This window comes from Pseudomonas macauensis (assembly GCF_047902425.1).
Classification (GTDB): domain Bacteria; phylum Pseudomonadota; class Gammaproteobacteria; order Pseudomonadales; family Pseudomonadaceae; genus Pseudomonas.
Map to the genome: position 1 here is coordinate 5,311,270 of NZ_CP138377.1, position 57,388 is coordinate 5,368,657.

Sequence of the window (57,388 nt, forward strand, 5' to 3'; positions counted from 1 at the left end):
CCCCACTCTCTCCAGCCGCATCATCTAACGAATCACGCACCCAACCTCAGATCAACCAGCAGCGCGCGCCCCTCAATTCGCCCGCACAAACACATATCCCAGAAACGACAACGGGCCGCATGAGCGGCCCGTTGCGATACAGCACGCGGATCAGGCGAACGGGTGGCGCAGGACGATGGTCTCGGCGCGGTCCGGGCCGGTGGAGATGATGTCGATGGGCGCACCGACCAGCTCCTCGACGCGCTTGATGTAAGCGCGCGCATTGGCCGGCAGGCCTTCCAGCGACTGAACACCGACGGTGGACTCGCTCCAACCCGGCAGGTCTTCATAGATCGGCTGCAGGCCGATGTAGCTGTCGGCGTCGGTCGGTGCGTCGGTCAGCAGTTCGCCGGCGGCGTTCTTGTAGCCGGTGCAGATGCGCACGGTCTCCAGGCCGTCGAGAACGTCCAGCTTGGTCAGGCACAGGCCGGACAGACTGTTGATCTCGATGGCGCGACGCAGGATGACGGCGTCGAACCAGCCGCAACGACGAGCACGACCGGTCGTGGCACCGAACTCGTGACCAACCTTGGCCAGGTGCGCGCCGACGTCATCGAACAGCTCGGTCGGGAACGGGCCGGAACCCACGCGGGTGGTGTAGGCCTTGGTGATACCCAGGATGTAATCCAGGTACAGCGGACCGAAACCCGAACCGGTGGCGGTGCCGCCAGCGGTGGTGTTGGAGCTGGTGACGAACGGGTAGGTACCGTGGTCGATGTCCAGCAAAGAACCCTGGGCGCCTTCGAACATGATGTTCTCGCCACCGCGACGCAGGTCGTGCAGGGTCGAGGTCACGTCAGCCATTAGCGGACGCAGCTCTTCGGCGTAGGCCATGCACTCATCCAGGGTCTTCTGGAAGTCGACGGCCGGCTCCTTGTAATAGTTCTGCAGGACGAAGTTGTGGTAGTCCAGCAGCTCGCCCAGCTTGGCGGCGAAGCGCTCGCGGTGGAACAGGTCGCCCACGCGCAGGCCACGACGGGCCACTTTATCTTCGTACGCCGGGCCGATGCCGCGACCGGTGGTGCCGATCTTGGCGTCGCCACGGGCCTTCTCGCGCGCCTGGTCCAGGGCCACGTGGAAGGACAGGATCAGCGGGCAGGACGGGCTGATGCGCAGGCGCTCGCGCACCGGTACGCCCTTCTCTTCCAGCTTGGCGATCTCGCGCATCAGCGCGTCGGGCGCCAGCACCACGCCGTTGCCGATCAGGCACTGCACGCCTTCGCGCAGGATGCCCGACGGAATCAGGTGCAGAACAGTCTTCTCGCCGCCGACTACCAGGGTATGACCGGCGTTGTGGCCGCCCTGGTAACGCACCACGGCAGCAGCCTGGTCAGTCAGCAGGTCGACGATCTTGCCTTTGCCCTCATCACCCCACTGGGTGCCCAGGACTACGACATTCTTACCCATAACACTTGTCCCCATCGTGGATGTTCGGTGCCGGCCGCGGCCGGCGAAAACTCGAAGTGGAGCGCCTCAGAGCGCGACCACCTGCCAATTGCCATTGCGAGCCAGCAGTTGCTGGTCGCAGCCCGCTTCGGTAGCCGAAGCCGCATCCTGCCCGGGCAGCGCCTGCACCACGCGCACGCCCTGACGGCGCAGCTGCTGCACCGCCTGCCACAAGCCAGCCCCATCGGCCGGCGCCCAGACTCCAGTGCGCGGCTCGTCGAGCTGGGCGCGGCCGAGAGTGACCAGGGTCTTGAGGTCGGTGGAGAAACCGGTCGCCGGACGCGCGCGACCGAAGTCCGCGCCGATGTGGTCGTAACGGCCGCCCTGGGCGATGGACTCGCCAACCCCGGGAACGAACGCGGCGAACACCACGCCGGTGTGATAGTGATAGCCGCGCAGTTCGCCGAGGTCGAAGTACAGCGGCAGCTGCGGGAAGCGCGACGCCAGCGAATCGGCGATGGCGGTCAGATCGGCCAGCGCGGCCTGCACCGGAGCCGGGGCGCCAGCCAGCACTTCACTCGCCTGGTCCAGCACTTCGCGGCTGCCGCACAGCTCGGCCAGCGCACGCAGCATGCCGGAGAGCTCGCCCGGCAGACCCTCGGTCAGCGCGGCGACTTCGTCCACGGCCTTGCGCTGCAGGGCGTCGAACAGCAGCTGCTCGACTTCGCCGGACAGGCCGGCAGCCTGAGCCAGACCACGGTAGATACCGACATGACCGAGGTCCATGTGCACATCCGGCACCTGGGCCATTTCCAGCATGTCGAGCATCAGGCTGATGACTTCGACGTCACCGGCGGAACCGGTGTCGCCATAGAGTTCGGCACCCAGCTGGATCGGGCTGCGCGAGGTCGCCAGCGCACGCGGGCGGGCATGCAGCACGCTGCCGGCGTAGCACAGGCGGTTCGGGCCTTCACGACGCAGGCTATGGGCGTCCATGCGGGCGACCTGCGGGGTGATGTCCGCGCGGAAGCCCATCAGGCGGCCGGACGCCGGGTCGGTGACCTTGAAGGTACGCAGGTCCAGATCCTGGCCGGCACCGGTCAGCAGGGATTCCAGGTATTCGATATGCGGGGTGACGACGAACTCGTAACCCCAGCGCTGGAACAGATCCAGCACCTGACGGCGGGCTGCTTCAACGCGCGCCGCCTCCGGTGGCAGCACTTCTTCGATCCCATCTGGCAGCAGCCAGCGGTCTACCGTTGCCATGTCGCCTCTCCCCTTTCAGCCGGGCGGCACTTCAATGAATGCAGTAAAGAAGGACGGTGCCGAGCAGCATGCTGCCCAGCCCGATGAGTCTCAGACTGCGGTCGCCCAAGCGACCGAGCCCGCTCACGGCGTCGCGCCAACCACGCGGATACAGGAACGGAAGGATGCCTTCCAGCACCAGCAACAGACAGAACGCTTTGCCGAATTCCTGCCACATGGCTCTCGTACATGAATCTCGCGGACGCAAAAAAGCCGGGATTTCCCGGCTGACCCATGATAACACGATTTCTCCGACGGGCGCTGCCGCCCGCCGGAGAGTTACAAGGGTCCGTTGATGTTTCGGCGTGAATCGCGTTGCCGCGGCAAATCACGCCAGGCTAGACGCGGGGCGACGGCAATGGCCGGCCCTTGCCTAGCCCCGCAACGACGCATGGTGTGATTTGACGCGCAACCCAAAGGGACGAACCCCGTGTTGCGCGGCGCCCGAGGCTCGATTGAGCATCCGGACAACTCGCAACACGGGGTTCGGCGCGATCACGACGAAGCGTCGACGGACCCTTACGGTTTAGCTTTTTCGAGGTAGCGGAAGAAGTCGTTGCTCGGATCGAGCACCAGCACGTCCTTCTTGTCCGCGAAGCTCTCGCGGTAAGCCTTGAGGCTGCGGGTGAAGGCGTAGAACTCCGGATCGGCGGTGTAGGCCTTGGCATAGATCGCCGCCGCCTTGGCATCGCCATCACCACGGGTTTCTTCCGATTCGCGATAGGCTTCGGCCAGCAGCACGCGGCGCTGACGATCGGCATCCGCGCGGATACCTTCGGCCAATTCGCGACCCTTGGCGCGGTGCTCGCGGGCTTCCCGCTCACGCTCGGTGCTCATGCGCTCGAACACGCTGCGGTTTACTTCCTTCGGCAGGTCGATGGCCTTGACGCGAACGTCGATGACCTCGATGCCCAGCTCCTTCTGCGCCATGCGGTTCAGCGAAGCGGTGATGTCACCCATCAGCGCGTCACGCTCACCGGAAACCACCTCGTGCAGGGTGCGCTTGCCGAACTGGTCACGCAGACCTGCCTCCAGACGACGAGACAGACGCTCGTCGGCGATCTGCTTCATGCCGGAAGTCGCGGTGTAGAAGCGCTCGGCATCGGAGACGCGCCACTTGGCGTAGGCGTCGACCATCACCGCCTTCTTCTCCAGCGTCAGGAAGCGCTGGGTCGGCGAATCCAGGGTCAGCAGGCGGCCGTCGAACTTGCGCACCTGGTTGACGTACGGAATCTTGAAGTGCAGACCCGGCTTCACATCAGCATCGACCACGCGACCGAAGCGCAGCAGCACGGCGCGCTCGGTCTGCTGGACGACGTAGACGGTGCTCCACAGCGCAACCGCGGCAACGACGGCAGCGATCAGGGCAATCAGAGACTTGTTACTCATCAGCGGCTCTCCCTGGTACGCATGTCACGCTGCTGCAGGTCGTTGGCCACCCGCGAACCGATGTCTTGCGCGCTGCTGGTCGTGCTCGGCGTACTGCTCGGGGTTGCCGAACCACGGCCGTCCATCATCTTGTCCAACGGCAGGTAGATCAGGTTGTTCTGACCCTGCTGGCCGGTGACCAGCACCTTGCTGCTCTGGCTGAGGACATCCTGCATGGTATCCAGGTACAGACGCTGGCGAGTGACCTCCGGCGCCTTGTGGTACTCACTGGCCAGCTTGGTGAAGCGATCCGCCTCACCCTGGGCACGGGACACCACTTCATCGCGGTAGCCGTTGGCCTCCTCGATGATGCGCTGCGCCTGGCCACGAGCCTCGGGCACCACACCATTGGCGTAGGCTTCGGCTTGGTTCTTCTCGCGCTGCTCGTCCTCGCGGGCACGGATCACGTCGTCGAACGCTTCCTGCACTTCGCGCGGCGCGGCGGCGCTCTGGATGTTCACCTGGGTCACGGCGATGCCGGTCTTGTAGGTATCCATGAAACGCTGCAGACGCTCCCGCACCTCGGTGGCCATCTGCTCACGGCCTTCGGTGAGGATCTGGTCCATGGTGGTGGAGCCCGCCACGTGGCGCAGTGCGCTCTCGGTGGCGTGCTGCAGGCTGACTTCCGGCTGGTCGACGTTGAGCACGAAGTCCTGCAGGTTGCTGACCTTGTACTGCACGGTCAGCGGCACCTCGACGATGTTCTCGTCCTCGGTGAGCATCTGTCCCTGCTTGCTGTAGGCACGCTCGCGGGTGACGTTCTCCTGGAACTTCTTGTCGATCGGCGGGAAGTAGATGTTCAGGCCGGGGCCCACGGTCTCGTGGTACTTGCCGAAGCGCAGGATCACCGCCTGCTCCTGTTCGTCCACCACGTAAATGGCGTTGTACAGCCACAGCACGGCGAGGATGCCCAGGCCGATGCCGAACAGCCCCAGGCTGCCGCCCCTGCCGCCGCCACCGCCGGTGCCACTGCCACGCTTGGGCTTGCCGAAGATGCCGTTCAGGCTGTCCTGCAGCTTGCGGAAGGCTTCATCCAGATCAGGCGGGCCCTGGCGACCGCCACCACGGCGTCCACCCCAAGGGTCCTGATCGTTCTTGTTCGAGTTGTCACCCGGCTCGTTCCAAGCCATAGCGCTCTCCATCTGATAACGCGAAAACGCGCCTACGGCGCGCCCACCCATGCTACCGAATGCCCCCGCCGCTGCCAAAAGCAGCGTTCCAGGCTTTATTGCAAAGTGTGTTGCGCAATGAACTCCGCCGGCTGCCAGCCTTCGCGACTGACCAGGCGGTTCAACTCGACACGCGGCAGGCGAACCTGCAACACGGCGCGTCCTTGCTCGTCATGCCCCTCGGACTGTACCGCACCCAGCTCGAAGAACTGAGCACGAAGTCGTCCCAGGCGCTGCGGAAGGCAGAGCGTTCCCACGAACATGTCCTCCCCCAGCAATTCGGCGATCGCCTCCTCCACCAACTCCAGCCCCAGCGAATCGCGCGCCGACACCCAGACCCGGACGGGCTTGCCGAGTTCGTCGCGCTGAATCATCGGCTGCATGTCCGGCAGCAGGTCGATCTTGTTGTACACCTCGAGCATCGGCAGCTCATTGGCGCCGATTTCCTGCAATACCGCCAGCACCTGCTCGATCTGCGCATCACGCTCCGGCTCGTGGGAGTCGATCACGTGCAGCAACAGGTCGGCATTGCTCGACTCTTCCAAGGTAGCCCGAAACGCCTCCACCAGCTTGTGCGGCAGGTGGCGAATGAAACCCACGGTGTCCGCCAGCACGATCGGCCCCACGTCATCCAGTTCCAGGCGGCGCAAGGTCGGGTCGAGGGTGGCGAACAGCTGGTTGGCGGCATAGACCTCGGACGTGGTCAGCGCGTTGAACAGCGTGGATTTGCCGGCGTTGGTATAGCCGACCAGGGATACCGCAGGGATCTCCGCGCGACGGCGGCCGCGACGGGCCTGCTCACGCTGGCTGCGAACCTTCTCCAGGCGCGACTTGATCTGGCGGATGCGCCCACGCAGCAGACGGCGGTCGGTTTCCAGCTGGGTTTCACCCGGGCCACGCAGACCGATACCGCCCTTCTGGCGCTCAAGGTGAGTCCAGCCGCGCACCAGGCGCGTGCTCATGTGTTCGAGCTGGGCGAGCTCAACCTGCAACTTACCCTCGTGGGTACGCGCACGCTGGGCGAAGATATCGAGGATCAACCCTGTCCGGTCGAGCACGCGACATTCGAGCGCTCGCTCGAGGTTGCGCTCCTGACTCGGAGTGAGGGTGTGATTGAAGATGATCAGCTCGACCTTCTCGGCATGGACGAGGTCGTGCAACTCTTCGACCTTGCCGCTGCCGATCAGGTACTTGGCTGAAGGCTGGTGGCGCGAAATGTTGACGAAAGCAACCGATTCCGCACCCGCCGAACGTGCCAGCTCCTGGAACTCCTGCGGGTCTTCGCGCGCCTCGGGGTCCTGACCTTCCAGATGGACCAGAATGGCCCGTTCCCCACCACCCGGGCGCTCAAAGAACAAGGCGGACTCCCGTCAAACGTTGCCCGGCTCGGCCGGCTGATCACCGCTGGGCAGACGCACCGGACGGCTAGGAACAACGGTGGAGATGGCGTGCTTGTAGACCATCTGGCTGACAGTGTTTTTCAGCAGAATCACGAACTGGTCGAAGGATTCGATCTGGCCCTGCAGCTTGATGCCGTTGACCAGATAGATGGAAACCGGGACGCGTTCTTTGCGCAGGGTATTGAGGTAAGGGTCTTGTAGCGAATGCCCTTTTGACATATGCCGCACTCCTTGTAAGGGTAAAAAACTGATTTAGTAGTAGTGAATTTGGCTTAACGCCGTCCTGAACCCCAAGGATAGACGGCCGAAATTAAGGTCTCGAGCCTATATGGAGACCGCCTCAAGGTATTTCAAGGCACGCGGCAAATTGTCGCTTGCCTGGCTGTCCAACCAGTGTAGATGGCTCCAGCTACGCAGCCAGGTGAACTGGCGCTTCGCCAGTTGCCGCGTGGCGATGACGCCGCGCTCCACCATCTCAGCGTAGGACAGTTTGCCCTCGAGGTAATCCCATACCTGTCGGTAACCCACCGCCCGTATGGAAGGCAGCCCCGCATGCAAGTCATTTCTTGCGCGGAGGCGTTCGACCTCGGCGATGAAGCCCTGTTCCAGCATCTGGTCAAATCGTTGCGCGATACGCGCGTGCAGTACCTGTCGTTGCAGAGGCGCAATCGCCAGATGGGCGACAGTATACGGCAATTGCCCGCCGCCTTGCGCGCCGAAACCCGCATTTTCACTCGCTTGGCGCTGGCGATGTGCAGTCATGGACATACCGCTTACGCGGTACACCTCCAGTGCCCGAGTGAGGCGTTGCGGGTCGTTCGGATGGATGCGCGCGGCCGACTCCGGGTCTACTCGCGCCAGCTCCGCGTGCAGGGCGCCCCAGCCTTCGGCCTCGGCCCAGGCTTCCAGTTCGGCGCGCACCGCAGGGTCGGCGCTGGGCATGTCGGCCAGGCCTTCCAGTAATGCCTTGAAATACAACATGGTGCCGCCGACCAGCAGCGGGATCTTCCCGGCTGCGGTGATCTCGGCCATCGCCGCCAGGGCGTCGGCGCGGAATTCCGCCGCCGAGTAGGCTTCGCTGGGGTCGCGGATGTCGATCAGGCGGTGTGGAAACTCGGCCAGCACCTCGCGCGACGGTTTGGCAGTGCCAATGTCCATATCGCGGTAGATCAGCGCCGAATCCACGCTGATCAGCTCCACCGGCAACAGGCGCGCCAGCTCCAGCGCCAGGTCGGTCTTGCCGGCGGCAGTGGGGCCCATGAGGAAAATCGCGGGAGGCAGGGAGGACATCGGGAACTCGTTGTTACGCGCTGCTGAAACGTTTGGCGCGCAGTTTACTGCACTTTCCTGAACGCAGGCTTACGAAAATCAACGCCCGCGCAGGAACAACTTGTCCAGTTCGTCGAGTCCCAGTTGCGTCCAGGTCGGGCGGCCGTGGTTGCACTGGCCGCTGCGCTCGGTGATTTCCATGTCGCGCAGCAGACCGTTCATCTCCGGCACGGTCAGCCGGCGGTTGGCGCGCACGGCGCCGTGGCAGGCCATGGTGCCGAGCAACTCGTTGAGGTGCGCCTGGATGCGGTCGCTGGTGCCGTACTCCAGCAGATCGGCGAGCACGTCGCGCACCAGCTGGGTGGCCTCGGCCTGCTTGAGTAGAGCCGGGATCTGGCGGATCGCCAGGGTTTCCGGGCCGAGCCGCTGCAGTTCGAAGCCCAGTTTGGAGAACCAACTGCCGTGTTCCTCGGCGCAATCCGCCTCGCGCTCGCTGACGGCGATGGACTCCGGCACCAGCAGCGGCTGGCCGCGCAGGCCTTCGCTGGCCATGGCGGTCTTCAGGCGCTCGTAGGTGATGCGCTCGTGGGCGGCATGCATGTCCACGAGAACCAGCCCATGGGCGTTCTCGGCGAGGATATAGATGCCTTTGAGCTGGGCCAGGGCGTAGCCCAGCGGCGGCACGTCCTGGCTGCTTTCCGGCAGCGCCTGCGGCGGCTGGTCGGGCAGCGGCGCGAAGTAGGCCTTGTAGGCACCCTGGGCTTCCTGGATCGGCGGCATCTCCGGGCGCGACTGCGAATAGCTGTAGCCACCACCGCCCGAACCACCAGAGCCGCCCGAGGACGGGCTGGGCTGCCAGGCACGCGCGGCGGCCGGAGCTTCCAGCACGGTTTCCGACAGGCGCATTTCGCCCTGCGGGCCGAACTCGCCAGCGGCGGCGCCGGTGGGGCGCGGCACGGTCAGGGTGGTGGCGCCCGGCGGCGCCAGCTGGTCGTCAGGCCGCACTTCGGCCAGCGCCCGGTGCAGGGTGCCGTAGAGGAAGTCGTGGACCATGCGGCTATCGCGGAAACGCACTTCGTGCTTGGTCGGGTGCACGTTGACGTCCACCACCGACGGATCGACCTCGAAGAACAGCACGAAGGTCGGATGACGGCCGTTGTACAGCACGTCGCGATAAGCCTGGCGCACCGCGTGGGCGACCAGCTTGTCGCGCACCATGCGGCCATTCACATAGAAGTACTGCAGGTCCGGTTGGCTGCGGGAGAAGGTCGGCAGGCCGACCCAGCCCCACAGGTGCAGGCCGTTTCGTTCGACCTCGATGGGCATGGCCTGCTCGAGGAAACCGGAACTGCACACGGCGCCCACGCGGCGGGCGCGGGACGCTTCGTCCTTCGCCTCGTGCAGCGAGAGGATGGTCTTGCCGTTGTGGCGCAAGTGGAAAGCCACGTCGAAGCGGGCCAGGGCCAGGCGCTTGATGACTTCCTGCAGGTGATCGAATTCGGTCTTCTCGGCACGCAGGAACTTGCGCCGCGCGGGAGTATTGAAGAACAGGTCTCGCACTTCGATGCTGGTGCCCACCGGATGGGCCGCCGGCTTCACGGTGGACTCCATGTCGCGGCCCTCGACCTCGACCTGCCAGGCCTGTTCGGCATCGGCGGTACGGGACGTCAGGGTCAGACGCGATACAGAGCTGATCGAAGCCAGCGCTTCGCCACGGAAACCCAGGCTCATCACCCGTTCCAGGTCTTCCAGTTCGCGGATCTTGCTGGTGGCGTGGCGCGCCAGGGCCAGCGGCAGGTCCTCGGCAGGAATGCCGCTGCCGTCGTCACGCACCCGCAGCAGCTTCACGCCGCCCTGCTCGACCTCGACGTCGATGCGCTTGGCGCCAGCGTCGAGGCAGTTTTCCAGCAGCTCCTTGATGACCGAGGCGGGTCGCTCGACCACCTCGCCAGCGGCAATCTGGTTGGCCAGCCGCGGTGTCAGCAGCTGGATTCGACGCAGCTCGCTCATTGCTGGGACGCCAGGGAGGTGCCGGGAATCTTCAGCACCTGGCCGACCTTCAACTCGTCGCTCTTGAGCGAGTTGGCACTGCGAATGGAGGCAGTGCTGACGTCATAGCGACTGGCAATCATGGCCAGGCTGTCACCGCTGCGCACCACGTGCTCGCGCGGGCCGGTGGGAAGCTGGCCGCCGTCACGCAGCGAGGCGATGTAGGTGCCCGGCGGCGGCGTCTGCACAAAGTACTGGCGAACACCGCCGGCAATGGAGCGCGCCAGGGCCTGCTGGTGGGAGGCGCTGGAGAGCTTCTGCGATTCATTGGGGTTGGAGATGAAGCCGGTTTCCACCAGGATCGACGGGATGTCCGGGGACTTCAGCACCATGAAGCCGGCCTGTTCCACTCGCCGCTTGTGCAGCGACGTCACCCGGCCGACATTGGTCAGCACCTTGTGACCGACGTCGAGGCTGGAGGACATGGTGGCGGTCATCGACAGGTCGAGCAGCACGCCAGCGAGCATCTTGTCCTTGTCGTCCAGGTTCACGCCGCCGTCGCCGCCGATCAGGTCGGAACGGTTTTCACTGTCGGCCAGCCAGCGTGCGGTCTCGGAGGTCGCGCCGCGATCGGACAGGGCGAACACCGATGCACCGAAGGCGCTGCGGCTGGGCGCGGCGTCGGCGTGGATGGAGACGAACAGGTCGGCGCCCTTCTTGCGGGCAATGGCGGTACGCCCACGCAGCGGGATGAAGTAGTCGCCGGTGCGGGTCAGCTCCGCGCGGAAGCCTTTCATCTGGTTGATCTGGCGCTGCAGTTCGCGGGCGATCGCGAGGGTGATGTTCTTCTCGTGCAGGCCGTTCGGACCGAGGGCGCCGGGGTCTTCACCGCCGTGACCGGCGTCGATGGCGATGACGATGTCGCGCTTGCCGCCACTGCTGGGCGCAGGAATCTTGGTCACCGACTGGACGGGACTGACCGGCGCGGCAGGTACGTTCGGCGTCGGCGTGGCCGGAACGTCCGGCGCGATGTCGGCGCCCTGGTCGTACAGGTCGACGACCAGGCGGTTGCCGTATTGCTGGTTCGGCGCCAGCACGAAGCTCTTGGGTGTGACCGGGTTCTTCAGGTCCAGCACCAGGCGCAGGTCGGTGGGCGAACGCTGGGCGGCACGCACCGAGGTGATCGGCGTGTTATTGAGCTTGAGCTTGTCCAGCGCAGTGGACATCTGGGCGCCATTGATATCGACGACGATGCGGTTGGGCGCACTGAGCGTGAACAGGCTGTGCTGCACCGGTCCGGAAAGATCGAACACCAGCCGGGTGTTGTCTGGAGCCCGCCAGATGCGGACGCTCTTGATTTGCGTGGCGGCAAAAGCCTCGCCGGCAATCATTGCCAGCAAAACAGTCATCCCCGTAAACAACGCCCGCAGGCGCAACCCCCAACCCATCTTTTTTCTCATGCTCCCGTGGCCAGGGCGGCACACCAGGCTTCGCCCCGCATACCTTGCGGCTTCAGGCGCAGCATGCGACCGCCCGCATGGGGACTAATGGTAATGTCCATGTCGGCCTTTGGCAAAATGCCTGTGCCCCGTTCAGCCCATTCGATCAGGCACAGGGCATCCCCCTCGAAGTAGTCGCGGATGCCGAGGAACTCCAGCTCCTCCGGGTCGGCCAGGCGGTACAGGTCGAAGTGAAAGGCACGAATGTCGCCAATCTCGTAGGGCTCGACCAGGGTGAAGGTGGGGCTTTTCACCGCCCCGCCGTGGCCCAGCCCCCGCAGGATGCCGCGCGACAACGTGGTCTTGCCGGCCCCCAGGTCGCCGTGCAGATAGATCACCCCGCGCCCGCCGGTCGCCTCGGCGATACGGCGGCCAAGGTCGTACATGGCCTCTTCGCCTTCGGCGAACAGATTCAGTTCAGGCATGGGCTGAGCTCCTCGAGCAACTGACGAACGGCAGGAATCATATCGGTGGCGGCCAGCCCCCGCCCCAGCGGACCGAGCGACTCGCCGGCGCAGGCATGGAGCCAGACGGCCAGGCAGGCCGCATCATAAGCGGGCAGCCCCTGCGCCAGCAGCGCGCCGAGGATGCCGGAGAGCACATCGCCCAGCCCGGCGCCCGCCATGGCCGGATGGCCGTGGCTGCACAGCGCCAGCCGCCCGTCCGGAGCGGCGACCAGGCTGCCGACACCCTTGAGCACCACAACCGTCTGGTAACGCTGCGCCAGCACATGGGCGGCTTTCGGCCGGTCGGCCTGGACTTCGGCGGTGGAGAGGCCAAGCAGTCGAGCCGCCTCGGCCGGATGCGGGGTCATCACCCAGTCGCCGGACGGGCGCGAAACCAGGCCCTCCGCCAGCAGATTGAGGGCATCGGCATCCCAGACCTGAGTGCGCTCCAGGCTGGCCGCCGCACTGACCAGCACGCGCCCCCAGGCCTCGCGGCCAACGCCCGGCCCCACCACCAGCACGCTGGCCCGCTCGGCCAGGCGCAACAGTTCGGCAGACGAGGAAACACCGCGCGCCATCAGCTCCGGGCGACGGGCCAGGGCGGCGGGCACATGGGCTGCACGGGTAGCCAGGGACACCAGCCCGGCGCCGCAGCGCAGCGCGCTCTCGGCGGCCAGCAGGACCGCGCCACCCATGCCGGTATCGCCGCCGATCACCAGCGCATGGCCGAACAGGCCCTTGTGCGCGGCCTTCGGGCGCGCAGCCAGACGCGGCAAGGAGGCAGGCGCGAGACGGCGAGCAACGCAGTCATCGGGGATCAGCGCCGGATCGGCGTCCAGGCCGTCGAATACCCATTCGCCGCACTGGTCCGGCCCGCTTGCGGTAAACAGCCCCACCTTGAGACCGATGAAGGTCACGGTCAGATCGGCGCGAACGGCGCAACCCAGCACCTGGCCGGTATCCGCACTGAGGCCGGAGGGGATATCCACCGCCAGAACCGGCAGGCCGCTGGCGTTGATCGCCGCGATGGCCGAGGCATAGGGCTCGCGCACCGTGCCACCGAGGCCGGTACCGAGCAAGGCGTCGACCAGCACGCCGCGCAGCTCGGAGCGATCGCTCCAGCCTTCGATATCCACACCCGCCGCACGCGCCTCGCCATGGGCGGAGGCGGCGTCGCCGGACAGGCGCGAGGTATCCCCCACCGCCAGCACCCGCACACGCCAGCCGGCGCGCAGGGCCAGGGCAGCGATCAGGTAGCCGTCGCCAGCGTTGTTGCCATGGCCGGCCAGCACGGTGATTTCACCCGCATCAGGCCAGCGCCGGCGCAGGGCGCGCCAGGCGGCATGGGCGGCACGACGCATCAGTTCGAAGCCGGGGGTGCCGGCGGCGATCAGGCGTGCGTCGAGGTCGCGCACCTGTTGCGCGCTGTAAAGATTCAGGGGCAGATCGTCGTGGGGATGGGCAGTCATCGCTTTTCCGGGCGGCGGAATGTGTCGCCTTGGAGCCTGTTCCTAGCGCCGTCATGCCGACGCGCAGCAGTTTTCGAACGGACTCCTGGCGCGCGGACGGGCCGGCGCCGGCAAGGTCTGGCAGAATTATACCTACCCGGACTCCGCTTTCCCGCTCCCCATGCACGATTCGACGCTCGACTATGAAGACCTCGCCCGCTCCATCAAGGACTGGGGGCGCGAACTCGGCTTCCAGCAGGTCGGCATCGCCGGCCTCGACCTTGCGGAGCACGGCGCGCACCTGCAGCGCTGGCTGGAAGCGGGCTACCACGGCGAGATGGACTACATGGGCGCCCACGGCAGCAAGCGCTGGCGGCCGGACGAACTGGTACCCGGCACGCTGCGGGTGATCTCGCTGCGCATGGACTACCTGCCCGGCGACACCCGCATGGCGCAGGTACTGGGCAACCCGGAGAAGGCCTACGTCTCGCGCTACGCCCTGGGCCGCGACTATCACAAGCTGATCCGCAAGCGCCTGCAGCAGCTGGCCGAACGCATCCAGCAGAAGATCGGCCCGTTCGGCTTCCGCGCCTTCGTCGACAGCGCGCCGGTACTGGAGAAGGCCATCGCCGAGCAGTCCGGCCTGGGCTGGATCGGCAAGAACACCCTGGTGCTCAACCGCAAGGCCGGCAGCTACTTCTTCCTCGGCGAGCTGTTCACCGACCTGCCGTTGCCGATCGACCCGCCACACGGTACGGAACACTGCGGGCGCTGTTCGGCCTGCCTGGACATCTGCCCGACGGCGGCCTTCGTCGCACCCTATGTGCTGGACGCGCGGCGCTGCATTTCCTACCTGACCATCGAGCTGAAAGGCGCGATCCCGGAAGATTTGCGCCCGCTGATCGGCAACCGCGTTTTCGGCTGCGACGATTGCCAGATGGTCTGCCCGTGGAACCGCTTCGCCCGCGCCACCGATCAGGGCGATTTCCAACCGCGCCACAGTCTGGACAACGCCGAGCTGGCGGAGCTGTTCCTGTGGACGGAGGAAGAATTCCTCAGCCGCACCGAAGGCTCACCGTTGCGGCGTGCCGGTTATGAACGCTGGCTGCGGAACCTGGCGGTGGGACTGGGCAACGCCCCCTCCACGATTCCGGTGATCGAAGCGCTGAAGGCGCGACGGGAGTTCCCGTCGGAACTGGTGCGCGAACATGTGGAGTGGGCGCTGGGCCGGCACAACGTTTGACGCGAAGGCTTTTCGTAGGAGCGAGCTTGCTCGCGAACAGCCCCGCAGCGGAAGTTGTTCGCGAGCAGGCTCGCTCCTACAAGATCAGACCTTGATGAAATGCTCGCGGTAGTAACGCAGTTCGGCGATGGACTCGCGGATGTCGTCCAGGGCCAGGTGGGTGTTGCCTTTCTTGAAGCCATCGCGCACCTGCGGGGCCCAGCGCGCGGCCAGTTCCTTGAGGGTGGAGACGTCGAGGTTGCGGTAGTGGAAGTAGCCTTCCAGCTTCGGCATGTGGCGATAGAGGAAGCGGCGGTCCTGGCAGATGCTGTTGCCGCAGATCGGCGAGCTGCGCTTGGGCACCCACTTCTCCAGGAAGGCCAGGGTCGCAGCTTCCGCTTCGGCGGCGGAAATGGTGCTTTCGCGCACGCGCTGGGTCAGGCCGGACTGGCCGTGCTGGCGGGTGTTCCACTCGTCCATGCCGGCGAGCAGCGCCTCGCTCTGGTGCACCGCGATCACCGGGCCTTCCTCGAGGATGTTGAGATTGCTGTCGGTGACGATGGTCGCCATCTCGATGATGACGTCCTTGTCCGGGTCCAGACCGGTCATTTCCAGGTCGATCCAGATCAGGTTCTGTGGGTTCTGCATGATGGGGCTCCTCAGCTCAGCCCTCTAGTTTAGCGGGAAGCGGGCATACGCATGCTAAACTCCGCGGCGATTTTCCCTGTGGATACCCTATGGCCAAGCGTCACCTCACCCGCCGGCAGAGCTGGCGGATCGAAAAAGTTCAGGAAGAGCGCGCTGCCCGCGCGGCCAAGCGCGAATCGCGCGTCCTGGAAGAACTGGAAGGCGGCGACCTCGGCCCGGAGCAGACCGGTCAGGTGATCGCCCACTTCGGGGTGCAGGTGGAAGTCGAGGCGCAGGAAGGCGACCACGCGGGCCAGGTGTTCCGCTGCCACCTGCGCGCCAACCTGCCGACGCTGGTGACCGGCGACCAGGTGGTCTGGCGCCCCGGCAACCAGGGCATCGGCGTGATCGTCGCGCAACTGCCGCGCAGCTCCGAGCTGTGCCGCCCGGACATGCGCGGCGTGCTCAAGCCGGTGGCGGCCAACGTCGATCGCATCGTGATCGTCTTCGCCCCGCGCCCGGAACCGCACGCCAATCTGATCGACCGCTACCTGGTGGCCGCCGAGCATGCCGGCATCAAGCCGCTGCTGCTGCTGAACAAGGCCGACCTGATCGACGAGGAAAACGCCCCCTTCATCGACAGCCTGCTGGGCACCTACCGTGAACTGGGCTATCCGCTGCTGGAGGTCTCGGCCTTCAACGGCCTGGCGATGGACTCCCTGCGCGCCGCGCTGAACGAGCACGTCAGCGTGTTCGTCGGCCAGTCCGGGGTCGGCAAGTCGTCGCTGGTGAACGCGCTGCTGCCGGGTGTCGACACCCGCGTCGGCGACCTCTCGGAAGTCACCGGCAAGGGCACCCACACCACCACCACCGCGCGGTTGTTCCACTTCCCCGCCGGTGGCGACCTGATCGACTCCCCCGGCATCCGCGAATTCGGCCTCGTCCATGTGAGCCGCGACGATGTCGAAGCCGGCTTCATCGAATTCCACGACCTGCTCGGCCACTGCCGCTTCCGCGACTGCAAGCACGACCGCGAGCCGGGCTGCGCGCTGCTCAAGGCGCTGGAAGATGGGCGTGTCTCGCCACAGCGGATGGCCAGCTACCGGCACATCCTCGCCAGTCTGCCGGAAGACGAGTACTGATTCGCGGATAAAGCCTTCCGCTTTATTCGCCCTGCACTATTAGGTAGGAGCTCCCTTGTAGGAGCGGAGCTTCTCCGCGAAATCCCGGCGAAGCCGGGACATCCTTTTGCGGCCTGATCGCCGGCCTATTGGCCGGATCGCGGACAAGGTCCGCTCCTACGAGATGCATCTGCGCTCGGGCTGGCCCTCACCCTAACCCTCTCCCAGCGGGAGAGGGGACCGTCCGGTGCAGGATGAAACTACTCTGTCAGCCGGCACGATCTGGCTCCCTCTCCCTGAGGGAGAGGGCTGGGGTGAGGGGGAAAGCCCTGGCACAGATTCAGCCGGGACAAGACAGTTGCTCCTACGAAAGCCCGCGCCGCCTACCTCATCGCGCATGCCACCCACAAAAAGGCCAGCTTCTCAGCTGGCCTTTTCGTTTCTTACTGCTGCTTGTTCAGCTCGTCGAGCTTCAGCGTGCCGCCGTCGTCGAACAGATTGAGCTTCTGCTTCAACTGGTCCGCCGGCAACGGCTCACCCTGCCCGGCTGCCGGCTGCGCGGGTGCAGCGTTGGGCTGGACGTCGCCTGGAGCTGCAGGAGCGGCGGCGCCATCGGCGGGCTTGCCCGCACCGCCATCCTGGCCCTCGATGGCGCGCTGGGCCTTCTTGGTCAGGACGATGATGTCGATGCGGCGGTTCACCGGGTTCAGCGGCTTGTCGCGGTCGAACAGCGCCGACGACGCATAGCCCACCACGCGGGCGATCTGGTCTTCCGGATAACCGCCTGCCTCCAGCGCGCGACGCGCGGCGTTGGCGCGGTTGGCGGAGAGCTCCCAGTTGCCGAACTCGCCATTGCCGGCGTACGGCTTGGCATCGGTATGGCCGCTGATGCTGATCTTGTTCGGCACCTGTTTGATGGTCTCGGCCAGCGCCAGCAGGATGTCCTCGAAGTACGGCTGCAGGCGCGCGCTGCCCAGGTCGAACATCGGCCGATTGTCCGAGTCGACGATCTGGATGCGCAGGCCGTCCTGGGTGATCTCGAACAGGATCTGGTCCTTGAAGCGCTTGAGCGTCGGGTTCTCGTCGACCTTGTTCTGCAGCTCCTGCAGCAACAGCTCCAGGCGCTCCTTCTCCAGCTTCTCGGCGATGTTCTCCGCCTGCTCGGGGTTGACCTTGGCCTCGTCCTCCGGGCTGACGCGGGTCTCGTCTGCCTCGGGCTGCGCCTGGACCTGCGGGTTCAGGGTCTTGTCCGGCGCGGGAGTCGGCGTGCCGCCCAGGTCGATCACATAGGGACTGGCGCTCTCGGTGAAACCGATCGGGTCCTGGAAGTAACCGGAGATGGCCTTCTTCTGCTCCGGCGTGGCCGAGGACAGCAGCCAGAGCACCAGGAAGAACGCCATCATGGCGGTGGCGAAGTCGGCGAAGGCGATCTTCCAGGAACCGCCATGGTGGCCCGCGGCGTAGCGCTTGACGCGCTTGACGATGATCGGCTGGTTGTTATCCATCGTTTAGCGACCGCGCACAGCCTGCTCCAGCTCCGCAAAGCTGGGACGATGCGCCGGCAGCAACACCTTGCGGCCGAACTCCACGGCCAGCGACGGCGGCATGCCCGAGGCGGAGGCGACCAGGCAGGCCTTGATGGCTTCGTAGAGGTTCAGCTCTTCCTTGGCGTCATGCTCCAGGGCGTTGGACAGCGGGCCGACGAAACCGTAGGCGGCGAGAATACCGAGGAAGGTACCCACCAGCGCCGCGGCAACGTGGTGGCCGATCTCGGCCTGGCTGCCCTGGCCGAGCAGCGCCATGGTGATCACGATGCCGAGCACCGCGGCGACGATACCGAAGCCCGGCAGGCCGTCGGCGACACGGGTTACCGCGTGGGCGGGATGCTCCAGGTCTTCCTTGAGGCTGCCCAGTTCCATGTCGAACAGGCCTTCCAGCTCATGGGGCGCCATGTTGCCGGAGGACATGATGCGCAGGTAATCGCAGATGTAGGCGGTCATGCGGTCGTCCTTGAGCACCGCCGGGTACTTGCTGAAGATCGGGCTGGCGCCCGGATCCTCGACGTCCGCCTCGATCGCCATCATGCCCTCGCGGCGGCTCTTGTTGAGCACCTCGTAGAGCATGCCCAGCACCTCCAGGTAGAAGGTGTGGGTGAAGCGGTTGCTGAACATCTTCGGCGCCTTCTTGAGCACCGTCATGAAGGTGCTGCCCGGGTTCGCCTGGAGGAAGGCGCCCAGGGCCGCACCGCCGATGATCAGCACTTCGAACGGCTGGATGATGGCCGCGATCTTGCCGCCGGAGAGCAGATATCCGCCGAGTACGCTGCCCAGGATGACGATGATGCCGATGATTTTTGACATGGGGACCGGACTGAAACTGTGAACAGAATGAGAGGCATGATTCCCGCCTCCCTGTTGTTATCGGAGATTTCGGGCAAGACTATAGGCCGAAAACACTAAAAACCAGTTCGGCGCCTCACGCATGCCCAAACCCGTGCCTACCCCAGAGCGTCTCGCGGAATGGCTCTCCCTCCTGGAAGAGCTGCCGCTGCCCGTCCCCCAGGAGCACCGCGACGAGATTCGCCGGGCGCTGAACGACAGTCGTCGCTCGATCCGCGAGATCTCCGACCTGCTGCAGGACTGTCCGACCCTGGCCCTAGCCATCCTGCGCGAGGCCAACCGCGCCCAGAGCGCCCAGGACAATCCGGCGGAAAGCCTGGAAGTCGCACTCAATCGTCTGGGACTGGCGCGCGTCACCCAATTGCTCGATCGCCTGCCGGCGTTGCCCGAGGCACAGATGCCCCGCGCACTGAGCCAGTTGCTGCTGATCAGCCGCCACGCCATGCAGCAGGCCAGCGGCCTGTTCGCCAACCGCCTGGCGCGGCTCTGGCAGGAAATCCACTGGGGCAGCCTGTTCACCCTGGCGCCGTTGTGGGCGCTGGCCACGGTTAAACCGGAATTGCTGGAGACCTGGCAGCGCCAGGTCTACGGCCTGGGCCGCTGCAGCAGCGAAGTCGAGCAGGAGCTGCTCGGCACCCGCCTGCTGCCGCTGTGCCGAGCGCTGGCCGAGCGCTGGCGGCTGCCGGACTGGGTCGCCCAGGGCTACGCGCTACTCAGCGATGACAAGCGCCTGCTGGTGCGCGCCCTGCACGTGGCCCACACCGAAACCCAGCCACTGGGCCAGCAACAGCGCCTGGATGCCGACCCGGAACTGCAACGCTGGCTGACCCGCCCGGCCAACACCATCCTGCTGGCCAACAGCCTGGCGACGGCCGCCCACCAATCCTGGGGTGGCGTACACATGCTGCGTTGGCAACGCCTGACCAGCCTCTACCTGCAAATGCCGCTGGAAGAACTGCAGCAGACCGTCCACGGCCTGGCCGCGCAGAGTGCCCGCCGGCACGCCCGGCCGCAGCTCTGGCACCCGGCCGAAGCCCTGCTCTGGCCCTGGGATGCGCGCCGCTGGCTCAACGGCCCGAAGCCCGAGGAGCCGGCCAAGGCACCCGACACCCTCGCCCAATGGCGCCAGCATTGCGCGCGCCTGCTGCAGGCACCCAGCCCGTTCGGCAATGCCTTGCAGTTGCTCGACTGCGCCGAATCGGCGCTGCAGGCCTGCGGGCTGCAACGCGGCCTGATCCTGCTGGCCGACAAGGGTGGCAACTGGCTGCAGGCGCGCCGGCACTTCGGGCTCGCGGCGGAGGCCGGCGAGCTCAAGCTGGAAGTCGCCGCCAGCCCGCTGCTGCGCAAGCTCCTGCAACAGCCCGGACAGCTGCGCCTGAGCCCGGCGAACATGGCCGACTTTTCCGCCGTGCTGCCCGGCGCTCTGAAGGCGCTGCTGCCCAGCGAACACCTGCTGCTGCGCTCGCTGGGCAACGGCAGCCGGGTGGTCATGCTGCTGGCGGTCGACCGTAACGGCCAGCCGCTGGGCGACCTCCACGCTCAGGCCTTCGGCCGCACGGCGCAGTGCATCGAACAGGCCGTCCGGCAGATGTCCCGCGGCGCCTCCTGAGCAGCGGCGATTGCCGGGATTTCCGGTACACTTGCGTCCCCTTTAGACTAACGCCCCTCAATGGGCAGCCCAGGGCCGCCAGCTCACGCCGCCTCCATCATCATGGCGGGCCATCCGCCGTACCGGGAGACTCGACATGTCCGCCTTCTCCGCTCTGCCCCTGGTGATCGAACCGGCTGACCTCGCCAGCCGCCTCGACGCCGCCGAACTGATCCTGGTCGACCTGACCAGCGCCGCGCGCTATGCCGAAGGCCACATCCCCGGCGCCCGCTTCGTCGCCCCGGCGCGCACCCAGCTGGGCGGTACCCCGGCGCCCGGCCTGCTGCCGGCCAAGGCCGACCTCGAAGCGCTGTTCGGCGAGCTGGGCCACAACCCCGATGCCGTCTACGTGGTCTATGACGACGAAGGCGGCGGCTGGGCCGGCCGCTTCATCTGGCTGCTGGACGTGATCGGGCACCACCAGTACCACTACGTCGACGGCGGCCTGCACGCCTGGCTGGCCGATGGCCTGCCGCTGAGTCAGGAGGTCCCGGCGCCGGTCGGCGGCCCGCTGCCGCTGACCCTGCACGACGAGCCCACCGCCACCCGCGAATACCTGCAAAGCCGCCTGGGCGCTGCCGACCTGGCCATCTGGGACGCGCGCAACCCCAGCGAGTACAGCGGCCAGAAAGTCCTCGCCGCCAAGGGCGGGCACGTGCCCGGCGCCGTCAATTTCGAATGGACCGCCGGCATGGACCCGGCCCGCGCCCTGCGCATCCGTACCGATATGCCGCAGATTCTGAAGAACCTGGGCATCACCCCGGACAAGGAAGTGATCACCCACTGCCAGACCCACCACCGCTCCGGCTTCACCTACCTGGTGGCCAAGGCCCTCGGCTATCCGCGGGTCAAGGGCTACGCCGGCTCCTGGTCGGAATGGGGCAACCACCCCGACACCCCTGTAGAGGTTTAAGGAATGTCGTTCAAAGATCGTCTGTTCATCCTCGCCCAGTACCTGCTGCCGCATCACCTGCTGTCGCGCCTGATCGGCTGCGCCGCCGAATGCCGCGCGCCCTGGTTCAAGGATCGCCTGATTCCCTGGTTCGCCCGCCGCTACCAGGTGGACATGCGCGAAGCCCAGGTCGAGGACCTGCGCGCCTATGAGCACTTCAACGCCTTCTTCACCCGCGCCCTGAAAGACGGCGCCCGTCCGCTGGACGAGAGTGGAGGCAGCGTGCTGAGCCCCGCCGACGGCGCCATCAGCCAGCTCGGCCCGATCGAGCACGGCCGCGTGTTCCAGGCCAAGGGCCACAGCTACAGCCTGATGGAACTGCTGGGCGGCGACGCCGAGCGCGCCGCGCCCTTCATGGGCGGCGAGTTCGCCACCGTCTACCTGTCGCCCAAGGACTACCACCGCGTGCACATGCCGCTGGCCGGCACCCTGCGCGAGATGGTCTACGTGCCGGGTCGCCTGTTTTCGGTGAACCAGCTCACCGCCGAGCAGGTGCCGGAACTCTTCGCCCGCAACGAGCGCGTGGTGTGCATCTTCGACACCGAGCGTGGACCGATGGCCGTGGTGCTGGTGGGCGCGATGATCGTCGCCTCCATCGAGACCGTCTGGGCCGGCCTGGTGACTCCGCCCAAGCGCGAGCTGAAGACCTTCTCCTACGGGGAAGCCGCCCGCGCGCCGATCCACCTGGAGAAAGGCGCCGAACTGGGCCGCTTCAAGCTGGGCTCCACCGCCATCGTGCTGTTCGGACCCGAGCAGGTCAGCTGGGCCGAGAACCTCGCGGCCACCAGCCCGGTCCGCATGGGCCAGCGCCTGGGTGGCGCGCGCCAGGGCTGACGCCCGCTTTCCATAAGGCGGGCGGCCAACGAGCCGCCCGCCACTGCTTTTTGCCTCATCGTGCTAATTCCCTGCCATGAAACGCTTCCTGCATCTCATGGGCTGGCGTGCCAACGCCACCAGCCATCTTGAAAAATGGCTCTCCGCAATCGGAGCGCTGTGCGGCATCGCCGTCATCTACGCCGTCACCCACTGGGTACTGCCCAGCGAAGCGGCCATCTGGGTCGTCGCCTCCATGGGCGCCAGCGCCGTGCTGCTGTTCGCCGTACCCCATGGCGCGCTGTCCCAGCCCTGGGCCGTGCTTGGCGGCCAGGTGCTGTCGGCCTTCGTCGGGGTGATCTGCCAGAAGCTCTTTCCCGACCAGGCCTTCACCCCGGCCCTGGCTGTCGGCGCGGCGATCCTGGTCATGCACTACACCCGCTGCATCCATCCCCCGGGCGGCGCCACCGCCCTCGCGGCAGTATCCGGCGGGCCGGCGATCAGCGCGCTGGGCTTCCACTATGTGCTCAGCCCAGTGCTGCTCAATGTGGTGCTGATCCTCGCCGTGGCCGTGGCCTTCAACGGCCTGTTCGCCTGGCGCCGCTACCCCGCGCCGCTGGCGCGCCTGCCGGAAACGCCGAAGCTGCCCGCAGGCCCCGCGCCGGAAGATCTCTACCACGCGCTACGCAAGATGGATTCGTTCATCGACGTGCAGTTCGACGACCTGCTGAAGATTCTCCAGCTGGCCCAGGAACATGCCCAGGCCCAACGCCTGGGCCCGGACGACATCCTCCTCGGCGCGTGCTACAGCAATGCGCTGAGCGGCAACGCCTGGGCGGTGCGCCAGGTGATCGACGACCATCCCGGCAAGCGCACGCGCCAGGACCAGTTGGTCTACAAGGTGGTCGCCGGTGCCGGCAAGGGAAACACCGGTGCCTGCCGCCGCCAGGACCTGCTCGAATGGGCCGCCCACGCGGTGATTCCGCAGGGCGACGGCTGGCTGCGCGTCACTGCGCAGGCCTCCGCCAAGGACGCCTTGCAGCGTCAGATCAAGGGCGAAACACCGCTCACGTGACCCATCGGCGCACCCATCCGGCGATGGGCTGCGATGCGCAACGGATACTGCTAGAGTTCGGAAAAAGCCGAGTGTGACGACCGAAAGGTCCGCTAAACGGCCCAGATGTGGAGAATCCGATCCAACCATGGACAACAGTCCCCAGCAGTTTCTACGTGTCCCCACCCCGACACACGAGAGCCTGAGTTTCTGCGGCGCCAGCGCGCGTGAGCTGAAATACTGGCTGGACCACCTGCCCAAGGCCAATCTGGGCGAGACCGCTCGCCAGCTCTACCAGGGGCTGATCGAACTGAACCAGTTGAAGCTGCCCGTGGAGACCCGCCTGCAGCTGCTGGAGCTGTTCCGCCCGGAAGTCCAGTTCGTCTGCCAGCACCTGGAGCGCCACTTTCTCAACCAGTCCATCGTCCTCGACGAGCGCCCGCGCAAGGTCGCCAACCTCTGCCAGGCCCTGCAGAACCACCTGGCCATCGGCTACAAGCTGATCGTCGTACGCGAGGCGAGCCGCGTTTCCCGCGAGCGCGCGCCGTTGCTGACGGCCGCCATCCAGCGCGCCATTCGTGCCTTGTGCGGGCCGCTGATCCGTTCCTCGCAGTTGTATTGCCCGGTGCCGGAAGGGCTATGGCTGGAACTCCACCAGTTGTACCAGCTGGCCCGCCAGCAGGGCCTTCAGAAACTGAGCGTGCGCGACAGCCTGGCCCGCGACGCCCAGGGCCTGACTATCGAGCAGGCCTACCTGGTGGCGCTGATGCTCGGCTCGGCACGCTGCAACCAGATGCGCCAGCACAACATCGCCCGCCTGGCGGAAGCCCTGGAAGGCTGGAGCTCGCAGATTCGGGTGCAGAGCGCCGATTCGCCTTCGACCCTGTTCGTCGTCGCCCCCCAGGTGGACGGCCCGCCGCGCTACCGCACCCTGTTCAAGGACAGTGACCTGCCGGGCGGGGTGGGAATCGATCCACAGCCTTTGGTCGACCTGATCAAGGAATATCTCCTGCTGCTCCCGGAGAACCGCAACCAGGCGCGCCTGAAGGTGCCCGAAGGCGTCTCCGTCGATCTGCTGCAACACCTCGCCGCCGCCTGGGGCGACATCGCCGAACGGACCTTCCAGCGCACCACCGGCCAAGGCCAGCTCACCGTGTGCATCGGCATGAGCGCCCTGCACTACTTCCTCGCCGGTCGCCAGCATTTCAACGATGTGCTCAAGCGCAGCCAGAACCCGGACTTCAGCACCAAGGCCCGGGCCGAGGCGAAGGACGCCTGGGCCACCGCCTTCGACGCGCGGCAGATCAAGGAATGGCAGCCCGGCATGTCGCTGGAGGAAATCGAGTACACACCTATCACCCCCACCGACAGTGGCGCCACCGTCGCCGAGACGCCCTGCGATGAGTACCCGGTCTTCACCCTGCCCATCGTCAACCACAGTCCGGGCGGTTACTGCCTGACCTGGCCCAAGGAGATTCCCAGCCAACTGCAGGCCGGCGAGCTGCTGGGCATCCAGGACGCCCCGGACCAGGGCTGGAGCATTGCAGTGGTGCGCTGGATTCGCCAGGTCCGTGGCGGCGGCACCCAGATGGGCATCGAACTGATCGCGCCGCTCGCCCAGCCGTGCGGCCTGCAACTGCTGCGCAAGACCGAGCAGGGCAGCCAGTACCTGCGCGCCCTGTTGCTGCCGGAAATCTCGGCGATCTCGCGACCGGCCACCCTGATCACCCCGCGCCTGCCGTTCCAGGAAGGCAACAAGGTGCAGATCAATCTGCAGGGCGAAGAGCGCCGTACCCTCCTCACCCGCAAGGTCACCGCGACCGGCAGCTTCACCCAGTTCGAATACCAGACCCACGACACCATCGCCGCACCGAACGATAAGCCGGTCACAGCGCCAAGCCCGCGCGGGGAGGAAGACTTTGACTCACTCTGGAAGTCGCTGTAGATTCCGGCGAACCCCATTCATCGCCCATTTGCTGCCGTCCAGTGCGGTATAAGCAGCCTCATCCATGGCCAATGAAAAGAAGACCGTCCGCCTGCTGATCCTGGAAGACTCCCAGAACGAAGCCGAGCGCCTGGTCAGCCTGTTCCGCAATGCCGGTCGCGCCACCCGCGTCCATCGCATTACGTCCAGTGAAGACCTCCTGGAAATCCTCCCTCAGGGCTGGGATCTGCTGATCGCCGCGCCTGACAGCAGCGCCATGGCGCCCAGCGAAGCCCTGAGCAGCATTCGCCGCCAGGCCAAGGACATCCCGTTCATCCAGCTGATCACCGGCAACGACTCCGATGCGGTGACCGAGGCCCTCGCCCTGGGTGCCCAGGACGCCCTGCCGCAAGGGGAAGACGAGCGTCTGATCCTGGTCGCCAAGCGCGAACTGGCCAACCTCGAGGAGCGCCGCGCCCGCCGCGCCGCCGAAGTCGCCCTGCGGGAAACGGAAAAGCGCTGCCAACTGCTGCTGGACAGCTCGGTGGACGCCATCACCTACGTCCACGACGGCATGCACATCTATGCCAACCGCGCTTACGTCGACCTGTTCGGCTACGACGACGCGGAAGAACTGGAAGGCATGCCGATGATCGACCTGATCGCCGGCAGCGACCAGGCGACCTTCAAGGACTTCCTCAAGGGCTATCAGACCACCGATAACAATGCCGACCTGGCCTGCAGCGGCATCAAGGTGGACGGCCAGGCCTTCAGTGCGCGCATGACCTTCTCCCCGGCCACCTATGACGGCGAGCCGTGCATCCAGGTGGTGATCCGCGCCGACAGCGACAACGCCCAGCTCGAAGAGAAGCTGCGCGAGGTCAGCAGCCAGGACCTGGTCACCGGCCTGTACAACCGCGGTCACTTCCTCGATCTGATGGACAGCGCCGTGGAGCGCGCGGTGACCGCCAGCCAGCCGGCCACCTTCGCCTACATGCTGCTCGACCGCGCCCAGACGCTGCAGCTCAACCTCGGCGTCGCCAGCATCGACCTGCTGCTTGCCGACCTCGGCAACCTGCTGCGCGCCCACTTCCCCCAGGAAGCCCAGCTGGCTCGTTTCAGCGACGACGTGTTCGCCGTGCTGCTGCCGGGACACACCCCGGACCAGACCAAGCCGCTGTTCGCCAGCCTGCTGAAGAAGATCGAAGGCAACCTGTTCGACATCCACGGCCGCACGGCCCAGGTCACCCTGTCCATCGGCATTGCCGGGCTGGACGAAAAGACCACCCGCGCCCAGGACGTCATCGAGCGCGCGCACCGCAGCGCCGACGAAATCGCGCAGAGCGAAGGCAACGGCCTGAAGCTCTACGACCCGGCCGATGAACTGGCCGCCGCCGCCAACCGCGGCGACACCCTGGCGATCATCCGCCAGGCCCTGGAGCAGAACAGCTTCCGCCTGCTGTTCCAACCGATCATCAGCCTGCGCGGCGATACCCACGAACACTACGAAGTGCTGCTGCGCCTGCTCAATCCGCAGGGCGAGGAAGTACCGCCGGCGGACTTCCTCGCCGCCGCCAAGTCGGGCGGCCTGGCCGAGAAGATCGACCGCTGGGTCCTGCTCAACTCGATCAAGCTGCTCTCCGAACACCGCGCCAAGGGCCACGACACCAAGCTGTTCGTTCACCTTTCCAGTTCCAGCCTGCAAGATGCCGAGTTGCTGCCATGGCTGAACGTGGCGCTGAAGGCATCGCGCCTGCCCGCCGATGCCCTGATCATCCAGATCAGCGAACCGGACGCGATCAGCTACCTCAAGCAGGCGAAGGTGCTCAGCCAGGGGCTCGCCGAGCTGCACTGCCAGATCGCCCTGTGCCAGTTCGGTTGCGCGCTCAACCCGTTCAATACGCTCAAGCACATGAATGTCGACTTCGTGAAGGTCGATGGCTCCTACGTGCAGGAGCTGGGCAAGGCGGAGAACCAGGAGAACCTCAAGACCCTGATGGCCAGCCTCCACGCCCAGGCCAAGCTGACCATCGTGCCGATGGTGGAAACCGCCAGCGCCCTGGCGACGCTCTGGCAGGCCGGCGCCAACTACATCCAGGGCCACTACCTGCAAGGACCGAGTCAGGCGATGGACTACGATTTCGCCTCGGACGAGTAGCCATTCGCCCCGCAAGAAAAAGCCGCCCATTGGGCGGCTTTTTCTTGCCTTGCGTAGACAGCCGGATCGATCAGCGGCCGTCGGCCCCTTCGCGATCACGGAATCCGAGCAGGTAGAGAATGCCATCCAGCCCGAGGGTGGAGATCGCCTGCTTGGCCGATTGCTTGACCAGCGGCTTGGCGCGGAAGGCCACGCCCAGGCCTGCCAGGCCGAGCATCGGCAGGTCGTTGGCGCCATCACCCACGGCGATGGTCTGCTCCAGTTGCAGCCCCTCCTTCACCGCCAGCTCGCGCAGCAGGTCAGCCTTGCGCTGGGCGTCGACGATGGGCTCGATGGCCACGCCGGTCAGCTTGCCGTCGACGATCTGCAGCTCGTTGGCGAACACGTAGTCGATGCCCAGCTTGGCCTGCAGCTGCTTGGCGAAGTAGCTGAAGCCGCCGGAGAGGATCGCCGTCTTGTAGCCCAGACGCTTGAGCTCGGCGAACAGCGTCTCGGCGCCTTCGGTCAGGCGCAGCGAAGCGCCGATCTCTTCCAGCACGTCCTCGGACAGCCCCTTGAGCAGAGCCAGGCGCTCCTTGAAGCTGGCGCGGAAGTCCAGTTCGCCGCGCATGGCGCGCTCGGTGATCTCGGAAACCTTGTCGCCCACGCCGGCAGCCTTGGCCAGTTCGTCGATGACCTCGGCCTCGATCAGCGTGGAGTCCATGTCGAACACCGCCAGGCGGCGGTTGCGGCGGAACACCGAATCCTGCTGGAAGGCGATATCGACATTCAGTTCCTGCGCCACGCTGAGGAATTCTGCACGCAGCGCCACCGGGTCGGCCGGCTCGCCGCGTACCGAGAACTCAACGCAGCCCTTGCCCTGGTCGGCCGGCACGTCCAGCGCCATGCGCCCGGACAGGCGGTCGATCTGATCAATGTTCAGACCGTACTTGGCGGTGATCGAGCTGACGCGCTGCAGTTGCTCGGCGGTTACCCGGCGGGTCAGCAGGGTCACGATGTGGCGCGGTTTGCCCTGGCCACCCACCCACTGCCGGTAATCGTCTTCCGAAACCGGTGTGAAACGCACCTGCTGGTCGAGCTTGTAGGCCGTGAACAGCACGTCCTTGAGCACCGAGGAGGCCTGCTCGGTATCCGGAATTTCGACCAGGATGCCGAACGACAGGGTGTCGTGGATCACCGCCTGGCCGATGTCGAGGATGTTCACGCCACCCTGGGCCAGCACGCCGGTGATGGCTGCGGTGAGGCCGGGGCGATCTTCCCCGGTGATATTGATCAGGACGATTTCGCGCAAGGCGCTGTCTCCGCCGTGTAAAAAAGGCCGACATTCTACCTGCTTTCCGCCGCATCCGCCCGGCTGGCGGGCACCGCCACCGATCGGATTGGCAGGCGCATTCCCCGCCCATCCCGGCCTCGTTCGCATGGACAAGGCCTGCGGCGCTTTGCCCCTCCGGAGGGGCTCGTTATACTGGCCCGTATCTGCCCTACTGAAGACCGAGCCCGCTGTGACCCGGCCCACCTCCGTCAAGCCCGACAATTTCTTCCTGCTGCTTTTCCACGCCCTGCGTCAGCGCCGTGTGCCGATCGCCCTGCGAATCGCCATCCACACGCTGCTGCTGGTAGCGGCTGCCCTGGTGATCTACGCCTGGGTCATGGGCATGCAGTTCAAGCAGGCCATGCAGCAGCAGGCTGACGCCCTGGGCCAGAGCCTGACCACCCAGACCGCGCAGTCCGCCACCGAGTTGCTGGTTTCCAACGACATCCTCAGCCTCAACGTGCTGCTCAACAACCTGACGAAGAACCCGCTGGTCGCCCACGCCGCGATCTACAGCGTGGACAACCGCATCCTCGCCGAGTCCGGCACCCGGCCCAAGCAGGGGCTGCTGGGCGATACCGAGGGCCTGTACTCCACGCCCATCACCTTCCAGGAAGTGATCGCCGGCCACCTGCGCATCAGCCTCGACATGCACCAGTTCGAGCAGCCGATGACCGTCAGCCTGCAGAGCATGGGGCTGATCAGCCTGATCCTGCTGCTGCTCACCCTGACCTTCGGCCTGCGCCTGGGCCGGCAGATTTCCACCCCACTGTTACAGCTTCGCGTCTGGCTGCGCGATCCGGACGACCCCGCCCCGGGCGCCGGCCTGCAGAACGAGATCGGCGATCTGGCCCGCCAGCTGCAAGCGCGCCTGGTGCCGGAGAAGCCGCCAGCCCCCGAGCCGGTGGTCACCGCTCCCGCGCCACGCCCGAAAGCACCGGCGAAAGCCGCCGCCAAGGAGCCCGTGCTGGAAGAAGCCGGCGCCAGCGACGAACACGAATTCGACGAGAACATCTTCTCCGAAGATGAACTCCCCGCCCCGACGGCTCGCCGCACCGCCGACCCCGCAGGCGACGAGGACTTCCCCGAGGAAGAGCTCGACACGCTGGTGGAAGACGAGGCAGAAGTCGACGCCGACGTCGAAGACGAGCCCGAAGCCGAGCCGGAACCGCTATCCAGCGGCACCAGTGCCGTTCTCGCCGTTCAACTTGGCGCCCAGGAACAGCTGCGTCGCCTGCCGCGCGCCCGCCTGGTCGACCTGCTGGAGCGCTACCGCGATTGCCTGGAACAGGCCGCACGCCTGTACAAGGGCACGCTGTACACCCTCAACGACGGCGGCAGCCTGATCCTCTTCCACAGCCGCGACCAGGACGAGGAGTTCCTCACCAACGCCCTGTGCTGCGGCGAGCTGATGCGCGCCCTGGGTCACGCCTTGCAGATCGAGGTAGCCGACAGCGGCATTACCCTGCAACTGCAGCTGGGCCTGGTGCTGGGCGAGGACGTCGCCGATCTCGAACAGGCCGAACTGCTGCAGGAGTCGGCGGCGCAGAACGCCCTCGCCCTCAGCCAGCACAGCCGCAACCTGTTGCTGGTGGAGAAATCCATCGGCGATGACGAGAAAGTCCGCGAACGTGCACGCATCCGCCCCATCGCCAGCCCGGAAAATGCCTGCTGCGTGGAGTGGCTGAAGGAACCCTATCCCTCGATGCTGGAGCGCCAGCTCTCGCGTATGCGCGCCCTGCGCACCAGCTGATGACGGGGCCACCCGGCCCCGCATGGAACGGACTCCATGACCACCCTGATCACTCATCCCCTGCCGGCGCTGGCCGTCGGCCTGGCGCTCGGCTCGCGGGTGATCCCGCCGCGCCTGCTGCTGGCCGGCATGCTCGCCAGTTGCCTGCCGGACCTCGACGTCATCGCCTTCAAACTCGGCATCGCCTATCAGGACGCGCTGGGGCATCGCGGCTTCAGCCACTCGCTGCTGTTCGCTGCCCTGGTCGGTGCGCTCGGCGCCATGGCCTCTCGGTGGCTCGGCTGCGGGCCACTGAAAGCCGGCTTGTGGATCGGCCTGGCCACCGCCTCGCACAGCGTGCTCGATGCCATGACCGACGGTGGGTTGGGCGTAGCCTGGTTCTGGCCCTGGAACGACCAGCGCTATTTCCTGCCACTGCATCCCATCGAGGTGTCGCCCATCGGCCTGTCGCGCTTCCTCAGTCCGCGCGGTGCGCAGGTGCTGCTGTCAGAGGCGCAGTGGGTCTGGATACCCTGCCTGGCCGTTGCCCTTGGCGGCATCGCCCTCCGCCGCCTGCTGCGCCTGCGCGGCTGACTCGAACTGCGCCTGGACCTGCTGCAACAGCGAAGGTCCTTCCGCCCCGCCTTCCGGGAACTGCGCGGTGTAGCCCTGGAAGCTGGCGAAGCGCGCGCGGAAGTCGAGATCGATGCGGAAACGGTTGTCCCAGCCCGCCGATGGCGCCGGCAGCAACTGGTCGCAACCTTGCAAAGCCTGATCCGACGGGCAGTCCTTGAAGGCCTGCGGATAGAACTGCCGCTTCCACAACACCCAGGGTGACAGCGACAGGGCGTCGATACGGTTGCGCCGCAAATCCAGCTCCAGCAACTGCAGCAGCCCGTTACCGCCCAGGTACTCGTCCTGGTAGTCGACCATCACCATGTCCACGCTGTGGCCCTGGTCGTTGAGCATGCGCGCGTGGGCCGAGCCTTCGACATGCCCGCTGACGGTCAGGAAGATCTGGTCGTTGCGGCGGATCAACTGCTCCCAGAGCAGCGGACCGCTGTCGCTACCCTCGCGGGACAGCTGCGGCGGCTTGCCGGCCTTGCCATACAGGATGTTGTGCGAGGCGAGAATCACCGGAATGTGCGGATGCGCGTCGATGACCTGCTGCGCCCAGGCGAGTGTCGCCTTCGACGGGCTCCAGTCCAGCGCCAGCAGGAGGAAGGACTGGCCGTACTTGCGGAACAGGTGGTACTGGCTAAGGCCGAGCGGGTCGCTGCCGCCATAGGTGCTCTGCCAGGCCGCGCGCTGCGGACCGAAATGGTCCTTGAAGCGGTCGCGGAACGAACGCTGATCATCGGGCGTGACGGCGCCATGGATATCCCGGTCGCCGCTCATGATGCTGTAGGGCACGCCGCCCTCCTCCAGCACCCGCATCGCGCCGCTGGCGATCTGCCACTGGCTCAGGGTGCCGGCGTTCTGCACCACATCGCCCAGATGCACCACCATCGACACCTGCAGCGCCTCGGCGTTCTTCGCCAGCCACCAGGTCTGGGCGAAGAAGGCCAGCGCCGGCTCGTAGGGCAATCCCTGGAAACGCTGGTTACTGCGGAACAGGCGCAGTTCGCGGTGATTGTTCTCGGAATAGAACTGCGTATCCGGCAACAAGGGCAGGATGAAGCTCCCCGGGGGCGGGCGCACCTGCAATGGCGGTATGGGATGCTGGCGAAAGAAGGACTGATCGTGGGCGACTTGCTGGGAGCTGTCGGAGCCCTGGCAGCCGCACAGCAGCACGCCGAGCCCGAGGGCGGACAACAGCGGCTTCATCGCGCAGCACCAAACAGGCTGGCGTCGCTCACGCGCAGCAGACAGTAGGGATTGTAATCGAAGCTTCCGCTGAGCAGCGGCACACCCAGGGCCGGGTACGCGGCGCGCAGACGGTCGGCATTCTCCTCGTCCAGCATCAGGTAGTACGGCCCCGGCAGAGCGGCGAGCTGCTCAGGGCTGCTGGCGAACAGTGGCTGCGTGTCGCGATCGAGATTGACCATGAACTTGATCGCCTGCGCATCGCGGCCCATGCCATAGAGCACCAGCGGCGCCGGCTCCCTGAGCACCGTGGCGTCCACCGCCTGGGAAAACGCCCGGCTGTCGTACAGCTGCCGCTGTGCCGGCTCGATCACCAGCAGGTAACTGCCCCACAACGCCAGCACCGCGCTGAGTGCCATCAGCTCGGCGCGTCGCTCGCGACGGAACAGGCGGGACAGCGCGAATACCTGCAGACCAGCCAGACCGCCCACGCACAGCCAGAGCTTTCCACCCAGTGGTTGCAGCGCCTGCGGGAAGCGCTGCAAGCCCAACCATACGCCCAGCAGCAGGAGCGCCGGCAGCACCAGCCAGAGCCCCTGGATCAGACCCCGCAGGAATACGGCCAGGCGCCGGTCGTTCACCTGGAAGGGATAGGTCGCGACAATGGCCGCCAACGGCGCCATCGCCACGATGTAGCGGGCCTTCTTCGCCTGCGGCAGCGACAGACCGACCATCACCACCAGCGCCGCCAGGGCGCAGCCGATGACCAGCCGCGCCGCCGGATCGAACCGGCGCCGCCAGAGCAGCGCCAGGGCCGGCACCGCCAGCGGGAACGCCAGGGCGTAATTGCCCAGCGAACTGTGGAAGTAATACAGCGCATCGCTGGCGCCCGCGCTGCCGTCCAGGCGGCCGGTCACCTGCATGCGCAGGACATCCTGGGCGAACGCCTCGCCGCCAACGCCGCGCGCCACCGATAGCAGCAGCATGGTGCAGACCACCAGGAGCAGCAGCGCGGGCAGGGAAAAGCCCAGCAGGCGCCGCCACTGGCGGTCCAGCAGCAACTGGCTGCAGACCATGCCGGCCGGCACCACCAGCCCCAACGGACCGCGCAGCGCGAAGCCGGCGAGCAACAGCGGCAACAGGCGCGCCAGCAGACCCACGCCGGAGTAGCGCTCGGCATGCACCGCGAAGAAGAAGGCCAGCATCCCCACCGCCGCCACCTGCAGATCGAGCGACACCGCCCGGGTCTCACTGAGGAAGGTCAGGGTGAGCAACAGCATCGACACGCTGAGCGCGGCCCAGCGCCGGGAAAGCGGCGCCACCAGGCGATAGGTCAGGCCGACGATGACGGCGGCCGCCAGGGCTGTGGGCAGCCAGGCACTGAGCAGCGTGACACGCCCCTGCGGCAGCGACAGCAGGTAGATCAGGAAGGTCGAAGTCGCCGGGTAGTCCGGATAGGGCTCGCCATAGGTGGTCGGGAATACGCTGGGACCGTGGCGCAGCATTTCCTTGGCGAACAGCACGAAGCGCGAGTCGAAGCCCACCACCGCGGCGCCATGGGCGCCCAGCAGGAACAGGACGAATGCCGCCAGCGCAACGCACAACGCCTGCCAGGCCAAGACGGTAGCCGCCTGACCGGAATGAGAAAGTGGAAGTGACGACGACACGCCGGGCCCCTGGCAGGCGCATTACGGAAGGATTTCCGCGCGATCGCGACCTGCAAACGGCGCCTTTGATACCAAAGTGGGCGTCAAGAAGATGTCAAGCTGGGCGGGGCGTGCCGGGAGTCGGCCAGGATGTGAAACGGCCCGGAAAACCAGGTTTTCCGGGCCGTTTCAAGTCAGAAGCGGTAGACCTCGACGTCGGTGCGGATCGGCACCACCAGCGGGATCTTCGGCCCCTCTTCCTTGGGCTTGGCCTTTTCGGAATTGGCTACCGCCGGCTTCTTTAGCGGCGCTGCCGATTGCTCGGCTACCGCGGCAGCGACCGGACGCACGTCCTTGGCCAACTGGACCGACAGCTTGCGCAGCAGGTCACCCTGGGCCCGAACCTGGTCCTGGATACTGCCCGAATGCTCCTCTTCTTCGCGGAATACGCGGCTGTCGCGCAGCTCACCCTTCTGGTCGAGCAGGCGCCAGCGCGCCTCCAGCACTGCCGGCTCCTTTGGGCCGGAATCCAGGCGGCTGATGGTCAGCATGACCTGTACCTGCGGCGTGAAGCCGGGCTTCTCCGGGAACAGGGCCAGGCGGGTGCTGTCGAGCTGGCTCGACAACAGGCGCAGCAGTTGCTGGCTGACGTTGGTTTCCAGGCTACCGGCCCAGCGGGCGTCGGTGGACAGGCTGAGAATGCCGTCAGCCTGGCGTTGAACCATGGTCTCACGTTTCAGATAGTCGGCCAGGGATACCGGGCCGAGGAGCACAGCGACACCATTTTCGCGGGTCGGAACCGACGCGGCACCTGCATCCAGTTGATACAGCTGGGTCGGTCGATTCACTGTGCAGCCCGCCAGCCCGAGGAGGCTGACGAGAGAAAGACATGCCAGGACGCGCAGAGCGCTCATCGTGAATCACCGTCATTCGCCGGGAATCGGCGTTACTTCCATCATTTCACGTAACTTCAGGGCAACGGGCTACGGCGCCGATTGCCAAAAGGATCTATCATCCCTCAATCGACGCCGCAGCTCCAGCGGCAGAATGTATCAAGCCACGTTTCAATCCTGAGACAGCGATTCTACCAGCAGACTGTCCACTCGCTGGAAACCGCGTGGCAGTTTATTGCCCCGGCGGCCCCGTTCACCCTTGTAGTGCTCCAGGTCGTCCCCCTTGAGGGAGAGCGTCCGCTTGCCTGCCTGCAGCACCAGAGTCGCGCCCGTCGGAAGAACCGCCAGGTCCGTCAGGTACTCCTCGCGGCTGGCCACGCGGTCGCCCGGCACGCTGATGATCTTGTTGCCCTTGCCCTTGGCCAGTTGCGGCAGGTCGGAGACCTTGAACAGCAGCAGGCGACCTTCGGTGGTGACGGCGGCCAGCCAGTCCTGCTCCACATCCGCAACCGGGCGCGGCGCCATCACCTGAGCGCCATTGGGCAGGCTGAGCAGGGCCTTGCCGGCCTTGTTCTTGGCCTGCATGTCCTCGCCCTTGACCACGAAACCGTAGCCCGCATCGGACGCCAGTACATAGAGCGCGGCGTCCTCTGGCAATAGAACACGATCGAATGTTGCACCCGGCGGCGGCGTCAGGCGACCGGTGAGCGGTTCGCCCTGGCCACGGGCCGACGGCAAGCTGTGGGCCGCCAACGAGTAACTGCGGCCCGTGGAGTCGATGAACACCGCGTACTGGTTCGAGCGGCCCGGCGCGGCCGCCTTGAAGCCGTCGCCGGCCTTGTAGGACAGGCCGGTGGCGTCGATTTCGTGGCCCTTGGCGCAGCGCACCCAGCCCTTCTCGGACAGCACCACGGTCACCGGTTCGGTCGGCATCAGCTCGGTTTCCGACAGGGCGCGGGCTTCGGCGCGGGCGACGATGGGCGAACGGCGGTCGTCGCCGTAGGTTTCGGCATCGGCGATCAGCTCGTCGCGCACCAGCTTTCGCAGCTTGGCGTTGGAACCCAGGATCGCCAGCAGCTTGGCGCGCTCCTTGGCCAGTTCGTCCTGTTCGCCGCGGATCTTCATCTCTTCCAGGCGCGCCAGCTGACGCAGGCGGGTGTCGAGGATGTAGTCGGCCTGCAGCTCGGACAGTTCGAAACGCTGCATGAGGACCGGCTTGGGCTGGTCCTCGGTGCGGATGATGTGGATGACCTCGTCGAGGTTGAGGAAGGCGACCAGCAAGCCTTCCAACAGGTGCAGGCGCTTCTCGACCTTGTCCAGGCGGAACTGCAGACGGCGGCGCACGGTGTCGGTGCGGTAGGTCAGCCACTCGTTCAGCACCTGGCGCAGGTCCTTGACCTGGGGTTTGCCGTCCAGGCCGATGACGTTCATGTTCACCCGGTACGAACTTTCCAGGTCGGTGGTGGCGAACAGGTGGGTCATCAGCTCTTCGGCATCCACGCGGTTGGAGCGCGGGATGATGACGATGCGGGTCGGGTTCTCGTGGTCCGACTCGTCGCGCAGGTCAGCCACCATCGGCAGCTTCTTGGCCTGCATCTGGCCGGCGATCTGCTCCAGCACCTTGGCCCCGGAGACCTGATGCGGCAGCGCGGTGACCACGATGTCGCCGTCCTCGACGCGGTACACGGCGCGCATGCGCACCGAGCCGCGGCCGGTTTCGTAGATTTTCTGCAGGTCGGCGCGCGGGGTGATGATTTCCGCCTCGGTGGGAAAATCCGGGCCCGGAACGTGCTCGATCAGATCGGCGACGGTGGCATTCGGCTCATCCAGCAGGCGCACGCAGGCAGCGGCGACTTCACGCAGGTTGTGCGGCGGAATGTCGGTGGCCATGCCCACGGCGATGCCGGTGGTGCCATTCAACAAGAGGTTGGGAAGCCGCGCCGGCAGCACGGCCGGCTCTTCCAGGGTGCCGTCGAAGTTCGGCACCCAGTCGGCGGTGCCCTGGCCCAACTCGGACAGCAGGGTCTCGGCGTAGCGCGACAGGCGGGCCTCGGTGTAACGCATGGCGGCGAAGGACTTGGGATCGTCCGGCGCACCCCAGTTGCCCTGGCCGTCCACCAGCGGATAGCGGTAGGAGAACGGCTGCGCCATCAGCACCATGGCTTCGTAGCAGGCCGAGTCGCCGTGCGGGTGGTATTTACCCAGCACGTCGCCGACGGTACGCGCCGACTTCTTGTGCTTGGCGTCGGCGTCCAGGCCCAGTTCGCTCATGGCGTAGACGATGCGCCGCTGTACGGGCTTGAGGCCGTCGCCGATGTGCGGCAGGGCGCGGTCCATGATCACGTACATGGAATAGTTCAGGTAAGCCTGTTCGGTGAAGTCGGCCAGTGACCGGCGCTCCACGCCCTCCAGACTCAGATCGAGGGTTTCGCTCATGCGTGCCTCACGGTGAAGATTGCTGGCGCAGCACCAGGGTGCCGTCCTGCTGGGTGAAATCGAGTTGCTTGAGGGCGCTCATGCCGAGCAGCACCTCGTCGCCTTCCATGCCCGGCGCGATCAGCGCAGACACGTCGTTCAAACGGATGTCGCCGAGCTGCAGCTGCGACAGGCGCGTACGCCAGCCTTCGCTGCGGCCATTGGCGGTGTTCAGGGTGATCGGCGCCCCCAATGGCAGCCCCAGGCGCCGGGCCAGCGGCTGCGGGATGGCCACCTGGGTGGCGCCGGTATCGAGCATGAAGGTCACCGGCGTGCCGTTGATCCTGCCGTCGACCACGTAATGGCCGGCGCGATTGCCAAGCAGGCGCACTTCCACATAGCCATTGCCTCGTACCGACTGCGGCTGCGGGTTGGGGTTGTGCTGACGGTCTTCCCAGGCGCCGAAATAGTGGGTGGCGAGCAGGATGCCCGCGCCCCAGGCGAGGAACATCATGACCTTGCCCATCCGCCGTCCCGGCACCGCGTCGCTCATTTGCCACCCAACCAGCCACCGGTCGGCGCGGCGAAGCGCAGCACATAGGGCCGCGAATCGCCGTCGGCGCGCGCGTGCTCGCCGTTGTCCAGGCCGATCCAGGCGCCCTGGTCGTCGATCAGCAGCGCCTCGGCCACACCGTAGGGCAGGTCATAGCGCCGCTCCGGCGCCAGAGCGCCGGCGGCGAACGACCAGCACTGCTCCTGCGCGCCGGTGTCGGCATCGCGTCGGCAGATCTGGTGCGCCAGGCGTTCGAGGGTGAACAGTTTGTCCTTGTACAGCGCAAGGTCGGAGAAATCGATGGACAGCGGGCGGTCGCTGCCCAGCTCCGGCGGTGGCAGCATGGTGCCGCCCTCGCTGAGCAGTACGCAGTTGCCATCGCACTTCCAGGTGCCATTGTCGTTGCGCACCCGCAGCAGGCCACGGCGTTGGCGCTCGGCCGCCAGCCACAGGCGCTTGCCGTCCGGAGCGATCGCCAGGCCTTCGTAGAGGGCGTTGAAACTCATCAGCAGGCCGCTGGCCCGGGCCTGGCGCAGCAGGGTCTGCGGCAGCGGCAGCCAGGACGCCTCGCCGGCGACCGGCAGCAACAGGACGGCCGCATAGCCCTCGCTGACCACATAGCGATTACCCGCCTGATCGCAACTGATGCCCTCGAAATCCATCGCGCCGCCGCGCACCAGGCTGCTGGCGCTGACCCGCGCGCGCATGCCCCAGGACAGCCCGCTGTCCGGCACGCCGGGCGATACGAACGGCTCGGCGGTGGCCCGCCAGGCCTTGCCGGGCTGCTCGTCGGGCAGCAGGCGGTAGATGCGGTCGTCGTCGCGGTCGGACACCGTCCACAGCTCCCCACCGCAGCTCGCCAGACCCGAGAGGTTGCCCTTGGGCATGCCCTCCACCGGATGCTCGGAGACGAACTGCAGGGTGTTGGGCACCACCGCGGGCACGGTATCGGCCGAGGCAACGCTGGCGCACAGGCCAAGGGCGGCCAGCAGCCAGCGCATCAGGCGAACACCTCCGCCAGGTTACCCTTGGTTTCCAGCCAGGACTTGCGGTCGCCGGCGCGCTTCTTGGCCAGCAGCATGTCCATGATTTCCACGGTGCCCTCGGTGTCTTCCAAGGTGAGTTGCACCAGACGACGCGTGTTCGGGTCCATGGTGGTTTCGCGCAGTTGCGGCGGGTTCATCTCGCCCAGGCCCTTGAATCGGGTGACCTGCGGTTTGCCACGGCGCTTCTCGGCGGCCAGTCGGTCGAGGATGCCGTCGCGCTCGGCTTCGTCCAGGGCGTAGAAGACTTCCTTGCCCAGGTCGATGCGGAACAGCGGCGGCATGGCGACGTAGACGTGGCCGGCTTCCACCAGCGGGCGGAAGTGGCGGACGAACAGCGCACACAGCAGGGTGGCGATGTGCAGGCCGTCGGAGTCGGCGTCGGCGAGGATGCAGATCTTGCCGTAGCGCAGCTGGGTCAGGTCCGCCGCGCCCGGATCGACGCCGATGGCCACGGCGATGTCGTGGACTTCCTGGCTGGCGAGCACTTCGCCGCCATCCACTTCCCAGGTGTTCAGGATCTTCCCGCGCAGCGGCATGATCGCCTGGAATTCCTTGTCCCTCGCCTGCTTGGCCGAACCGCCGGCGGAATCACCTTCCACCAGGAACAGCTCGGCGCGCATCGGGTCCTGCCCCGCACAGTCAGCCAGCTTGCCGGGCAGCGCCGGGCCCTGGGTGATCTTCTTGCGCTCGACCTTCTTGCCGGCCTTGAGGCGGCGGCCAGCGTTGCTGATGGCCAGTTCCGCCAGTTGCAGGCCCAGCTCCGGGTGAGCGTTGAGCCACAGGCTGAACGCATCTTTCACCACGCCGGAAACGAAGGCGGCGGCCTCGCGGGAGGACAGGCGTTCCTTGGTCTGGCCGGAGAACTGCGGCTCCTGCAGCTTCATCGAGAGGACAAAGGCGATGCGTTCCCAGACGTCCTCCGGCGCCAGCTTCACACCGCGCGGCAGCAGGTTGCGGAACTCGCAGAACTCGCGCATCGCATCCAGCAGGCCCTGGCGCAGGCCGTTGACATGGGTACCGCCCTGGGCGGTGGGAATCAGGTTGACGTAGCTTTCCTGCAGCGATTCGCCGCCCTCGGGCAGCCACAGCAGGGCCCAGTCCACCGCTTCCTTGTTGCCGGCCAGCGAGCCGCAGAACGGTTCGTCGGGCAGGCGCAGATTCTCGGACACCGAGTCGACCAGGTAGGAACGCAGGCCATCTTCGTAGTGCCATTCGACGCGCTCGCCGCTGGACTTGTCCTCGAAGGTCACCAGCAGGCCGGGGCACAGTACGGCCTTGGCCTTGAGTACGTGCTTCAAGCGACTGACCGAGAACTTGTGCGAGTCAAAGTACTTGGCGTCGGGCCAGAAGCGCACGGTGGTGCCGGTGTTGCGCTTGCCGACAGTGCCGACGACTTCCAGGTCGCTGGACTTGAAGCCATCGGCGAAGGTCATGCGGTACTCGTTGCCGTCGCGCTTCACCCGCACTTCGACCAGGGTCGACAGTGCGTTCACCACCGAGATGCCCACGCCGTGCAGGCCGCCGGAGAACTGGTAGTTCTTGTTGGAGAACTTGCCGCCGGCGTGCAGCTTGGTGAGGATCAGTTCGACGCCCGGCACGCCCTCTTCGGGGTGGATGTCCACCGGCATGCCACGACCGTCGTCGATCACTTCCAGCGAGTTGTCCTCGTGGAGGATCACCTGCACGCTTTTCGCGTGGCCGGCCAGGGCTTCGTCGACGCTGTTGTCGATGACTTCCTGGGCCAGGTGGTTGGGACGGGTGGTGTCGGTGTACATGCCCGGGCGCTTGCGCACCGGATCGAGGCCGGAGAGGACTTCGATGGCGTCTGCGTTATAGGCGTTCTGCTGGGCCATGGGGTCCCTACTTAATCAGAGGAAATGCGTTCAAAGGTCGAGAAGTCTACGTCGCGCCACCGGTCGGAGGGTATACCGGCGAAGGCCAGCAGCGCCGGCAGGTGGCTGACGAAGCGCTGGAAGCCATGGTCGCCGCCCGCTTCGATGCGCAGGGCACAGGCCCGGTAATAGCGCTCGGCGGCGCGGTAATCGAGGGTTTCGTCGGCGGTCTGCAGCCACACCTGGTAGCGCGAGCCATCGACCGGTGCCGGAACCTCCAGCTCGGCCAGGGCCTGGACGTGATCGTGCGTCAGCTCCCAGGTCTCGCCGCTGTAATAGTTGGTCTGCGGGCCGAGTTGGCCGTCGAACAGCCGGTGCGGCGCCACCGCCGGGTTGATCAGCACGGCCTTCAGGCCATGGCGTTCGGCCAGGTGGGTCGCGTAGTAGCCGCCCAGGGAGCTGCCGATCAGCAGCGGCTGGCCGAGTTCGGCGATCGCCGCCTCCAGTTGCGCCATGGCCTGGCGCGGGTGGTGGTGCAGCGCGGGAACGCGCACCTGACCGTCCAGCCCCAGATGCTGCAGGGCGGCCACGAACTGGCGCGCCTTCTGCGAGGCGGGCGAGCTGTTGAAGCCGTGGATATAGAGGAATGCAGTCATGGGCCGGGAGGCTACAAGCTGCAAGCGCCATGCCGCAAGTGGGTCGAATCGAGGATGGCGACTGGTACGAGGCCCGGCCTCAATAGCCCTTGATGCTGTAGTCGACTTCGAAGTCGATGCCGGTCACCCGCGACACGCCCGTTTCCAGCGAACCATCGGGATGCAGGCGCAACCAGCGGTAGCCCGGTGCGGGACTGTCGACGCAGAAATCCTCGCTGCCCGGAGTGAACTGTACGCAGGTGGACGGCGATGCCAGCAGGCGCACGTCACCGCGCATGTGGTCGATCTCCTGGTGCACATGCCCCCAGAGCAGGCAACGGACGTTCGGGTAGCGGTCGAGCACGGCGAACAGCCGCTGTGGATTGCGGATACCGATGCGATCCATCCACTGGCTGCCGATGGGCACCGGGTGGTGGTGGAAGCTGATCAGCAGGTGCTTGTCCGGCGCGGCCTGGATGGCACGTTCGAGCAGGTCGAGCTGCGCATCGTTCATCTGCCCCGGCACGGCGCCCGGGATGGTGGAGTCGAGCAGGACGACGCGCCAGGCGCCGAGGTCGATCACCGGCTCGAGCAGGTCGGTGCCCGCCGTCGCTTCGCGCATCGGCTCCAGTTCGTCATGGTTGCCGGGGAACCAGCGGATCGGCGCGGCGATGGGCGCGGTGATCTCACGGAAGCGCTGGTAGGACTCCAGGCTGGCATCCTGCGACAGGTCGCCCGTGGCCAGCACCAGGTCGATGTCCGGCTGCTCGTCACGAACGAGGCGGACCACCTGGCTCAGGCTGTCGGCGGTGTCCATGCCCAGCAGACGACCATCGGGTTCGGCGAACAGATGGCTGTCGGAGAGCTGGACCAGCAGGACCGATTTGGTATCGGAGGGGGGTACGGGCACTGGAGGCAATGCGCCTTCTCCTGTGAGGCGGGCGTCCACGGATGAGAATGAGTATGGTGACAGTCACGCCCCCCGGCAAACCGGGAAAGCGTCACAGATCACATTTAGGGAGACGGGTGGACGACGGACGGGCAGCATATCATGGCCAATGGCCATTACAGCGATATCAACGCTGCAGCACCGGCTCCAGCTCATGGCCGCAGGACAGGCAATGGCTCAGCCACTCGCCGAGGAACTGGTTGAGCTGGTTCTTCTCGTCCGGCTGGTGCATCGCCTGGTTCGGGTAGGGATAGATCGCCAGCAGGCGGCGCGCCTGCTCCGCGCCGACCACTTCGGCCATGCGCGCGTCGTGGTACACCCGCACTTCCAGCTTGGGCGCCGGCAGCCAGGGCAGGCCCAGCTCCTGGCGCACCTGCAGCACGGTGGTGTAGGGGCAGGCTTCCACCACGTCCAGCGCCAGCACGCCGAGCAGACGCTCGCCTTCGCTGAGCGCCACACGACGCGAGACCTGGGCCTCGCGCATTTCGGGCAACAGGCGCATCAGGCGCAAGTAGTTCGCCTCGCAGGTCGCCTGCAATCCCGCCAGGTCGACGCGATAGCGCTCGCGCAACAGATTCACACCCATAACCCCCTTACCTCGGCGCGGTTCAGCGCCAGCCATTGCAGGGCGAGCATGCTCGCCGCGTTGTTGATGCGTCCGTCGCGCACGGCCTGCAGCGCCTCTTCGAAGGGCAGCACGTGCACACGGATGTCCTCGCCCTCTTCCGCCAGGCCATGGATGCCCGCCGCGGCGCTGCTGTCGCAGCGGCCGACGAACAGGTGCACCAGCTCGTTGCTGCCGCCGGGCGACGGCAGGTACTGGGCGATCGGCCAGAGCGAGCCGAGGGTCAGCCCGGCCTCTTCCACCGCTTCGCGGCGGGCCACCTCTTCCGGTTCCTCGTCCTTGTCGATCAGGCCGGCGACCAGTTCCAGCAGCCAGGGATTGACCCCGGCGTCCATGGCCCCGACGCGAAACTGCTCGATCATCACCACTTCATCGCGCTGAGGGTCGTAAGGCAGTACGCAGACGGCATCGTGACGCACGAACAACTCGCGGGTCAGTACCGGGCCCATGCCACCGGCGAACTGGCGGTGCCGCAGGTGCAGCCGGTCGAGTTTGTAGAAGCCCTTGAAGCACTGCTCGCGCTTCTGGATCTCGACATCCTGGGGGCCTGGTTTGAACGTGTCCGACATCCCGTTCCACTCACTGATCGATTGAACTTCGCGCCATCCTATCGCGCCGCTTGAGGCGGCGCAGCCTCTTTCTCGGACCGCCCGGCGGGCAGCGCAAGCGTGCGCGCGGCCCCTGCCGTCCTGCTCCGGACTGGTTCATACTGCCCGCCGAACCGGCGGCCGCGATGACGGTCCAACCCGCCCAAGTCCGCGACGACAAGGAATCCCATGCGTCTTCTGAAACTCGCTGCCCTCGGCAGCCTCTGCCTGTTATTGGGGGCCTGCCAGGGCCTGTTCAAGCCCGGTCTGGACGAACCGCTCTCCGCCCGTCACACCGCCTTCGAGCACCTCAAGCCCGGCTGTCAGGGCGAGCAATGCCCGTTGTTCAACCTGGACACCCTGAGCTTCGACGACGAGCCGGCGCTCAACGCGGCGATCGACCAGCAGCTGCTGGAGCTCGCGCGCAGCCCGGACGGCGCGGTGCCGGCCAGCCTCGAGGTCTACGAGAAACGCTTCCTGGACGGCGCCCAACCCGGCTGGAGCAGCTACCTGCAAGCCAAGATCCGCGAACAGCATGACGGTCTGGTGATCATCGAACTGTCCAGCTATCGCTTCACCGGCGGCGAGTACGGTCAACCGGGGCGGGCCTTCATCAATTATGACCGTCGTTTGCACAAGGTGTTGGCATTGTCGGACATTCTTCTGCCCGGCCAGGAGGAAGCCTTCTGGAAGACCGCGCGCCTGGCGCACCAGGCATGGGTGCTGCAGAACAAGCTGGATGAGCAGGACCCGAACTTCTCGAAGAACTGGCCGTTCCAGACCACGCCGCACTTCGCCCTGACCTTCGGCGCGCTGACGCTCAAGTACGACATCGACCGCATCGCGCCGCACTCGGTCGGGCATCCGGAGCTGAAGATTCCTTATCCGCGCCTGAATGGCATCGTGAAGCCGTATTACTTCCCGGGGCGCGGGGCGCAGTAGTTTTTCTCACCGCCGGAGCGGCCGGCGGGATTTCGCGGACAAGGTCCGCTCCTACAAGATCAAGGGCCCCTCACCCTAACCCTCTCCCGCAAGCGGGAGAGGGGACTGTTCGGTGCAGGATGAAACCGTAGTGTCAGCCGGCACGGACGGCTCCCTCTCCCTGAGGGAGAGGGCTGGGGTGAGGGGGAAGCGCAGGCAGGGATTAACCCGGTAGAAGACAGTTGCTCCTACGGGAGCAGGAGCGTTACGCCGAGGCCAGTGACGTAGGGCGTATAACGTTCGACGTTATACGCCGATTGGCCTGGACCAAAGGCCAGTGCCGGTGTCGAGCAGAACGCCGGCAAGGGCTGCGGCCACGTTCAGCCTCGGCACCAATGGTGAGATCGGTGTATCGGTGTATAACCGTGAACGGTTATACGCCCTACGCCAGCGCGATCAGGCCTTGGCGCCGATCCGCCCCAGCAGCAGTTGCAACACACCCGCCACCACCAGCGCCGGCAGGGTCGCGCCCAGGTCCGGTTGGTAGTTCGCCAGCAGGTGATAGACCACCACGCCACCGGCCCAGGCCAGCAGCGAACCCCAGCGCAGCCCATGGGGAATGGCGGCTGGCGCGCGGCGACGGAGGACGAAATGGTCCACCAGCACCACGCCGAACAGCGGGGCGAACACTGAGCCAATCAGCAGCAGGAAATTCTGGTACTGCGCCAACGGTGCGAACCAGGCGATCAGGGTGCAGATCACGCCGATGGCCAGCGCCAGGTGCTCGACCTTCAGCGGCAGCAGGATGCCGCTGGACACCGCCGCCGAGTGGATGTCGGCAAAGGCCTTCTCCGACTCGTCCAGCAGGATCAGCAGCAGCGGGATGCCCATGCCGGCGCCGGCCAGTGCCAGCAGCAGCGCGTTGGCGTCGCTGCCCTCGGCGAATGCCAGGGTGTAGGCCACGCCCAGCCCCATCAGCCAGAAGCAGCCGATGAAGAAGCCCAGCGCGGCGCCGCCGAAGGTGTGCCCGGCGCGCTTGCCGAAGCGCGAGTAGTCGGCGATCAGCGGCAGCCACGACAGCGGCATGGCGATGGCGATGTCGAAGCCCACGGCGAACGGCATCGAACCGTCACCAGCCTTGGCCCAGAGTGCGGCCAGGTCGGCGCGCTTGAACAGGTCGAAGGTCAGCCAGATGCAGGCGGCGATCAAAAGCCAGATGCCCCAGCGGCGCAGCACGCGGCGGACGAAGGCGAGCGGCCCGCTGACCGCCAGCAGGGTCGCCAGCGCCCCGAATACCAGGGTCCAGAGCGCCGGACTGGTCCAGCCACTGCCTTCGCCGAAGGCGCGGCCCGCCAGCAGGCTGGCGGCATCACGCATGACGATGATCTCGAAGGCGCCCCAACCCACCAGTTGCAGCAGGTTGAGCACCGCCGGCAGCGCGGCGCCGTGGCTGCCCAGGCTCAGCTTGAGCGAGGCCATGGCCGCCAGGCCGGTGTCGGTGCCGATCACCCCGGCGCTGGCCAGCAGCAGCACGCCGACCAGGGTGCCGAGCAGGATCGCGCCCAGCGCGCCGGCCAGGCCCAGGCCGGGCGCCAGCAGGGCGCCGGTCTGCAGCACCATCAGGCCGATGCCGAGGGAGAACCAGAGGGAAAATACATCGCGCAGGCCGAGCACGCGCTGGGCGGTGTCGACGGCGACGGTGGGGGAATAGTTGGTGGCGGTGGTCACGATGCGTGCAGGGCTCGAATGTTGAGTTGGCTTCTTGTTGTTTGCTGTTCGTAGGAGCGAGGGGGACGCCTAGTTCTTGCTCGCGAACCTTGCTCGCCGGCGACTCCGTTGCTGAGCGGTTCGCGAGCAAGCTCGCTCCTACAGGTCTTGCACAGGCATCACACCTGCTTGTAGATCACCGAGCCTTCTTCCTTGAAGCGCGCGGACTGCTGCTGGAAGCCGGCCTCGATGGCTTTCTGCTCATCGGTGAGGCCGTTCTCCTTGGCGTAGTCGCGGACTTCCTGGGTGATCTTCATGGAGCAGAACTTCGGCCCGCACATGGAGCAGAAATGCGCGACCTTGGCCGAGTCCTTGGGCAGGGTCTCGTCGTGGAAGGCACGGGCGGTGTCCGGGTCCAGGCCGAGGTTGAACTGGTCTTCCCAGCGGAACTCGAAGCGCGCCTTGGACAGCGCGTTGTCGCGGATCTGCGCGCCCGGATGGCCCTTGGCGAGGTCGGCGGCGTGGGCGGCGATCTTGTAGGTGATGATGCCGGTCTTCACGTCATCCTTGTTCGGCAGGCCCAGGTGTTCCTTGGGCGTGACGTAGCAGAGCATGGCGCAGCCGTACCAGCCGATCATCGCCGCGCCGATGCCGGAGGTGATGTGGTCGTAGCCCGGCGCGATGTCGGTGGTCAGCGGACCGAGGGTGTAGAACGGCGCCTCGTCGCAGCACTCCAGCTGCTTCTCCATGTTCTCCTTGATCAGGTGCATGGGCACGTGGCCGGGGCCTTCGATCAGCACCTGGACGTCATGCTTCCAGGCGATGCGGGTCAGCTCGCCGAGGGTTTCCAGCTCACCGAACTGGGCGGCGTCGTTGGCGTCGGCCACCGAGCCGGGGCGCAGGCCATCGCCCAGCGAGAAGCTGACGTCGTAGGCCTTCATGATTTCGCAGATCTCTTCGAAATGCGTGTAGAGGAAGTTTTCCTGGTGATGCGCCAGGCACCACTTGGCCATGATCGAGCCGCCACGGGAGACGATGCCGGTGACGCGCTTGGCGGTCAGCGGCACGTAGCGCAGCAGCACGCCGGCGTGGATGGTGAAGTAGTCCACGCCCTGCTCGGCCTGTTCGATCAGGGTGTCGCGGAAGATTTCCCAGGTCAGGTCCTCGGCGATGCCGTTGACCTTCTCCAGCGCCTGGTAGATCGGCACGGTGCCGATGGGTACCGGGCTGTTGCGCAGGATCCACTCGCGGGTCTCGTGGATGTGCTTGCCAGTGGAGAGGTCCATCACCGTATCGGCGCCCCAGCGGATGCCCCAGGTGAGCTTCTCCACTTCTTCCTCGATGGAGGAACCCAGCGCGCTGTTGCCGATGTTGCCGTTGATCTTCACCAGGAAGTTGCGGCCGATGATCATCGGTTCCAGTTCGGTGTGGTTGATGTTCGCCGGGATGATCGCGCGGCCACGGGCCACTTCTTCACGGACGAACTCGGGGGTGATTTCCTTGGGGATGCTGGCGCCGAAGCTCTGGCCCGGGTGCTGGGCATCCAGCAGGCCGGCGGCGCGGGCTTCCTGCAGCTTCATGTTCTCGCGGATGGCGATGTATTCCATCTCCGGGGTGATGATGCCCTGGCGCGCGTAGTGCATCTGCGTGACGTTCTTGCCGGCCTTGGCGCGGCGCGGGGTGCGCACGTGGGCGAAGCGCAGCGCGTCGAGGCTGGGGTCGGCCAGGCGCGACTGGCCGAACTCGGAGGTCAGGCCGGGGAGGATTTCGGTGTCGCCGCGCTCGTCGATCCAGCGCGAACGCACGTCCGGCAGGCCCTTGCGCAGGTCGATGCGTACGTCCGGGTCGGTGTAAGGGCCGGAGGTGTCATAGACCATCACCGGGGCGTTCTTCTCGCCGCCGAAGGCGGTGGGAGTGTCGGCGAGGGAGATTTCCCGCACGGGGACACGGATGTCCGGGCGCGAGCCGGTCAGGTAAACCTTTTTCGAATTCGGGAAAGGCTGGGTCGACTGGCGGTCCAGCTGTTCAAGGCGGGTGACGTTGTTTTTCTGGGTGCTCATCCTGGCTCTCCTGGGGTTGATTGCCGGGGAGAACCTGGATCGAAGGAGCCGCACCGAGCGGCTAAAGGACGCATCCCTTGGAGGGCTGGGGCCGGGGCGGAAAGGCGCCGGGGATGCGGACTTCTTGTTCCCTACGCGGGTCTTAACCCGATCAGGTTCAACGGGATCCGGAACTATCCGATCTCAGCCCTTCGCATGGGGCACCCCGACAAGAACGTCCGCAGTCTAATCAAGTGCGCAACGATTAGCCAATGCCGTCTGGCCGAAAACCGCGCGCCCACCTGCGGGCAGCTACACTCCTGCCTCGGAAGGCTCGTACGAACGTGCCTTGACCGCCATCGGCGGCAACCGTAGCCTTGCCCCACCTCGCATCACTTTCTAGGACGAACGAATGCTGCGCAGACTCTCCCTGGCTGTCGCCGTGGCCGCTTCGACAGGCTTTGCCTGGGCCGCACAGCCCGCTCCGGCGGCCTCTTCCCTGCCGACCAAGACGGACCTTATTCGCGTCTATAAAGACGCCGTCGACAACAACGCCGACCTCGCCGCAGCGCAGGCCGACTACCTGGCCCGCAAGGAAGCCGTGCCCCAGGCGCGTTCCGGCCTGCTGCCGCAGATCAACGCCGGCGCCAACGTGGGCAGCAACCGCACCTCGCTGGACGAACCCAACGCCACGCTGAACCGCAGCAGCCAGGTGCTCCAGGCGACCCTGAGCCAGCCGCTGTTCCGCGCCGACCGCTGGTTCCAGCTCAAGGCAGCGGAAAACGTCAGCGAACAGGCCCAGCTGGAATTCTCCGCGACCCAGCAGGCGCTGATCCTGCAGAGCGCCGAGACCTACTTCGGCGTGCTCCGCGCCCAGGACAATCTGGCCGCCAGCAAGGCCGAGGAAGCGGCGTTCAAGCGCCAGCTCGACCAGTCCAACGAGCGCTTCGACGTCGGCCTGTCGGACAAGACCGACGTGCTCGAATCCCAGGCCAGCTACGACACCGCGCGGGCCAACCGCCTGGTGGCCGAGCAGCAGGTGGATGACGCCTTCCAGGCCCTGGTCACCCTGACCAACCGTGAGTACAGCGCCCTCGAAGGCATCCTGCACTCCATGCCGGTGGTCGCGCCGATGCCCAACGATGCCAAGGCCTGGGTGGATACCTCGGTGCAGCAGAACCTGACGCTGCAGGCAAGCAACTATGCGGTCGACGCCGCCGAAGAGACCCTGCGCCAGCGCAAGGCCGGCCACCTGCCGACCGTCGACGCCGTGGCGCAGTACCAGAAGGGCGACAACGACGCCCTGGGCTTCTCCAACACAGGCGTCCCCGGTGATCCGCACTACGGCAAATGGGTCGACGAGAGCAGCATCGGCCTGCAGCTGAACGTGCCGATCTACACTGGCGGCCTGACCAGTTCCCAGGTCCGCGAGGCCTACCAGCGCCTGAACCAGAGCGAGCAACTGCGTGAAAGCCAGCGCCGCCAGGTGGTACAGAACGCCCGCAACCAGCACCGCGCGGTGAACACCGACGTGGAGCAGGTGAAGGCACGTCGCCAGGCGATCATCTCCAACCAGAGCTCGCTGGAAGCCACCGAGATCGGCTACCAGGTCGGTACCCGCAACATCGTCGACGTGCTGGATGCCCAGCGCTCGCTGTACAACTCGGTGCGCGACTACAACAACACGCGCTACGACTACATCCTCGACAACCTGCGCCTGAAGCAGACCGCCGGCACCCTGGCGCCGAGCGACCTGCAGGCCCTGAGCGGTTACCTCAAACCGGACTACAACCCGGACAAGGACTTCCTGCCGCCGGACCTGGCCAAGGCCGCCGAGGCGCAGCTCAAGTCCAGTCCCAAGTACTGACCGAGCGCCACGAAAAAGCCCCGCGATGCGGGGCTTTTTCTTTGGGCCGGACCGCAGGAGCAGTCCAGCGCAGCGCATACGGACGCCGGAACATCCAGAGGCGTATAACGTTCGACGTTATACGCCGCTTGACCATGATGGCGGAGCGCTCCTGGGGTGGTCACGGAGCCGCGATGTCAGGGCGCTCCGGGCTTGATCGTGGCGCTCGCAATACGCACGGTGTATCGGCGTACAACCGTGAACGGTTGTACGCCCTACGTTTCGGTTACACCGTGCACGCTTCAGTTCAGTCCCGATACCCCGGCGACACTCGATCCAGCATCCGCAACAGCGCCGCCCAAGCCAGATCATTGCCATCCGTATCGTTCAATTCGCCCTCGGCCAGCGTCCGCTGCGGCGCGTTGAACTGCTGCTCGGTATACCGGCAGACCTCCTCCGACGGAATCACCAGTTCGCCACCGGCCTGCGCCGCCAGCTGGATGTCGCAGGCCTTCTCCAGGTAGTACATGCGCAGGAACGCCTGCTGCACAGTCTGGCCCACGGTCAGCAGGCCGTGGTTGCGCAGCATCAGGCCGATGTGCTCCTCGCCCAGGTCACGCACCAGGCGCTGCTGCTCGTCCATCGACAGGGCGATGCCTTCGTATTCGTGGTAGCCGAGCCGCCCGTAGAACTCCATGGACATCTGGTTCAGCGGCAGCAATCCACAGGCCTGCGCGGCCACCGCGCAACCGGCACGGGTGTGGGTGTGCAGCACGCACTGCGCATCCTCGCGGGCGCCGTGGATGGCGCTGTGGATGACGAAACCGGCCGGGTTGACCTTGTACGGCGTCGGCTCCACCGGATGGCCGGAGAGATCGATCTTCACCAGGCTCGACGCGGTGATCTCGTCGAACATCAGCCCGTAGGGGTTGATCAGGAAGTGGTGCTCGGGACCGGGGATGCGCACCGAGATATGGGTGAAGATCAGGTCACTCATGCGGAAATGCGCGATCAGCCGGTAGCAGGCCGCCAGCTCCTCGCGCAGTTTCCACTCCTCGGGCGGACAGGTGGCGCGGCTCACGGCCTGCGCCGACATCGACGTCATGGTGCTCTCCTCATCACGACTCTCTTCTCATGGAGAAACGCCGGGGAATCGCTTCCCCGGCGCCACGCTCACTGGGCGGCCCAGGCGTTGAAGCGCTCTTCCAGCTCTTCGCCGTGGTCGACCCAGAACTCATCATCCATCGCCAGCCCCTGGGGCAGGTTCTGCGGCGAGGTCGGCACCCAGCCGGCCAGATCCGACGGCAGCCGCTCGGCGGCCTGCTTGTTGGTCGGACCATAGGGGATGTGCTTCACATAATCCACCTGGGCATCGGACTGATTGGCAAAGGCGATGAAACGCTTGGCCGCATCGGCGTGCTGCGAGCCCTTGATGATCGCCCAGTAATCCATGCCGTACAGGCTGCCTGGCCAGACCAGCTGCAGGTTGCGTCCACCCTTGAAGGCATCGGCGATGCGCCCGGTGTAGGTGGTGGTCATCACCACGTCACCGGCGGCCAGCCACTGCGCGGGCTGCGCGCCGGCTTCCCACCACTGCACGTAGGGCTTGATCTGGTCGAGCTTGGCAAAGGCGCGATCGACGCCGGCCTTGGTGCCCAGCTCCTTGTACACGTCGGCCGGTTTCACGCCGTCCGCCATCAGGGCGAACTCCAGGTTGTAGATGGCGCGTTTGCGCAGGCCGCGCTTGCCGGGGAATTTCTTCACGTCCCAGAAATCGGTCCAGGATTGCGGCGCCGGCTTGAGCTTGTCGGCGTCATAGGCGATCGCCACGCCCCAGACCAGCGCGGCGGAACCGCAGTCCTTGGCGGCGTTGGGGATCAGTTGATCCTTGCCGCCGATCTGCTGCCAGTCCAGCGGCACGAACAGCCCCTCGTCACAGCCGCGGGCCAGGTCCGGGCCCTCGATCTGCACCACGTCCCAGTCGGCATGGCCGGTGTCGGCCATCACCTTGATACGGGCCATTTCGCCGTTGTACTCGCTCTGGGTCACCCCGACCCCGGACTGCTTGCTGAAGGGCTGGAAGAAGGCCGCATCCTGGGCCTTCTGGCCGGCGCCGCCGTAGCCGACCACCACCATGTTCTCGCTGGCCTGGGCGGTAGCGCAGCAGAGTCCGAGGGCGAGCAGCAGCGAATGCATCCTGCTCATGCGGAAAGGGTTCTTGCGGAAAGTCATTGGGCATACCCCATGTAGGAGGTCACGGGCGCGGTGCAAAAGGCCACGCGCACGCGGGATGGGCGCGCCGAAACCACGGTACAAGGGAGACAGGGCAGAGGTAGATCGGTAGCCAGCGGGCGGGCCCGCAAAGCGAGGGGGGACCGTGGGGAACGGTTCATGCGCCTCTCCTCTTGTAGTTGTTGTGGAGTACGTCGCGGTTGAGCCCGGAGAACCGGGCTGGAAATGAAACTACCCAGTCACTTTTAAAAAAACAAGTTGATTTTTTACTGGCGGTAAATTTCCATAGGCTCAGCTTAAATGATCCTTCCCGACTTCAGGAGAGCCCCCGTGTCCGAGGTTCGTCACTTCCAGCAATCCGCCCTGCAATTCCAGTCCTACGCTGGCGAACCGGTGGAGCGCGCGGCCATCTGTCGCCTGATCGGCCCAACCGACAGCCAGACCATGGGCGCGGGCCTGGCGTGTTTCGATGGCGTGTCCATCGAGTGGACGGTGCTCTACGACGAACTGATCGTGGTGCTCGAAGGCAGGTTCCGCCTGCGCCTGGCCGACCGCGTGATCGAAGCTTCGCCGGGCGACGTGATCTGGGTCCCCGAACGCACTCCGCTGGCCTACGAAGGCGAAAAGGCCCGCGTGTTCTATGCCCTCTATCCGGTGGATTGGCAGGCGCGCAACGCCTGAATATTTCGACCGGCTGCGCGTCGGCGGAACGGCGTTGGAAACCAGCTCGGCATGCTCATTGACTGGAGTCAACTCCGCTGCCTCGCTGGTTTCCGCCTTGTTCCGCTCTAGCTCGCGCGATCGATAGCCACCATTGAATTACAACAAGAATCCGGAGTCGCCCGATGAGCCAGTTCCCCCACCTGTTCAGCCCCTTGAGCATTCGCGGCAAGACGCTGAAGAACCGCATCATGTCCACCGGGCACGACACCTCGATGCCCACCGACAACCTGGTCAACGACCAGCTGGTGGCCTACCACACCGCCCGCGCCAAGGGCGGCGTTGGCCTGATCGTGCTGCAGGTCGCCGGCGTGCATGACAGCGCGCGCTATACCTCCCACGTACTGATGGCCACCGACGACGCCTGCATCCCCGGCTACCGGCGCATCGCCGAGGCGTGCCACGCCGAGGGCACCGTGGTGCTGTCCCAGGTGTTCCACCCGGGCCGCGAGATCATGGAGTCCAGCGACGGCCTGCTGGCCGTGGCCTACTCCGCCTCCGCCTCGCCGAACGAGCGCTTCCGCGTCATGCCCCGCGAGCTGAGCCAGGCGATGATCGACGAGATCATCGAAGGCTACGCCGCCGCCGCGCGCCGCCTGCACGCCGCCGGTATCGATGGCGTGGAGGTGGTCGCCAGCCACGGCTACCTGCCGGCGCAGTTCCTCAACCCGCGGGTGAACCGCCGCAGCGACGGCTATAACGGCGACCTCGACGCCCGCCTGCGCTTCACTCGTGAAGTGATCGCCGCCGTGCGCGCCGCCACCGACGAAGACTTCATCATCGGCCTGCGCATTTCCGCCGACGAGCGCGATCCGGAAGGCCTCACCGAGGACGAATCGCTGCAGGCCGTGAAGGCGCTGCAAGGTCAGTTGGACTACGTGCACATCGTCGCCGGCACCTCGGCGTCGCTGGGCGGCGCCATCCATATCGTGCCGCCGATGGCCATCGAGGCCGCCTACCTGGCCAACGAGGCCGGCAACTTCAAGCGCAGCCTGGAGATTCCGCTGTTCGTCACCGGGCGCATCAACCAGCCGCAGGAAGCCGAGCTGATCGTCGCCCGCGGCCAGGCCGACGTGTGCGGCATGACCCGCGCGCTGATCTGCGATCCGCAGATGCCGAGCAAGACCGAAAGCGGCCACGTCGAAGACGTGCGCGCCTGCATCGCCTGCAACCAGGCGTGCATCGGCCACTTCCACCGGGGCTACCCGATCTCCTGCATCCAGCACCCGGAGACCGGCCGCGAACTGATCTACGCCGAGCGCAAGCCGGCCGCCCGGCGCAAGCGCGTGCTGGTGGTAGGCGGCGGGCCGGCGGGCATGAAGGCGGCCGCCGTAGCGGCCCAGCGTGGCCACGAAGTCACCCTCTGCGAAGCCAGCGGGCAACTCGGCGGGCAGGTCAACCTGGCCCAACTGCTGCCGCGCCGCGCGGAGTTCGGCGGCGCCTCCACCAACCTGCAGCGCGAGATGCAACTGGCCGGCGTCGAGGTCCGTCGCAGCACCCGCGTCGACCGCGCCCTGGTCGAAGCCGAGCGCCCCGACGTGGTGATCGTCGCCACTGGCGCCAAACCCTACCGACCGCCCTACGAAGAAGCCGGCAACCTGCAGGTGGTGGACGCCTGGCAGGTGCTGCGTGGGGAAGTGAAGATCGGCCGCTCCGTGCTGGTCACCGACTGGCGCGCCGACTGGATCGCCCCCGGCATCGCCGAGCGCCTGGTACGCGACGGCCACCAGGTACAACTGGCGGTGAACGGCACCCACGTCGGCGAAAACCTGCCGCTCTACGTGCGCGACCACCTGGCCGGCGAACTGCATCGCCTGGGCATCAGCATCACCACCTATGCCCGCCTGTACGGCGTCGACGACAGCACCGTCTACCTGCAGCACAGCGCCAGCGGCGAGCCGATGCTGGTGGAAGGCATCGACACCCTGGTGCTCTGCCAGGGCCATCAGCCGGTGGATGAGCTGGCCGACGAGATCGCCGACCTGGCCGAGGTACGCCGCATCGGCGACTGCCTGGCGCCGCGCACGGCGGAGGAAGCGATCTACGAAGGGCTCAAGGCGGGTTGGGCGATCTGAGCCTTTTTTGTAGGAGCGAGCTTGCTCGCGAACCGCCCAGCGCCGAAGTCGCCGGGAGATTCGTTCGCGAGCAAGAACTGGGCGTCCCCCTCGCTCCTACGAAGAGCAATCGGTCCACAGGCGCGATGCATTGTTTAGAATGCCCACGACGACACTCGCCAGGACCCTCGCCGCATGAGCCAGAAAGCCCCGCAGGACGCCCCCGCCAACGCCGAAGCGCAGTTCCTCGGCACCCGCATTCGCGGCCTGCGCAAGCGGCGCGGCATGACCCTGGCGGAGCTGGCCGAGCAGAGCAGCCTCACCGCCGGCTACATCAGCCAGCTGGAACGCAACCTGGCCTATCCGTCGATTCCCGCGCTGTTCAACATCGCTCGCGCCCTGGGCGTAACCATCCAGTGGTTCTTCGCCAGCGAAGTGCAGGTCGACCCGGCCGACGCCGGCTACGTGGTGCGGCGCAACGCCCGTACCAGCGTGCATTACGAAGACGGCATCGTCGACGAACTGCTCAGCCCGCAGCCCAGCCGCCAGCTGGAAATCCTCCACTCGCGCTTCCCGCCGGGCACCTACAGCCAGCAGAGCTACAGCCACGACGGCGAGGAAGCCGGCTACCTGCTCAGCGGCACGTTCGAACTCTGGGTCGGGGACCGCTACTTCCTGCTCAACGAAGGCGACAGCTTCAGCTACTCCAGCCAGGAGCCGCACCGTTATGGCAATCCAGGGGACGTGGATGCGGTGGTGATCTGGGTAATCACGCCGCCGACGTTCTGATACCCGGTACCGGACAAACCTTGCAGGAGCGAGCTTGCTCGCGAAGGCTCTTTCAGCGGCATCCGTGTCAGGCAGGTTCGCGAGCAAGCTCGCTCCTACTGGTGCAGCCGCAAAACTCTGGCGCGAGAGGCTGCCCTCACCCCAGCCCTGGCTGCGCGCCCCGCTCCGAAGGGAGAGGGAGCAGATCGGCGCGAGCGATCTGCCAGGCATTCCGTCTTGGAGCTTCTTTGAAAGCAGCCGCATCCGACTGACTCGATGTTTCGCCCAACCTCGAACGGCCCCTCTCCCCCTGGGAGAGGGTCAGGGTGAGGGAAATCCGCCACGCCGAGGCCTCCGTCAGCGCTTGATCAACCTACCGAGACCATCCAGCAAACGCTCAAGCGCCCCCTGGTTGGCCTTCATCACGCCCAGCCCGGCCTCGGCCATGCGCTCGGCAGAAGCCGGCTCGTCCCACAGTGCAGCCACAGCCACCGCCAGCGAAGGCGCATCGGCCACTTCGCGCAGCGCCCCGACCTCGCGCAGTTGTGCGGCAATCTCCAGGAAGTTGAACAGGTGCGGCCCGGACAACACCGGCTTGCCCAGCGCCGCCGGCTCCAGCAGGTTGTGCCCGCCATTGGGCACCAGGCTGCCGCCGACGAAGGCGACATCGGCCAGGGCATAGAGGAACAGCAACTCGCCCATGGTGTCGCCGAGCAATACCTGGGTCTGCGCCGCCACCCGTTCGCCGGTGGAGCGCCGCTGGGTGCGGAAGCCTTCGCGCTGGCACAGCTCGAACATCGGGTTGAAGCGCTCCGGATGGCGCGGCACCAGGATCAGCAGCGCATCCGGATGCTTCTCCAGCAACTGGCGATGGGCGGCCAGGACGATCTCGTCTTCGCCGCCATGGGTGCTGGCGGCGATCCACACCGGCCGCTGCTGCGCCTGCCACTGGCCGCGCAGCTCATGGGCACGGGCCAGCAGTTCGGGATCGATGGTCAGGTCGAACTTGATCGAACCGGTCACGCTCACGCAGTCCGGGCGCGCACCGAGCTGGCGGAAGCGCTCGGCTTCGGCCTCGGTCTGCACGGCGATCCAGCTCATCTCTTCGAGCATCGGTCGGGTCAGCCCGGCAAAGCGCGCATAGCCCCGCGCCGAGCGCTCGGACAGGCGCGCATTGGCCAGCGCCACAGGAATGCCACGCCTGGCGCACTGGTGAATGTGGTTGGGCCACAATTCGGTTTCCATGATCACGCCCAGCACCGGGCGGGCGCAGTCGAGGAAGCGTGCCGCCGCCCAGGGCAGGTCGTAGGGTAGATAGCAGTGCTGCACCTGCTCGCCGAACATCGCGTGGATGCGCTCGGAGCCGGTGGGCGTCATGCAGGTGACGGTGATCGGCAGGCCGGGGTGGCGCTGCATCAGCGCACGGATCATCGGCGCGGCGGCGATGCTCTCGCCCACCGACACCGCGTGCACCCAGATACCGCCGGGCTTGAGCGCCGGCAGGCCGATGGCGAAGCGCTCGCCGATGCGCCGGGCATAGGCCGGCGCCTTGCGCGAACGCAGGAACAGGCGCAGCGCGACCAGCGGCAGGCCCAGGTGGAACAGCAGGGTATAGAGGGTCCGGTTCATGGCGGCGGAGAGTAGCAAATTCGTGGGCTTGGTCGCCGCACAATCCTGAATGGAGCGCCGTTTCTGTAGGAGCGAGCTTGCTCGCGAACCGCTTGATGCCGGAGCAACCATTGGCTCCTGTTCGCGAGCAAGCTCGCTCCTACGA

Annotated in this window: 47 protein-coding genes and 1 riboswitch; of the genes, 15 read left to right on the plus strand and 32 right to left on the minus strand. The window is 66.3% G+C overall.

Translation table 11 applies throughout. The features are described 5' to 3' along the window. Positions 1–150: 150 nt before the first annotated feature. The 12 genes from SD196_RS24420 to SD196_RS24475 all read right to left on the minus strand — a co-directional run bounded on the left by SD196_RS24420 (position 151) and on the right by SD196_RS24475 (position 13,399). Positions 151–1,446, minus strand: coding sequence for an adenylosuccinate synthase (locus SD196_RS24420; RefSeq protein WP_275608894.1), 1,296 nt, complete (start codon positions 1,444–1,446; stop codon positions 151–153). Positions 1,447–1,512: 66 nt separating this feature from the next. Then, positions 1,513–2,691 carry an ATP phosphoribosyltransferase regulatory subunit gene (locus tag SD196_RS24425; protein WP_343576817.1) on the minus strand — a complete coding sequence of 393 codons (1,179 nt, stop codon included), beginning with the start codon at positions 2,689–2,691 and terminating at the stop codon, positions 1,513–1,515. Positions 2,692–2,722: 31 nt separating this feature from the next. After that, the gene (locus tag SD196_RS24430) at positions 2,723–2,908 is read right to left on the minus strand and encodes a DUF2065 domain-containing protein (protein ID WP_037012084.1); all 186 of its coding nucleotides are present in this window, start codon (positions 2,906–2,908) and stop codon (positions 2,723–2,725) included. A 341-nt stretch (positions 2,909–3,249) separates the two neighbouring features. Continuing rightward, positions 3,250–4,119 (minus strand): protease modulator HflC, encoded by an 870-nt coding sequence (hflC, locus tag SD196_RS24435; protein ID WP_275608896.1) that lies wholly within the window; start codon positions 4,117–4,119, stop codon positions 3,250–3,252. Beyond that, positions 4,119–5,288 (minus strand): FtsH protease activity modulator HflK, encoded by a 1,170-nt coding sequence (hflK, locus tag SD196_RS24440; RefSeq protein ID WP_275608897.1) that lies wholly within the window; start codon positions 5,286–5,288, stop codon positions 4,119–4,121. Before hflK ends, hflC begins: the two co-directional genes overlap by 1 nt. A 95-nt stretch (positions 5,289–5,383) precedes the next feature. Then, the gene (gene hflX / locus SD196_RS24445) at positions 5,384–6,685 is read right to left on the minus strand and encodes a ribosome rescue GTPase HflX (RefSeq protein WP_275608898.1); all 1,302 of its coding nucleotides are present in this window, start codon (positions 6,683–6,685) and stop codon (positions 5,384–5,386) included. Positions 6,686–6,697: 12 nt separating this feature from the next. Continuing rightward, entirely contained in the window at positions 6,698–6,946 is a 249-nt protein-coding gene (gene hfq / locus SD196_RS24450) for an RNA chaperone Hfq (protein WP_015479145.1), read from the minus strand. Between the two features lie 105 nt (positions 6,947–7,051). Then, entirely contained in the window at positions 7,052–8,017 is a 966-nt protein-coding gene (gene miaA, locus SD196_RS24455; protein ID WP_275608899.1) for a tRNA (adenosine(37)-N6)-dimethylallyltransferase MiaA, read from the minus strand. A gap of 78 nt (positions 8,018–8,095) precedes the next feature. Next, positions 8,096–10,006 carry a DNA mismatch repair endonuclease MutL gene (gene mutL, locus SD196_RS24460; protein ID WP_343576808.1) on the minus strand — a complete coding sequence of 637 codons (1,911 nt, stop codon included), beginning with the start codon at positions 10,004–10,006 and terminating at the stop codon, positions 8,096–8,098. Then, a complete protein-coding gene (gene amiB, locus SD196_RS24465; RefSeq protein WP_343576806.1) occupies positions 10,003–11,433 on the minus strand; it encodes an N-acetylmuramoyl-L-alanine amidase AmiB in 1,431 nt (476 codons plus the stop codon). Before amiB ends, mutL begins: the two co-directional genes overlap by 4 nt. Before the next feature lie 8 nt (positions 11,434–11,441). After that, entirely contained in the window at positions 11,442–11,909 is a 468-nt protein-coding gene (tsaE, locus tag SD196_RS24470; protein ID WP_275608902.1) for a tRNA (adenosine(37)-N6)-threonylcarbamoyltransferase complex ATPase subunit type 1 TsaE, read from the minus strand. Beyond that, on the minus strand, positions 11,897–13,399 hold the full coding sequence (locus tag SD196_RS24475) for an NAD(P)H-hydrate dehydratase (protein WP_343576803.1): 1,503 nt from the start codon (positions 13,397–13,399) through the stop codon (positions 11,897–11,899). Before SD196_RS24475 ends, tsaE begins: the two co-directional genes overlap by 13 nt. 160 nt (positions 13,400–13,559) lie before the next feature. Here SD196_RS24475 and queG point away from each other — a divergent pair, with 160 nt between their 5' ends. Continuing rightward, positions 13,560–14,621, plus strand: coding sequence for a tRNA epoxyqueuosine(34) reductase QueG (gene queG, locus SD196_RS24480; RefSeq protein WP_343576801.1), 1,062 nt, complete (start codon positions 13,560–13,562; stop codon positions 14,619–14,621). Positions 14,622–14,705: 84 nt separating this feature from the next. Here the strand turns inward: queG and orn are convergent, their stop codons facing one another. Then, positions 14,706–15,248 (minus strand): oligoribonuclease, encoded by a 543-nt coding sequence (gene orn, locus SD196_RS24485; protein WP_343576799.1) that lies wholly within the window; start codon positions 15,246–15,248, stop codon positions 14,706–14,708. Between the two features lie 89 nt (positions 15,249–15,337). Here orn and rsgA point away from each other — a divergent pair, with 89 nt between their 5' ends. Next, positions 15,338–16,369: a small ribosomal subunit biogenesis GTPase RsgA gene (gene rsgA, locus SD196_RS24490; protein ID WP_343576796.1), complete on the plus strand. Its 1,032-nt coding sequence runs from the start codon at positions 15,338–15,340 to the stop codon at positions 16,367–16,369. A gap of 422 nt (positions 16,370–16,791) precedes the next feature. On the opposite strand, the gene motB is transcribed toward rsgA, so the two are convergent. Continuing rightward, positions 16,792–17,853, minus strand: coding sequence for a flagellar motor protein MotB (motB, locus tag SD196_RS24495; RefSeq protein WP_343576793.1), 1,062 nt, complete (start codon positions 17,851–17,853; stop codon positions 16,792–16,794). A 3-nt stretch (positions 17,854–17,856) separates the two neighbouring features. Further along, entirely contained in the window at positions 17,857–18,708 is an 852-nt protein-coding gene (gene motA, locus SD196_RS24500) for a flagellar motor stator protein MotA (RefSeq protein ID WP_275608908.1), read from the minus strand. 121 nt (positions 18,709–18,829) lie between these two features. Between motA and SD196_RS24505 the strand changes: the two genes are divergently transcribed. The 6 genes from SD196_RS24505 to SD196_RS24530 all read left to right on the plus strand — a co-directional run bounded on the left by SD196_RS24505 (position 18,830) and on the right by SD196_RS24530 (position 27,296). After that, positions 18,830–20,356 carry an HDOD domain-containing protein gene (locus tag SD196_RS24505; RefSeq protein WP_343576790.1) on the plus strand — a complete coding sequence of 509 codons (1,527 nt, stop codon included), beginning with the start codon at positions 18,830–18,832 and terminating at the stop codon, positions 20,354–20,356. Positions 20,357–20,492: 136 nt separating this feature from the next. Beyond that, positions 20,493–21,308, plus strand: coding sequence for a thiosulfate sulfurtransferase (gene rhdA / locus SD196_RS24510; protein ID WP_275608910.1), 816 nt, complete (start codon positions 20,493–20,495; stop codon positions 21,306–21,308). A 3-nt stretch (positions 21,309–21,311) separates the two neighbouring features. After that, positions 21,312–22,181, plus strand: a complete 870-nt coding sequence (gene asd, locus SD196_RS24515; protein WP_343576787.1) for an archaetidylserine decarboxylase — start codon at positions 21,312–21,314, stop codon at positions 22,179–22,181. A 76-nt stretch (positions 22,182–22,257) separates the two neighbouring features. After that, on the plus strand, positions 22,258–23,235 hold the full coding sequence (locus SD196_RS24520; RefSeq protein WP_343576784.1) for an HPP family protein: 978 nt from the start codon (positions 22,258–22,260) through the stop codon (positions 23,233–23,235). A gap of 127 nt (positions 23,236–23,362) precedes the next feature. After that, on the plus strand, positions 23,363–25,159 hold the full coding sequence (locus tag SD196_RS24525) for a molecular chaperone (protein ID WP_343576782.1): 1,797 nt from the start codon (positions 23,363–23,365) through the stop codon (positions 25,157–25,159). 64 nt (positions 25,160–25,223) lie between these two features. Further along, positions 25,224–27,296, plus strand: a complete 2,073-nt coding sequence (locus SD196_RS24530; protein ID WP_275608914.1) for an EAL domain-containing protein — start codon at positions 25,224–25,226, stop codon at positions 27,294–27,296. Positions 27,297–27,366: 70 nt separating this feature from the next. On the opposite strand, the gene serB is transcribed toward SD196_RS24530, so the two are convergent. Then, complete coding sequence (gene serB / locus SD196_RS24535) at positions 27,367–28,587, minus strand: phosphoserine phosphatase SerB (RefSeq protein ID WP_275608915.1); 1,221 nt, start codon at positions 28,585–28,587, stop codon at positions 27,367–27,369. Between the two features lie 211 nt (positions 28,588–28,798). On the opposite strand from serB, the gene SD196_RS24540 reads away from it, so the two are divergent. Together SD196_RS24540 and SD196_RS24545 are read left to right on the plus strand one after the other, a co-directional pair. After that, positions 28,799–30,361 (plus strand): AhpA/YtjB family protein, encoded by a 1,563-nt coding sequence (locus SD196_RS24540; RefSeq protein ID WP_275608916.1) that lies wholly within the window; start codon positions 28,799–28,801, stop codon positions 30,359–30,361. Between the two features lie 36 nt (positions 30,362–30,397). After that, positions 30,398–30,934 (plus strand): metal-dependent hydrolase, encoded by a 537-nt coding sequence (locus tag SD196_RS24545; protein ID WP_275608917.1) that lies wholly within the window; start codon positions 30,398–30,400, stop codon positions 30,932–30,934. Here the strand turns inward: SD196_RS24545 and SD196_RS24550 are convergent. From SD196_RS24550 to SD196_RS24600, 11 genes are all read right to left on the minus strand, one after another. Beyond that, entirely contained in the window at positions 30,848–32,167 is a 1,320-nt protein-coding gene (locus SD196_RS24550) for a calcineurin (RefSeq protein WP_343576776.1), read from the minus strand. The genes SD196_RS24545 and SD196_RS24550 overlap by 87 nt on opposite strands. After that, a complete protein-coding gene (locus tag SD196_RS24555; RefSeq protein WP_343576774.1) occupies positions 32,164–33,765 on the minus strand; it encodes a glycosyltransferase in 1,602 nt (533 codons plus the stop codon). Before SD196_RS24555 ends, SD196_RS24550 begins: the two co-directional genes overlap by 4 nt. Before the next feature lie 221 nt (positions 33,766–33,986). Further along, complete coding sequence (locus tag SD196_RS24560) at positions 33,987–34,706, minus strand: PqiC family protein (protein WP_275608920.1); 720 nt, start codon at positions 34,704–34,706, stop codon at positions 33,987–33,989. 150 nt (positions 34,707–34,856) lie between these two features. Beyond that, positions 34,857–37,121 (minus strand): DNA topoisomerase IV subunit A, encoded by a 2,265-nt coding sequence (parC, locus tag SD196_RS24565; RefSeq protein ID WP_343576771.1) that lies wholly within the window; start codon positions 37,119–37,121, stop codon positions 34,857–34,859. A gap of 7 nt (positions 37,122–37,128) precedes the next feature. Beyond that, entirely contained in the window at positions 37,129–37,653 is a 525-nt protein-coding gene (locus SD196_RS24570) for a retropepsin-like aspartic protease family protein (RefSeq protein ID WP_343576768.1), read from the minus strand. Continuing rightward, complete coding sequence (locus tag SD196_RS24575; RefSeq protein ID WP_416310781.1) at positions 37,650–38,654, minus strand: esterase-like activity of phytase family protein; 1,005 nt, start codon at positions 38,652–38,654, stop codon at positions 37,650–37,652. The genes SD196_RS24570 and SD196_RS24575 overlap by 4 nt, the downstream gene beginning before the upstream one ends. Further along, positions 38,654–40,552, minus strand: coding sequence for a DNA topoisomerase IV subunit B (gene parE, locus SD196_RS24580; protein WP_275608924.1), 1,899 nt, complete (start codon positions 40,550–40,552; stop codon positions 38,654–38,656). The genes SD196_RS24575 and parE overlap by 1 nt, the downstream gene beginning before the upstream one ends. A gap of 11 nt (positions 40,553–40,563) precedes the next feature. Then, positions 40,564–41,187, minus strand: a complete 624-nt coding sequence (locus tag SD196_RS24585) for a YqiA/YcfP family alpha/beta fold hydrolase (protein ID WP_275608925.1) — start codon at positions 41,185–41,187, stop codon at positions 40,564–40,566. 79 nt (positions 41,188–41,266) lie between these two features. Continuing rightward, a complete protein-coding gene (cpdA, locus tag SD196_RS24590) occupies positions 41,267–42,085 on the minus strand; it encodes a 3',5'-cyclic-AMP phosphodiesterase (protein ID WP_370600159.1) in 819 nt (272 codons plus the stop codon). Between the two features lie 157 nt (positions 42,086–42,242). After that, positions 42,243–42,701: a DUF1249 domain-containing protein gene (locus SD196_RS24595; protein ID WP_024764301.1), complete on the minus strand. Its 459-nt coding sequence runs from the start codon at positions 42,699–42,701 to the stop codon at positions 42,243–42,245. Beyond that, entirely contained in the window at positions 42,692–43,309 is a 618-nt protein-coding gene (locus tag SD196_RS24600; RefSeq protein WP_275608927.1) for an NUDIX domain-containing protein, read from the minus strand. The genes SD196_RS24595 and SD196_RS24600 overlap by 10 nt, the downstream gene beginning before the upstream one ends. Positions 43,310–43,516: 207 nt before the next feature. On the opposite strand from SD196_RS24600, the gene SD196_RS24605 reads away from it, so the two are divergent. After that, entirely contained in the window at positions 43,517–44,269 is a 753-nt protein-coding gene (locus tag SD196_RS24605) for an RsiV family protein (RefSeq protein WP_370600160.1), read from the plus strand. Positions 44,270–44,704: 435 nt separating this feature from the next. On the opposite strand, the gene cytX is transcribed toward SD196_RS24605, so the two are convergent. Both cytX and thiC read right to left on the minus strand, forming a co-directional pair. Beyond that, positions 44,705–45,976: a putative hydroxymethylpyrimidine transporter CytX gene (cytX, locus tag SD196_RS24610; RefSeq protein ID WP_275608929.1), complete on the minus strand. Its 1,272-nt coding sequence runs from the start codon at positions 45,974–45,976 to the stop codon at positions 44,705–44,707. Between the two features lie 158 nt (positions 45,977–46,134). Next, complete coding sequence (thiC, locus tag SD196_RS24615) at positions 46,135–48,015, minus strand: phosphomethylpyrimidine synthase ThiC (RefSeq protein ID WP_017520426.1); 1,881 nt, start codon at positions 48,013–48,015, stop codon at positions 46,135–46,137. Between the two features lie 111 nt (positions 48,016–48,126). After that, positions 48,127–48,233: riboswitch (TPP riboswitch) on the minus strand. Positions 48,234–48,406: 173 nt separating this feature from the next. Here thiC and SD196_RS24620 point away from each other — a divergent pair. After that, positions 48,407–49,861, plus strand: a complete 1,455-nt coding sequence (locus SD196_RS24620) for a TolC family outer membrane protein (RefSeq protein ID WP_343576748.1) — start codon at positions 48,407–48,409, stop codon at positions 49,859–49,861. Between the two features lie 286 nt (positions 49,862–50,147). On the opposite strand, the gene SD196_RS24625 is transcribed toward SD196_RS24620, so the two are convergent. Both SD196_RS24625 and SD196_RS24630 read right to left on the minus strand, forming a co-directional pair. Next, positions 50,148–50,945: a class II aldolase/adducin family protein gene (locus tag SD196_RS24625; RefSeq protein WP_416310782.1), complete on the minus strand. Its 798-nt coding sequence runs from the start codon at positions 50,943–50,945 to the stop codon at positions 50,148–50,150. A gap of 68 nt (positions 50,946–51,013) precedes the next feature. Continuing rightward, a complete protein-coding gene (locus SD196_RS24630) occupies positions 51,014–52,072 on the minus strand; it encodes an ABC transporter substrate-binding protein (RefSeq protein WP_416310783.1) in 1,059 nt (352 codons plus the stop codon). Between the two features lie 330 nt (positions 52,073–52,402). Here SD196_RS24630 and SD196_RS24635 point away from each other — a divergent pair, with 330 nt between their 5' ends. The 3 genes from SD196_RS24635 to SD196_RS24645 all read left to right on the plus strand — a co-directional run bounded on the left by SD196_RS24635 (position 52,403) and on the right by SD196_RS24645 (position 55,635). Further along, positions 52,403–52,753, plus strand: a complete 351-nt coding sequence (locus SD196_RS24635; RefSeq protein WP_275608934.1) for an AraC family ligand binding domain-containing protein — start codon at positions 52,403–52,405, stop codon at positions 52,751–52,753. 164 nt (positions 52,754–52,917) lie between these two features. Then, complete coding sequence (locus SD196_RS24640; RefSeq protein WP_343576742.1) at positions 52,918–54,867, plus strand: FAD-dependent oxidoreductase; 1,950 nt, start codon at positions 52,918–52,920, stop codon at positions 54,865–54,867. A 174-nt stretch (positions 54,868–55,041) separates the two neighbouring features. Beyond that, on the plus strand, positions 55,042–55,635 hold the full coding sequence (locus tag SD196_RS24645; protein WP_343576740.1) for a helix-turn-helix domain-containing protein: 594 nt from the start codon (positions 55,042–55,044) through the stop codon (positions 55,633–55,635). Positions 55,636–55,971: 336 nt separating this feature from the next. Here the strand turns inward: SD196_RS24645 and waaA are convergent, their stop codons facing one another. Continuing rightward, positions 55,972–57,243 (minus strand): lipid IV(A) 3-deoxy-D-manno-octulosonic acid transferase, encoded by a 1,272-nt coding sequence (gene waaA / locus SD196_RS24650; RefSeq protein ID WP_275608938.1) that lies wholly within the window; start codon positions 57,241–57,243, stop codon positions 55,972–55,974. Positions 57,244–57,388: the final 145 nt, after the last annotated feature.

What these genes read in the sequence shown, in the direction of transcription:
- rhdA (WP_275608910.1), top strand. Translation starts at nt 20,493, where the DNA reads ATGTCCGCCTTCTCCGCTCTGCCCCTGGTGATCGAACCGGCTGACCTC.
- SD196_RS24550 (WP_343576776.1), bottom strand. Translation starts at nt 32,167, where the DNA reads ATGAAGCCGCTGTTGTCCGCCCTCGGGCTCGGCGTGCTGCTGTGCGGC.
- SD196_RS24575 (WP_416310781.1), bottom strand. Translation starts at nt 38,654, where the DNA reads ATGCGCTGGCTGCTGGCCGCCCTTGGCCTGTGCGCCAGCGTTGCCTCG.
- hfq (WP_015479145.1), bottom strand. Translation starts at nt 6,946, where the DNA reads ATGTCAAAAGGGCATTCGCTACAAGACCCTTACCTCAATACCCTGCGC.
- SD196_RS24430 (WP_037012084.1), bottom strand. Translation starts at nt 2,908, where the DNA reads ATGTGGCAGGAATTCGGCAAAGCGTTCTGTCTGTTGCTGGTGCTGGAA.
- SD196_RS24630 (WP_416310783.1), bottom strand. Translation starts at nt 52,072, where the DNA reads ATGACTTTCCGCAAGAACCCTTTCCGCATGAGCAGGATGCATTCGCTG.
- SD196_RS24530 (WP_275608914.1), top strand. Translation starts at nt 25,224, where the DNA reads ATGGCCAATGAAAAGAAGACCGTCCGCCTGCTGATCCTGGAAGACTCC.
- rsgA (WP_343576796.1), top strand. Translation starts at nt 15,338, where the DNA reads ATGGCCAAGCGTCACCTCACCCGCCGGCAGAGCTGGCGGATCGAAAAA.
- motA (WP_275608908.1), bottom strand. Translation starts at nt 18,708, where the DNA reads ATGTCAAAAATCATCGGCATCATCGTCATCCTGGGCAGCGTACTCGGC.
- SD196_RS24645 (WP_343576740.1), top strand. Translation starts at nt 55,042, where the DNA reads ATGAGCCAGAAAGCCCCGCAGGACGCCCCCGCCAACGCCGAAGCGCAG.
- SD196_RS24585 (WP_275608925.1), bottom strand. Translation starts at nt 41,187, where the DNA reads ATGACTGCATTCCTCTATATCCACGGCTTCAACAGCTCGCCCGCCTCG.
- SD196_RS24475 (WP_343576803.1), bottom strand. Translation starts at nt 13,399, where the DNA reads ATGACTGCCCATCCCCACGACGATCTGCCCCTGAATCTTTACAGCGCG.
- asd (WP_343576787.1), top strand. Translation starts at nt 21,312, where the DNA reads ATGTCGTTCAAAGATCGTCTGTTCATCCTCGCCCAGTACCTGCTGCCG.
- SD196_RS24560 (WP_275608920.1), bottom strand. Translation starts at nt 34,706, where the DNA reads ATGAGCGCTCTGCGCGTCCTGGCATGTCTTTCTCTCGTCAGCCTCCTC.
- queG (WP_343576801.1), top strand. Translation starts at nt 13,560, where the DNA reads ATGCACGATTCGACGCTCGACTATGAAGACCTCGCCCGCTCCATCAAG.
- SD196_RS24600 (WP_275608927.1), bottom strand. Translation starts at nt 43,309, where the DNA reads ATGTCGGACACGTTCAAACCAGGCCCCCAGGATGTCGAGATCCAGAAG.
- motB (WP_343576793.1), bottom strand. Translation starts at nt 17,853, where the DNA reads ATGGATAACAACCAGCCGATCATCGTCAAGCGCGTCAAGCGCTACGCC.
- SD196_RS24420 (WP_275608894.1), bottom strand. Translation starts at nt 1,446, where the DNA reads ATGGGTAAGAATGTCGTAGTCCTGGGCACCCAGTGGGGTGATGAGGGC.
- amiB (WP_343576806.1), bottom strand. Translation starts at nt 11,433, where the DNA reads ATGGGTTGGGGGTTGCGCCTGCGGGCGTTGTTTACGGGGATGACTGTT.
- parC (WP_343576771.1), bottom strand. Translation starts at nt 37,121, where the DNA reads ATGAGCGAAACCCTCGATCTGAGTCTGGAGGGCGTGGAGCGCCGGTCA.
- SD196_RS24425 (WP_343576817.1), bottom strand. Translation starts at nt 2,691, where the DNA reads ATGGCAACGGTAGACCGCTGGCTGCTGCCAGATGGGATCGAAGAAGTG.
- SD196_RS24595 (WP_024764301.1), bottom strand. Translation starts at nt 42,701, where the DNA reads ATGGGTGTGAATCTGTTGCGCGAGCGCTATCGCGTCGACCTGGCGGGA.
- orn (WP_343576799.1), bottom strand. Translation starts at nt 15,248, where the DNA reads ATGCAGAACCCACAGAACCTGATCTGGATCGACCTGGAAATGACCGGT.
- SD196_RS24625 (WP_416310782.1), bottom strand. Translation starts at nt 50,945, where the DNA reads ATGACGTCGATGTCGGCGCAGGCCGTGAGCCGCGCCACCTGTCCGCCC.
- parE (WP_275608924.1), bottom strand. Translation starts at nt 40,552, where the DNA reads ATGGCCCAGCAGAACGCCTATAACGCAGACGCCATCGAAGTCCTCTCC.
- hflC (WP_275608896.1), bottom strand. Translation starts at nt 4,119, where the DNA reads ATGAGTAACAAGTCTCTGATTGCCCTGATCGCTGCCGTCGTTGCCGCG.
- tsaE (WP_275608902.1), bottom strand. Translation starts at nt 11,909, where the DNA reads ATGCCTGAACTGAATCTGTTCGCCGAAGGCGAAGAGGCCATGTACGAC.
- SD196_RS24620 (WP_343576748.1), top strand. Translation starts at nt 48,407, where the DNA reads ATGCTGCGCAGACTCTCCCTGGCTGTCGCCGTGGCCGCTTCGACAGGC.
- miaA (WP_275608899.1), bottom strand. Translation starts at nt 8,017, where the DNA reads ATGTCCTCCCTGCCTCCCGCGATTTTCCTCATGGGCCCCACTGCCGCC.
- SD196_RS24640 (WP_343576742.1), top strand. Translation starts at nt 52,918, where the DNA reads ATGAGCCAGTTCCCCCACCTGTTCAGCCCCTTGAGCATTCGCGGCAAG.
- thiC (WP_017520426.1), bottom strand. Translation starts at nt 48,015, where the DNA reads ATGAGCACCCAGAAAAACAACGTCACCCGCCTTGAACAGCTGGACCGC.
- SD196_RS24570 (WP_343576768.1), bottom strand. Translation starts at nt 37,653, where the DNA reads ATGAGCGACGCGGTGCCGGGACGGCGGATGGGCAAGGTCATGATGTTC.
- SD196_RS24525 (WP_343576782.1), top strand. Translation starts at nt 23,363, where the DNA reads ATGGACAACAGTCCCCAGCAGTTTCTACGTGTCCCCACCCCGACACAC.
- SD196_RS24520 (WP_343576784.1), top strand. Translation starts at nt 22,258, where the DNA reads ATGAAACGCTTCCTGCATCTCATGGGCTGGCGTGCCAACGCCACCAGC.
- SD196_RS24605 (WP_370600160.1), top strand. Translation starts at nt 43,517, where the DNA reads ATGCGTCTTCTGAAACTCGCTGCCCTCGGCAGCCTCTGCCTGTTATTG.
- SD196_RS24505 (WP_343576790.1), top strand. Translation starts at nt 18,830, where the DNA reads ATGCCCAAACCCGTGCCTACCCCAGAGCGTCTCGCGGAATGGCTCTCC.
- hflK (WP_275608897.1), bottom strand. Translation starts at nt 5,288, where the DNA reads ATGGCTTGGAACGAGCCGGGTGACAACTCGAACAAGAACGATCAGGAC.
- mutL (WP_343576808.1), bottom strand. Translation starts at nt 10,006, where the DNA reads ATGAGCGAGCTGCGTCGAATCCAGCTGCTGACACCGCGGCTGGCCAAC.
- SD196_RS24545 (WP_275608917.1), top strand. Translation starts at nt 30,398, where the DNA reads ATGACCACCCTGATCACTCATCCCCTGCCGGCGCTGGCCGTCGGCCTG.
- waaA (WP_275608938.1), bottom strand. Translation starts at nt 57,243, where the DNA reads ATGAACCGGACCCTCTATACCCTGCTGTTCCACCTGGGCCTGCCGCTG.